The following is a 56,583-nucleotide window of genomic DNA, read 5'->3' as shown; positions in this document are numbered from 1 at the left end:
ATTAATCGCGGTGCGCTCGGCGGCCTGCTGCAGTTGCTTGTTGCGGGCGTTGATCTCGGGCAGGTACAAGCGCCGGCCAAACAGAGTTTCCACGTAGCCGTCTTCGTGGGCCTGTTTGCGAATGTTGTCCATGTATGTCAGTACGCCGGGGTAGCGTTCGAAATAGCGGTCGATGTACTGCTGTGCCACTTTGCGTTCTACATCCAGCTGCCGCGCCAGGCCAAACGCCGACATGCCGTAAATCAGTCCAAAATTGATGGCTTTGGCGCTACGCCGCTGGTCGGTGTTCACTTCTTCTAGCGTCACCCCGAACACTTCTGCTGCGGTGGCTTTGTGAATGTCTTCGCCCTTGGCGAACGCGGTTAGCAGGCCGTTGTCTTCCGACAGGTGAGCCATAATGCGCAGTTCAATTTGGGAATAGTCCGCTGCCAGCAGTTTGTAGCCTTTCTCGGCGATAAACGCCTGGCGAATGCGCCGGCCCTGCTCGCTGCGAATGGGTATGTTTTGCAGGTTGGGTTCTGACGATGATAGGCGCCCGGTGGCCGTGACTGCTTGATGGTAAGACGTGTGCACGCGCCCGGTGCGATGGTGGATCAGCTCTGGCAGGGTGTCCGTGTAGGTGGATTTGAGCTTGCTCAGGCTGCGGTGTTCCAGCAGTAGCCTTGGCAATTCGTGGCCGTGGGCCAGTTCCTGCAGCACCGGTTCGGCCGTTGATGGCGCACCCTTGGGTGTTTTTTTGAGAACTGGCAAGCCCAGCTTTTCATAAAAAATAACCTGCAGTTGTTTTGGCGAGCCCAGGTTGAAGGTCTCCCCGGCGGCTTCATACGCGGCTGTTTCCAGTTCGGCCATGCGCTCAGCCAGTTCCTGGCTGTGCTGGCGCAGTGTGCTGGCGCTGATCAGCGTACCCCTTTGCTCCATGCGTGACAGCACGGGTACCAAGGGCAAATCAATGTCTTCATACACCGACTGCAGCTTACCGGTGGCGGCTAGTTGCGGCCGCAGTGCCTGATGTAAGCGAAGGGTGATGTCAGCGTCTTCGGCGGCGTAGGGGCCGGCTTTATCAAGCTCCAGCTGGTTGAACGTCAGCTGTTTGGCGCCTTTGCCTGCCAGGGATTCAAAGGTTGTGGTTTCCTCGTCCAGATAATGCAGGGCCAGGGCGTCCATATTGTGGCGTGAAGACACCGAGTTCAGCACGTAGGATTGCACCATGGTGTCTTCGGCAATGCCTTCCAGGCAGATGTCGTGGTTGGCCAGCACGTTTTTGTCGTACTTCAGATTTTGCCCGACTTTTTTATGGTCGGGGCTTTCCAGTAGAGGTTTGAGCTGGGCCAGCACCGTGTCGCGGTCCAGCTGGTCGGGCGCGCCCATGTAGTCGTGGCAAAAGGGTACGTAGGCTGCTGCAAAAGGTTGCACCGCAAACGATACGCCCACAACCTCTGCAGCCATGTATTTCAGGCTGGTGGTTTCGGTGTCAAAGGCAAACAGTTCTGCGGCTTTTAAGCGCTCTACCCATTCATCGAGTTCTGCCTGGTCGGTAATAATGCTGTAGTGCTTGTCACGGGGCTGAGCGGGTTCAGCAGGGCTGCTTTGATGTGCGGTGCTATTATCTGACGTGCGCTGATCAGGCGTGCTCTGGTCAGCGCTGGGTTGCGTGGCAGCGGGGCTGGTGGTTTGGGGGCCTATGCTTTCGAGTTCGTTGATCCAGCTGCGCAACTCGTATTCGCGGAACAGCTCCAGCAGTGCGCTGTTGTTCTGCTCGCGTTCCTGCAGATCTTCCAGCCCGAACGCCAGCTCTACGTCCAGTTTGATGGTGGCCAGTATCCGGCTCAAGGGCAGGGTTTCCCTGGCATCCCGCAGGTATTCCCCAACCTTGCCTTTGATGTCATCGGCGTTGGCCATCAGGTTGTCGATGTTCTGGTATTCCTGCAGCCATTTTACCGCGGTTTTCGGGCCGCACTTGTTTACGCCTGGTATGTTATCCACCTTGTCGCCCATCAGCGCCAGATAATCGATGATCTGCGCCGGTGTTACGCCAAACTTTTCTTCAACGCCCGCTGTGTCCATGTGGGTGTTGGTCATGGTGTTGATCAGCGTTACGTGCGCGCTTACCAACTGTGCCATGTCTTTATCGCCCGTGGACACCACCACATCGATGCCCTTGCTGGTGGCCTCGTGGGCCAGGGTGCCAATCACGTCATCGGCTTCCACGCCATCCACAATTAGCAACGGCAGGCCCATGTGCCTGACAATCTGGTGAATGGGCTCAATCTGTACGGCCAGGTCTTCAGGCATCGGTGGGCGGGTTGCTTTGTAATCTGCGTAAAGGTCGTTGCGGAAGGTTTTGCCCTTGGCATCGAACACCACCACAATTTTGGAGCCGGGGAAGTCCAGGTCTAGCCGGCGTATCATGGCAATAACGCCCTTGATGGCCCCGGTTGGGTGGTTTTTGCTGGTCATGAGTGGCGGAAGTGCGTGGTAAGCGCGGAAAAGATAAGAGGAACCGTCTACAAGAACCACGGGTGGAGTGTGTTGTTCAGTCATAGCTGCCTGTGCCTGCAATCGTATTGAAGCGTGGGTTGCCTTGTGTAACTCTAATGGTAACAAGTAAGGCAATGGTAAAAAGTTCGGCAATGATAAAATATACGGCAATGATAAAATATACGGCGATTATTTCGGGTGCGAAACCGGCTTGAAAAAGCTAGGAAACCGGCAATAAGCGCACCATAAACAGATGGTTAAAAGGGTATCACGAAAATGAAAAGAATCATTTTACCACTTGTGTTGTTGGCCTGGCCGTTAGCGACCGTTGTTGCCCAGGAAACCGGCAATCTGGACGACACCGTTGTAGAAACGCCAAAACAGCCTGTGATCATCTCGGACTATCAGCCGTCTAACGCCGGCACCCAGATTGTTATCCGCAGCGGCGAAAAAGAGGTGTATTACGAGTACCGGGTGAATGGTCAGGTGATGGAAATAAAGGTTGTGCCCCAGATAGGGCCGGAATACTACCTGGTGCCTGCGGACGGTGGCTGGGCCCGTGAAAGTGAATCCGGCATGCTGGTGCCAAGCTGGGTGCTGTTCCGCTGGTAGTGATGAATGCGTCGTTAACCCGGCTGGCAGAATAATTTTTGAACGATTTTTGGTTTTAGTGTGAACACTCTAACTTTTCTCCCTAATCTACACCCATCGATCGGAAACACTTTTGATCAACAAACGCAGCACAGGAGAATTACCATGGGTGTACTTACCACTTATCAGCAACAGCTTCAGGATATGGTTAACAAGGGTATCGACGCCGCTGAAAAGCAGCAGAAGCGTTTGTCTGCCAAGCCTTTTGACATGGCTGAAAAGCTGGAAGAAAGCGCTCGCACTCACAGCGTAAAATCCCTTCGTAAGAGCTATTATGGCTACAGCGAAAACGTGTTTGACCAATTGCGCGAACTGAACGGCATGGTTGGTGAATTCACCGCCCAGCTGATCTCACGCGTTGAAAAGCAAGCAGCTGAAGGCGCTGATGCCGTAGAAGAAGGCGCAGTCGATGTTGCTGCAACAGCGGAAGACGTAAAAGCAGCTGTTGAGCCCACCAAGTCGGCACGCAAGAGCAGCCCGAAGAAAGCCAAAGCCGCTCCGGTAGCCGCTACCAAGGCCGAAAAAGCCGAAGACAGCAAAGAAGTAAAAGCGGAAGAAGCTGAGCCGGCTAAAGCCAGCGATGCGAAAACTGAAGAAACGGCTTCTGCCTGATTGCGTTCAGCGGCCCGCAAGCTCACCAAGAGCGCGGGCCGGTTGAAATCGGCGAATGCCAATAAAAAAGGAAGACTGTTTTAGTCTTCCTTTTTTTTGTCGGTTAATTGTCGCAGCCGGCGAATATCTATTTCGTAGATTTCCTGCTGGGTCTGAATGTCTTGGGTCTGGATTTCAATTTCCTGTTCAATATCCAGGATCTGAGTTTCCAGTCGACGAATTTTTTCCAGGGTTGCCTCGGGAATTTTTCGCCCAGAGCGTTCCAGGTCGGCGGCGCGGCTTTGTTCGGCGTTCAACTGCCCGGAGATGACCGTAATCTTGCCTTTTTTCAGGCTGATCAGCCCTTCCAGCTCGCGAATTTTCCGGTTCATAGCGCTGCGCGCCTGATCTGGGTGACTGAAGCGCTTTAGCAGTTTTCGGTCCTGTTCGCGTTGGAGCGCCAGGGCGTCCTGGCGTTGTTGCTCGGCACTGCGCTTGGCCAGTTCCTGTTCCGTAGGGGCGGGCGCAATAATGGTAACGACTCGCCCATTGTTGTTAAGAATGTCATAGCCGCGTTGCGTTGCTTCCTGCGGAATGCTGCTGCCAATGACCACCTGGCCGTTTTCATCCGTATACCGGTACATGCCGGCGTGGGCCGAAGTGGCACTGATGGCATTGGTGCCAATCAGGCTGAACATGAGGAGTGAAGCGGTCAGGTGTTTTGCCATTCGTCAAACTCCGTAAGATTCCCGGTAGCGCGTCACCGCATCAGCGTGTTGGCCGAAGGCGGGGTTGCGACTGATGTAGTCCAGTACCTGATCGAGCCCGATAATGCTGACCACGGGTATGCCGAACTGTTGTTCTACTTCCTGAATGGCAGACAATTTGCCTTTGCCTTTTTCCTGGCGGTCCAGAGCGATCAGTACCCCGGCGGGTTCGGCACCCGCCTGATGAATGATCTCAATTGCTTCGCGAATAGCGGTGCCAGCGGTAATGACATCATCTATAATCAGCACCCTGCCATTTAAGGGCGCACCGACGATGCTTCCGCCTTCACCGTGATCTTTCTTTTCCTTACGGTTAAAGGCAAAAGGTTTATTGTTACCAGCTTCTGCTAACGCCATAGCCGTTACGGTAGCCAACGGAATGCCCTTATAGGCGGGCCCGAAAATAATGTCATAATTCAGAGCGCTGCGTTCAATGGCTGCAGCGTAGGCTTGGCTTAACTGTAGAAGATCATTACCGGTATTGAACAGGCCCGCGTTAAAAAAGTAGGGGCTGATGCGACCGGATTTGAGTGTAAATTTGCCAAAACGCAGCACATTTCGCTGTATGGCGAACTCGATGAAATCTTTCTGATAATCATGCATGGCGCGGCTTCTAGGGCTGTTGGTCTTTAAAATCTGCTTAAAATCGGTATCATACACACAAACCGAATCAGGGAATACGTATGCGGGTAGTATCAATCAGCGTCAACGGTCTTGAACAGGCTGTTGGAAAAGGTTTTTTTGACTGGATAGCAGGGCAAGATGCCGACGTTATCTGCGTTCAGGACCACCGCATGCGCGCCTACGAGGTTGAAGATCGCCAACTGGTGCCAGAAGGCTACCAAGCCTATTTTATTGACGGCGAAAACAATGAAGATGGCGGTGTTGGAATTTACACCCGCCACTTCCCGAAAGCCATCATGTATGGCTTTGCCAATGAGCAGGCCGACCGCGAAGGTCGGTTTATTCAGGCCGATTTCGACAAGGTCTCCGTAGCCTGCGTGCTGGCGCCCTGTGCCCTTGGCCTGGAAGACGACCCGATTGGTGATGACGACCTGACCGTTCTGGACCATAAAGACGATTTTATGGACGCGTTTGCCGTACACATGCAAAAAACCCTGCGTAAACGCCGGCAGTTTATTGTGTGTGCCAACCTGCAAAGCGCTCACCACGTCACCGACGCCAGCTCGCGCTATCACAAACTGGACGTGTCCGGTTTTTTGCCTCACGAACGGGCCTGGCTAGACCGTCTGTTCGACGAAATGGGCAGCATTGATGCGTTCCGTGATATTAACAAACAAAGCAATCAGTTTACCTGGTGGCCGGAGTGGGCTTCAGGTTGGCGCAAACAGTCGGGTATTCGGGTGGATTATCAGATTGCTACGCCGGGTATTCGCAAGACCATTCAAGATGGCTGGATTGATGATGACACCCGTTTTTCTGACCATGCGCCGGTGGTGATGGATTACGACATCGAGATTGGATTTTAGGTTGACCTTGAGCATAGGGGACGGATTTAAAATCCGTCCCCGATTTGGATCAAATCTCTGGCCCTCGACACCCAGGGTTTTGAGTTAGCCGTTAAGCGCTTCGTTCTGCAGCGCAAATAACGTTTCAATACCCTGTTTTGCCAGCACCAGCATGCTGTCCAGTTCTTCCTGAACGAAAGGCGCGCCTTCTGCCGTGCCCTGAATTTCGATAAAGCCGCCTTTATCCGTCATCACCACGTTCATATCGGTTTCCGCAACCGAATCTTCCGGGTAGTCCAGATCCACAACCGGTTTGCCTTTGAAAACGCCGACGGACACCGCGGCAACCATCTGCTTCAGGGGCGATTTCTTCAGCCGCTTTTTTGCCACCAGGAAGTTCAGCGCGTCTACCAGCGCTACGCAGCCACCGGTAATGGCGGCGGTGCGGGTGCCGCCGTCGGCTTGAATAACATCGCAATCGATGGTGATGGTGTGCTCGCCCAGTGCTTTCAGGTCCACCGCAGCGCGCAGGGAGCGGCCAATCAGGCGCTGGATTTCAACCGTGCGGCCACCTTGTTTGCCGCGGGCTGCTTCGCGCCCCATACGGCTATTGGTAGAGCGGGGCAGCATGCCGTATTCCGCGGTAATCCAGCCCTGACCTTCGCCGCGCAAAAACGGCGGCACCTTGTTTTCCACCGATGCCGTACAAATCACCTTGGTGTCGCCGAACTCGATCAGCACCGAGCCTTCGGCGTGACGGGTGTAGTTACGGGTAATGCGAATGTCTCTGGGTTGTTCGGGGGTTCTGCCACTGGGTCGCATATAAAAGATTCCTGATCGGTTAATGAGCAGCGTGCCTGGGCTGCAGGCCCGCTTGTGCAAATGAATGGGCGCGCAGCATAGCACGGCCGTGCCGGCTTCCGACCCGCCAGACCCAAGCGGCGTGGCGCCGCCGCGGAATCCGCTTACTGCGGTTCGCTGCTCGGCGCTCTAGCCTGATAGACTCTGTAAAAGCTTGGCTGAACAGGCTGATAAAACGATGCCGGAGTTACCATGATTCGAAGTATGACTGCCTTTGCGCGCCAGGAAACTCGTGGAGCCTGGGGTGTACTGACTTGCGAAATTCGCACCGTTAACCATCGCTACCTGGAGCCGTTATTCCGCTTGCCGGAGTGCCTGCGAGAGCTGGAAAACGATTTTCGCGAACAGCTACGCAAACAACTGAAGCGCGGCAAGGTAGACGTGAGCCTTCGCCTGCACGCCAGCGACCAGGCCCAACACAGCTTCGCCATCGATGAGCCGCTAACCCAGGCGCTGAACGACGCGGCCAAGCGCATTAGCCGGATTCTGGACAACCCTGCCCACATCAGTGCGCTGGATATATTGCGCTGGCCAGGTGTTATGGCAACGCCCGAGCAGGATTACACCGAGGCCAAAGCCGCCGCGGCCAGCCTGTTTGAGCAAACCATAAACGAACTGATAGCGGCAAGAACACGCGAAGGCGAGCGCTTGCTGGCTATATTGGAACAGCGTCTGGTCGCCATACACGCCCAAGTGGCTGACGTGCGTGAGCGCATGCCGCAGCTGCTTCAGGCTCAGGAGCAACAGCTGCGCGAACGCTTTGAAAAAGCCAAAATAGAGCTCGACCCGGAACGCATAGCTCAGGAAATGGTGATGCTGGCGCAAAAAAGCGATGTCGCCGAAGAATTGGATCGGCTGGATGCCCACGTGGCCGAAGTACGCGATACTCTGGCCAGTGAAGACGCCGTCGGCCGACGCCTGGATTTTTTGATGCAAGAGCTGAACCGCGAAGCCAATACCTTGAGCAGCAAAAGTATAGACGCCGGCCTGACCCGCGCCGCGGTGGACCTGAAAGTGTGGGTTGAGCAGTTGCGGGAGCAGGTGCAGAACATAGAGTGATGTCCTTGGGATTTTCGCTTATCAATAAAGCGTGAAGTAAGCCCGGTGTATGACAGTGGAGAGTGAACGCATGAGTGCACTGGCTCAATTTGATGATGACTGTGGCGCGGGTGATAGCTTGCACGTTTTTGAGGCCATTGCGGCAGACTTGCTGAAAAAAGGTTACAGCATTAAACCCAATGCCGTTCCAATCCCCTTATCAGGCGGGCTTTGGCAACAGCTGCGTAGCATGCCCCGTCACCAGCTTGATCTCGCCGGTGTTGGGAGGCAGCAAGCCCACACAGTCAATAATTTTATACGCAGCGACGCCATAAGCTGGATAGAGCGCGACGCGGCTGCGGGCGAGGACTGGCTGAACTGGGCCGCTGAGTTGCAGCAGTATCTTAATCGCCGCTTATTTCTCGGCTTATTTTCCTTTGAAAGTCATTTTTCGCACTACGCGCCGGGTGATTTCTATAAAAAGCATCTGGATGCTTTCAAAGGGCAATCAAACCGGGTGTTGTCGGTGGTGCTGTATCTGAACCCGGACTGGATGCCGGACGATGGCGGCGAGTTGGCGCTTTATCACAGCGATCAGAGCCATCACGGTGAACGGAGTCAGAGCATGCTCAAAGTAACCCCCATCATGGGCACCCTGGTGGCCTTCCTTAGCGAAGAATTTCCCCACGAAGTCCTCCCTGCCAAGCGCGACCGCTACGCCATCGCTGGCTGGTTTCGGGTGAACACCACCAGCACCGAGCGGGCAGACCCGCCGGATTAGAGGATGATCGAGCCGCCCCAAAGCTTAGCTCCGCAACAAGGTGCTATTTTCCTTTCTGCGCTGCTCCAGTGTTTTTTGGATAGCGTCAACGGTGCTTTTTCGCACGCCCTCTAGCCTGGCGATCTCGTTGAAGCCGCACAATATTTCAACAGTTTCACGAATATCTCGTTGCGCTTGCGTCCAGGATGAAAAGCCAGCCGTCGCCGCCAGTCTTTGTATGGTTTTTAACGGCGGCTGTTTGCCATAGCCAGCAAATGCTGTGGCGTGTTCATTGAAAGGATGGGGGCTAAATGTGGCATCATAAAAAGGGGCAACCTGCCAGCTTCCATCATCACTCTGCAAGAATGACCAGTTTTTGCTGTGATCGTCCTGGTTGGCAGAAAAAAGATTGAACATGGCTCGGCGAAATTGCAGTTGGCCTACCGCGGGCGATTTGCACAGTTGCCGGCTGGCTTTGATCAGCTCTTCGTAATCCAGGCTTGGCGTACGAAAATCCGCATCCAGTAAGCCGCAGGCACTGTGCATGTGCAATTTTCCGGGCATGGCGGTGTTAGCTCTGCCATTTAATGGCAGGCTTACATAATCAAAGCGCTTAACTGCAAGCCAGGCTTTTGCGCCACTTCTGGGGGGGGCTTGAATAAGCTGCCAGCCTGGAGGTTGTAAATTGGCTTGTTCTGCCAGCTGTAAATACACGGCTTCACACAACCCTTCTTCATGGCCTAGCGTGAGATTCTTTGATGTGAACTTCACCAGCCAGGCCTCGTCACCGGGCTTGGCATGAGTGCGGCACTGTTTCGGGTTTTCAGGGTTCAGAAACAGTTGCGCTTTGGGTCGGGCGCCGCCTGAACTGCCCGCGGCCACCAGGGCGGAAAACACTTCCTGGGGGTTGCCATCGAGTTCATCTGATAGTGTTCTATCAAAAAGAGCTTGAGCCTCTAAGCCTAGTGCCGCTATCTCATAATTGTTCGGGTCGTTTACCTGTAACTCAGATTCTGGCGCAAACGCCAAAGCGCCCATGCCGCGTGAACCAACAAAGGCGAGTCGATCCATCGCCGTCACTTGTTTGGGTAAAATGCCGTGCTGGCGAAACATCCGATCTTGCAAGAGCAGCCCCCAGCCATCTGGAAGGCTATCGGAAAATACACCGTGTAATCCGCCGTGTGGCTGTTTGGGTGCAAGTTGAAGGTCGGTAGAAGCCGTTAGAGTAAAGGGCGACAGGTTGCCAAACCGTTCAAGATAGTGAGTGTTGTATTGAAAGAAAACGCCTTGCCGGTTTTGCGCTAATGTCCCCACAGATACCACGTCACCTTTGGAAAGCGTTCTGCTAACAACCAGTTTTTGGACGGGTTTAAAACGCATCTTTCAGCACCTCGTCAATTGAGGTGGGCAAGCGCCCACTACTGTGCGGATTCGGTGTTTGAGTAAGACCGTACAATCGCTTCAGGTCATCTAACGATTGCCAAAGCAACAATAACTGGCGAAACGAAATCTGTCCTGTCAGCTCGAATTTCTTGATCGTTGGTGCCGGCACGCTGCTGCGCTCTGCAAGGGCGTTTCGGGATAGCTTGGCAGTCTCGCGCAGGCCTCGCAGGTGAGCGGCAAAAGCGCGTTGCACATCGGTATCGTCAAGTAAGAGAAATCGCGGCATGGAGTCACCATTTAGATACGGTTGTATCCATTATAGCTAAAATATTGTATTTTTAGATATCACTGTAAACGGTTTTTTGGCGGTCATTAGCGTCGTCTTTGGTGAAAGTTGTTACTGCCGGGAGTATTCACGTGGCGTTGTAATACGCGCTCGGCTTCCTGTTTTACGTCCGGCCGGCTGCGCCAATCCCACAAACGATCCCTGGCAGCAGCAGCTGCCGGCGCGAGTTCGAACAGAGGTGCTGGGTAGTGGTCACCAATCGTGTAGGTCGAACATCTGTTCTTCCATCGGCGTCAGTAACCAAGGCTTATGCAATAGAGTGTCTGGCAGCTCTGCCAACTCCGGCACCCATTGGCGAATAAACGTGCCCTGTGGGTCTTGCTCCTGCGATTGCAGTACCGGGTTATAAATCCGAATGGTGTTAATGCCCGTGACCCCGGCCTGCATTTGGAATTGCGAATAATGAATACCCGGTTCGTAATCCAGAAACAGCCGTGCCAAGTGATGTACGCCCCGCCTTGCAGGCCGCTTGGAGGGGAGCGTGGTCGGTTAGCCTGAGATCGCGTTTAAACCAAACTGTATTGATGAACGGTTGCTCTGGGTGCATGGCGCCCCGCCACTATTGTGAATCTGCCCCTGTTACGAACCGGATCGGGCTCCCGATCTGTTTCTGCGTAATGCCATCCCCACGGTCAACATCGCGCACCAGGCCACGAGCCTTAATCTGTGGGTGATTTGCCGCCTCTGCAATGCTTAATACGGGTTCCACGCAGGCGTCCTGGGTCTGGAAAAGCGCTTGCCAGTGGGCCAGTGTGTGTTCGGAAACTTTGGCTTTGAGCGCCTCTTTCAGAAAGTGCTGATCTTCGGCTTTTGAGCTTTGTGCCAGCGCTGCCAGTTCGGGCAGCAGGGTTTCCTCAAAGTGACGGCAAGGTGGGCCAATTGCGCCAATAGTAGCAGTTGGCACGCGCCGGGGTGCGGTGCCAGGCCAAACGCCGTATAATTTCGGGTTTAACGGTTCTGCTTACAGGCCACCATTCCAGATTGGGGAGTTTTTGCATGAGTCATGCCGGAGAGCAGGGCACCCTGTTTATTATTTCTGCCCCCTCCGGGGCCGGCAAAACCAGCCTTGTGGCGCAAATGCTGAAGCACGATGACAAGCTTGGGGTGTCGGTATCACACGCTACCCGCGCGATGCGCAGCGGTGAACAGGATGGCGTGAACTATCATTTTGTCAGCCGCAGCGAATTCGAGCTTATGATTGGCCGCGGCGATTTTCTGGAACACGCAGACGTGTTTGGCAACTATTACGGTACGTCGCAGGTATGGGTGCGCCAGAATCTGGCGGCGGGCCGTGATGTCGTGCTGGAAATTGACTGGCAGGGAGCCCAACAGGTTCGGCGTTTGCAACCAGATTGTGTGAGTGTGTTTATTGTGCCGCCGTCTGCCGAAACACTGCGGGAGCGCCTGATTGGCCGTGGCACCGACAGCGCGGGCGTGGTTGAGCGGCGTTTGGCGGAGGCTGAAGATGAGTGTGGCCACGCCGTCGAGTTTGATTATCTTGTTGTTAATGACGATTTCGACCATGCCCTGGCGGATTTGCTGGCCATTGTTCGCGGCCAGCGTTTGCGTATGAGCGTGCAACAGCAGCGTCATGCTGCGCTTTTGGTCGGGCTTTGCAATCATCGCGGGCTGCACGGGTAAGGGCTTTTACGGTATACAAATTGTATCGCCTGGCAGTATACTGGCTGGTCTGCACAATCCAGTCATTTTATTTGTCGGGAAAATCATGGCACGAGTTACCGTTGAAGATTGTCTTGAACACGTTGATAACCGCTTTCAGCTGGTGATGCTGGCTACCAAGCGCGCGCGCCAGATTGCCACCAAAGGTGCGGAGCCCATGGTGCCGCCAGAAAACGATAAGCCGACTGTTATCGCGCTGCGTGAAATCGCTGCGGGTTTGGTCAGCCGTTCGTTGCTGACCGAAGACTTAGACGATTAGTAATAAGGCATTGAAATCTGTCCACACGGTTTTATAGTGTCACTATAGCAGCGTGCCATAAGGACTATGGAAGGACCCGAATGCATGCATTCGGGTTTTTTGTTTCCGGGGTTCATAAATAGGTGAGGGCGCGGTGTCATCAGAAGCAGCGGTAGACATGTTAACCAGAGATCTAAGCAGCTATCTGGACACCAATCGCATCAATCAGGTGCGCCGAGCGTATTACTTTGCGGAACAGGCCCACGAAGGGCAAATGCGCAAGAGTGGTGATCGTTACATAAGCCATCCCTTGGCCGTCGCCCGCATTCTTGCTGAAATGCGGCTGGATCATCAAAGCCTGATGGCCGCCATGCTGCACGATGTGATTGAAGACACCGGCATACCCAAAGATGCGCTCGCTGACCAGTTCGGTGAGGATGTCGCCGAGCTGGTGGATGGCGTCAGTAAGCTGACCCAGATTGAATTTCGCACCCGCGCCGAAGCCCAAGCCGAAAATTTCCAGAAAATGACGCTGGCCATGGCCCGCGATATTCGCGTGATTCTGGTAAAGCTGGCGGACCGCCTGCACAACATGCGCACCTTGGGCCCTATGCCCTATGAAAAGCGCAAACGCATCGCGACTGAAACACTGGACATTTACGCACCCATCGCCAATCGCTTGGGCATGCACAGTATCTCGACGGAGCTGGAAGACCTCGGGTTCTCGACGATGTATCCCATGCGTTCGAAGTTCATTTCCAAAGCGGTGACCAAGCTGCGCGGCAGCCATCGGGAAATCATTGATGAAATTCGTGGCCGCCTGCACGAAAAGCTGGAAGAGCGGGGTATGCCCGGCCGGATTTTAGGGCGCGAAAAACACTTGAACAGCATTTATAACAAGATGAAGTTCAAGCAGAAATCATTCCATGAAATCATGGATGTATACGCGTTCCGCATCATTACCGACAACGAAGACGATTGTTATCGAATCCTGGGTGCCGTGCACAGTTTGTACAAGCCCATGCCCGGGCGCTTCAAAGACTATATTGCCATGCCCAAGGTGAACGGCTATCAGTCGCTGCACACCACTTTGTTTGGTATGCACGTAAATATCGAAGTTCAGATTCGCACGGAAGAAATGGAGCACATTGCCAACAACGGTATTGCCGCTCATTGGCTGTACAAGAATGAGCCGTCTAACGGCACCAGCGTAAACCAGACCCGGGTAGACCGCTGGGTGAAGGGTCTGATGGAAATGCGCGAGCGCGCTGATGATTCGCTGGAGTTTATTGAAAGCGTTAAAGAAGACCTGTTCCCTGACGAAATTTACGTATTTACGCCCCGCGGTAAAATCATGGAACTGCCCGGCGGTGCCACGCCGGTGGATTTTGCCTATGCCATCCATACCGATATTGGCAACGCTACCGTGGCCTGCCGTATCAACCGCAATCTGGGCTCGCTAAGCCAGCCTTTGCAAAGTGGGCAGACGGTGGAAATTATCACCGCGCCCGGCGCCAGACCGAACCCCGCCTGGCTCAACTTTGTGGTAACCGGCAAGGCCCGTGGCAGTATTCGCCATGTGGTGAAAAACGATAAGCATGCGGAATCTCTTGAGCTGGGCCATACGTTGCTTAAGCGTTCCCTAAAAGGTTTCAGTACGCGTCTTGGTGATATCACTGACGTTCAGAAGCAGCGGGTTGTGGCTCACAATCAGGTCAACAGTTTTGAGGATCTGGTTAGCGAAATTGGCCTGGGCAACCGTATGGCGTTTCTGGTGGCGCGCCAGTTGGTGGTGGGCGCGCCGGAGACCGAAGGTGATGCCCCGGCGGCTGCAGCGCTTCAGGAAAGCGGGCGCCAGGGCCCGGTGACCATTTGCGGCTCAGACGGCCTGCTGCTGAAATTTGCCAGTTGCTGCAAACCCATTCCTGGTGACCCGATTGTGGGCATCATGGATTCGGGTAACGGCATGGTGATTCACTCAGATACCTGCTCACACTTGCCAGACGACGAGCAGGGCCGCGCCATGCTGACCGATCTGAAATGGGCCAAGGACATTACCGATCAGTTTTCGGTGGAGTTGCGGGTGGAAATGGAGCGTCAGCGTGGCATTATTGCGGAAATGGCCAGCGCCGTCGCTATGGCCGACGGCAATATTGAACGCATTAACGTGGAAGATCAAAACGCTCGTTTTGGCGTTGTCTGCCTGGTGGTACACGTGACTGGCCGCCGCCATCTGGCGCGGGTAATGCGACGGGTACGCAATATTCGGGCGGTTACCCACATCAGCCGGGTTCGCTACTAAAGGCACATGGGTCTCTGCTATCGTAGGTTTGTCGGATTTAACACCTGGCGTTATGGCGGGTGAGGATTTTTATTTATTAACAACAGGGATATAAATAACCATGACCAACAAATCGATTATTGAAACCGAAAATGCACCGCAGGCAATCGGGCCTTATTCTCAGGCTGTGAAGGCTGGTGACACCGTGTACATTTCTGGCCAGATTCCGCTGGTGCCAGAAACCATGGAACTGGTACAGGGCGATTTTGCGGCAAACACCCGTCAGGTATTCGAGAACCTGAAAGCGGTTTGTGTGGCATCCGGTGGTTCATTGCAGGACATCGTCAAGTTGAACATTTATATGATCGATCTGGCCAATTTCGCGGTTGTGAACGAAATCATGGCCACCTACTTCCAAAAGCCTTACCCGGCTCGCGCAGCGATGGCCGTTGCTGCGCTACCAAAAGACGTGCCCATCGAAATGGAAGCGGTGATGGTGCTGACCTAAGCGCCCTTGCGCTGATCAATCAGTTCACGGTATCCGGCGCGGAAGTCCGGGTACCGGAGTTGAAAGCCGGTTTTCAACAGGCGCCGGTTACTGCACAGTTTGCTGCCCACCCGGCCACCATCGCGAGCGTCCTCGGCCGGCGCTTCGCAATCGGTATGTTGGCGAACCCATTGCACCACTTGATCCAGCCGAACCGGCTCGCAGTCGCTGGCCAGGTAGCAGGATTGCAGAGTGTCACTTTCCGCCGCCATGGTGCTTAAATGCACGATAGCTCGAACAGCGTCTTGCTCGTGAATTCGGTTGCTGTAATGTGAGTGGGTCGGCGGATTCAGTCGCCCATCGATCACTGCTTGCAGAAAACTCTGGCGCGACGGGCCATAAATGCCGCTGAACCGGACCACTGTGGCGGGAATACGGCTGGCCAAGGCCGTCTGCTCTCCCAGCAACACCTGCTGGCCGCTGAACCCGCTCGGCTGCGTAGGGCTTTCCTCATCCACCCAGCCGTTATCGTCTTGCCCGTAAACCCCGGTGCTACTGATAAAGAACAACCGGCTTGGCGTCTGCCCCTGTAATTCAACCAGCAGGTTCTCCAGGGCGGTCACATAAGCCGCGTGGTAGCCCTGTTCGTTATAATCGGACGGCGTCAGGCAATAAATAACCTGGTCCAGCCGTGATGGAAGTGTGTTTTTCAGGGTCACAGGCTGGGTCAAATCCGCGGCTACCGGCGTGATACCTTGGGGCAGTTGATCCGTTCTGCGGCGCAGGCCAAACACGTCGGCCCCGGATTGCAGCAGCAAGGTGGCAATGGCGCCCCCCAGATTGCCGCACCCGGCCAGCAAAATTCGTTGGGTTTTCAGGCTTTCAGCGATTGCCATAGACAATATCAATCCTTATGCTTTGAGCCATAGATAAATCAGACACCGAACGCTGTTCAGCACCGGAGCCCGCCATGACTCTTACCGAGTTACGATACGTTGTTACGCTCGCCCGTGAAAGGCATTTTGGCCGTGCCGCGGAGCGCTGTCACGTTAGTCAGCCCACCCTCAGTGTGGCGGTACGAAAGCTTGAAGATGAGTTGGGTATCCCGTTGTTTGAACGCAGTAAAAGCAACATTCGGGTCACCGAAAGCGGGCTGCGCATTGTTGAACAGGCGCAGCGGGTGCTGGACCAAGTGGGTGTGATTAAAGACCTGGCCCAGGATGGCAAAAACCAGCTTAGCTCTCCGCTAAAGGTCGGCGCCATTTACACCATAGGTCCCTACCTTTTTCCGCATTTACTGCCGGAGCTGCGGCGCGCTGCGCCAGACATGTCGTTGTATATAGAAGAAAATTACACCGCGAGTCTGCGCCAGAAACTGCGCCATTCAGAACTGGACGCCATCATTGTGGCGTTGCCGTTTGAAGAAGCGGAAGTGGTTACCCTGCCGCTTTATGACGAACCCTTTGTGGTGCTGCTGCCGGCAGATCATCCGCTGACCGGCTGCGATGAAATTACCGCGGAGCAGCTGGCGCAAGAGCAACTCCTGCTGTTGGGGCCGGGGCACTGCTTCCGCGACCAGGTACTGGAGTCCTTCCCGCCTTTGGTTGCAACTGTTACCCGGCGCAGCGAAGGCAATGGCCCCACGCTGGTGACCGAAGGCAGCTCGCTGGAAACCATTCGCCACATGGTAGCCTCGGGCCTGGGTGTGACCGTTGTGCCGCTGTCAGCGGCCACCGGCATGCACTATCACGAAGGTGTGCTGGCGGTACGGTCCTTTGCGGCACCCGTGCCATTTCGCACCGTAGCTCTGGCTTGGCGGGTCACTTTCCCGCGGCCCAAAGCCATTGACGTGCTGTCGCTGGCGACGAGCCAGTGCCGGGTTGTGGCAAAGGCCAGTACCGCCCAGCCAGCAGCGGCAAAGGGCTAGGCCGGCCATGATGGCACTGGACGATATACCGGTCACCCAGCTTAAGGACGTGGGCAACGCGCTCGCAGAAAAGCTGGGCAAGCTGGGTATCGCCTCGCTTCAGGATTTGCTGTTTCACTTGCCTCACCGCTATGAAGACCGCACCCGCATTACAGCCATGGGCAGCCTGCGCATTGGCGACGTGGCGGTGGTGGAAGGTGAGGTCATGAAAACCGACATTGTGATGGGCAGGCGCCGCAGCTTGCAGGTTACCCTCAAAGACCACAGCGGCTTTGTCAGTCTGCGCTTTTTTCATTTTAACGCGGGCCAGAAGAACCAGCTTGCCGAAGGCACCCAGGTGCGCTGTTTTGGCGAAGTGCGGGCGGGCCGTTCCGGCTACGAGCTGTACCACCCCGAATACCAGACCAATCCGACGCCTATGGCGGATGAAGGCAGCGCCACATTAACTCCGGTATACCCACTTACCGAGGGTATTCAGCAGCCCCGGGTGCGGGCTTTGTGCCAGCAGGCGGTGGCATATTTGAAGCGTTACCCAATTTACGATTGGCTGCCGCCCTGGGTACTGGCGGACTATCAGTTACCGGCCATCACCGCCGCGGTAGAACTGGTGCATTCACCACCTGCTAGCGCTTCGGCGGCGCAATTGCTGGAAGGGCGCCATCCGGCCCAGCAGCGGTTGGTGATGGAAGAACTGCTGGCGCACCAGCTAAGTCTGTTGCAAGTGCGCGAACAGATTCAGACACGCCAGGCGCTGCCGTTGCTGCCGCAGGGCGATTTAAGCGAGCGCTTTCTAGAGTCTTTGCCATTTCGCCTAACCGACGCTCAACGCCAGGTGCTTCAGGAAATCCGCCAGGACCTTACCCAGCCCCTACCCATGCTGCGTTTGGTGCAAGGCGATGTGGGCTCCGGCAAAACCGTGGTCGCGGCGCTGGCGGCCTTGCAGGCCATTGCGGCGGGTACTCAAGTGGCCTTGATGGCACCCACCGAAATTCTGGCGGAACAGCACTACCAGAATTTTTGCGCCTGGCTTGCGCCGCTGGGTGTCCAGCTCACCTGGCTGTCGGGCAAAGTGAAAGGCAAGGCTCGCCAACAAGCTCTGGAGGCGGTTTCAAGCGGTGCCGCCGGTATTGCTATTGGCACCCATGCGCTGTTCCAGAACGATGTGGCATTCGATCGTTTGGCGTTGGTGATTATTGACGAGCAGCACCGCTTTGGCGTTCATCAACGTCTGGCATTGCGGGAAAAAGGCGCTGCCGGCGCGCTGGCGCCCCACCAGCTGATTATGACTGCCACGCCGATTCCGCGTACATTGGCCATGAGTGCCTACGCCGACCTGGACACATCGGTCATTGACGAGCTGCCTCCGGGGCGCAAACCCATCGAAACCATTGTTGTGCCCGACGGTCGCCGAGACGATGTGGTAGAGCGGGTACGCAATGCCTGTCAGGCCGGGCGGCAGGCATATTGGGTGTGCACACTGATTGAAGAATCCGAGGTGTTACAGTGTCAGGCGGCAGAAGTAAGTGCGACCGAGCTCGCCGAACGCCTGCCAAACCTGCGCATCGGATTGGTTCACGGGCGATTGAAAAGTAAGGAAAAAGCCGAGGTTATGGCGCAATTCAAGAGCGGTACGCTGGATCTTTTGGTAGCCACCACCGTCATAGAGGTGGGAGTAGATGTCCCCAACGCGTCGCTGATTATTATTGAAAACCCCGAACGCCTGGGTCTGGCCCAGCTGCACCAGTTGCGGGGCCGTGTAGGGCGTGGCGAACAGGCCAGTTACTGCGTGCTGATGTACCACCCACCGCTATCGCTGAACGGTAAAACGCGGCTGCAGGCCTTGCGCGACAGCCAGGACGGTTTTGTGATTGCGGAAAAAGACCTTGAAATTCGGGGTCCCGGTGAGGTTTTGGGTACTCGCCAGACCGGCATGATGCAGTTCAGGCTGGCTGATTTCGAGCGCGATCAGCACTGGATTGAAGTGGTTCGGGAAATAGCTCCTCGTGTTATGGCCGATAAAACCGCGGTACAGGGATTAATTCGACGCTGGTTGGGCGAAAAAACCCGCTACGGAGAAGTCTAAACCTCATCTGAATTTGATAAAACGCAACGTTCGCATCTCAGGTGGGCTACTGTGACAGTTGAAGAACGATCAACACGAGGTTATGTCCAATGGAAGTTCCGGCCATGGTTCGCCGGGCTCTTGGTAAATGCGCAACCAGCATTGCATTGCGGGATGTCGATATGGCCGACCCGGATCAACTGCTGCGAATGGTGTTGCTTAGCGACGGCTGCCACAAGCTTCAGGTCATTTACCGCAGCTGTGACTTGCTGGACCTTGAAACGCTGAACACACAGCTGGGCCACAGTTACGCGCCGCTTCCGGAAACGGCCCGCCGTATTATTCGCCTGCGCACAGATCCCAATTCTGTAATGGCTGATCTGGTAGACATCGTGGAGAGCGACCCCAGCCTTGCAGCGCAAGTCATCAGCTGGGCATCGTCGTCGTTTTACGCGGCTCCCGGCCGGGTAAACTCGGTGTACGATGCCATATCCCGTGTGTTGGGATTTGATATGGTGATGAACCTGGCAATGGGGCTATCGCTAGACTGGGTGCTGCATAATTTCGGCACTCTGCCGCTGCGGGCGAGCATCAAGTTTATAGCCAGGTGCTCTGGCCAGCATGTTAACGCCTTGACGCCCTACTAGTTCACACCCTCGCTGAATACATGCACCCGAATGGCAGTGGCTGCGCGGCGAATTTCGTCGGCGTGGCCATGTTCAATGGCATAACGTTCTTTGTCCATCTTATTGACAAACTTCGGCTCAGTTTCCAGTCGGGCCTGATGGGTAGGCATGTGTTGTAGCTTGTCGTGCACCTGCTGAAAAACGGCAAACGGCGATTTTTGCAGCAGCGTTGGCTCCACATGATCCAGCAGGCCTTTGATGCGCAAGCAGGCCTCAGAATACTCAACCTGATCCGCCTCTACCGCCTGTGCCAAGATACGGATACTTTTAATCATCGATTCCCTCCGCTTGCGCGCGAACTCGCTCGCCTTTTCGCTACGTCGCTGATCAGCGCTTAATGCATCGCGTTGGCGATATATAAAAAGTGCCAGAAGGACAATAGCGCCCAAGCCAAATGCAATTAGCAGCCATTCTTGCCAGCTTTCCATGAAATGCTCCGTGTTGACGATATGTTTGCGGGCTTTGGAGGTGCTTCAAGCTTTGACAGATATACGGGTGGTGGGCCTTGCTGGACTTGAACCAGCGACCAATCGATTATGAGTCGACTGCTCTAACCAACTGAGCTAAAGGCCCGTAACGCGGGGTATTCCGATGCTTCTGTTTGCGAAGTACAAACAAAAGCGAGCGCCATTATAACGATGAGAGCAGGCGCTCGCCAGTGTTGTGACGCTTAAGTGTTGCCTTGATCGTCGATAAAGCCGCGCAAATGGTCCGAACGCGATGGATGCCGCAGTTTACGCAGGGCTTTGGCTTCAATTTGACGAATCCGCTCGCGGGTAACATCAAATTGTTTGCCGACCTCTTCCAACGTGTGGTCGGTGTTCATTTCGATACCAAAGCGCATGCGCAGTACTTTTGATTCGCGGGCGGTTAAGCCGGCCAATACCGAGCGGGTGGCTTCGCGCAGGCCTTCGGCGGTGGCGGTATCTACCGGCGACAAGGCCTGGATGTCTTCAATGAAATCGCCCAGATGGCTGTCCTCGTCGTCGCCAATCGGGGTTTCCATGGAAATCGGCTCTTTGGCGATTTTCAGCACTTTGCGAATCTTGTCTTCCGGCATTTCCATGCGCTCGCCCAGCTCTTCCGGCGTGGGCTCGCGGCCCATTTCCTGCAACATCTGGCGCGAAATTCGGTTCAGCTTGTTAATGGTTTCAATCATGTGCACCGGAATACGGATGGTGCGGGCCTGATCCGCGATGGAGCGGGTAATGGCCTGGCGAATCCACCAGGTAGCGTAGGTTGAGAACTTGTAGCCCCGGCGATATTCAAACTTGTCGACTGCTTTCATCAGGCCGATGTTGCCTTCCTGAATCAGGTCGAGAAATTGAAGGCCGCGGTTGGTGTATTTTTTGGCAATGGAAATCACCAGGCGCAGGTTCGCCTCTACCATTTCTTTCTTGGCGCGGCGGGCCTTGGCTTCGCCAATGGATACCCGGCGGTTGATTTCCTTGATGTCGACAACGTCTAAATCTACATCCAACTGTACGTTTTTGATGCGCTTTTGTAAGCGCGCGATTTCGTCCAGGCGCTCGGAAATCGCAGAAGCATAGGGCTTCTTGCTGCGAGCAATTTTTTCAGCCCAGTCTAAGTTGATCTCGTTGCCTGGGAACGATTTGATAAATTCTTTACGATCCATCTTACTTTCGCGAATGCAGATGCGCATGATGGTGCGCTCATTCTGACGGATCATGTCGTTGGTGGAACGAACAACGTTCACCAGTCCATCAAACGCTTTGTTGCCTAGCTTGAACGGGGCAAACACCGCGCCCAGCTCGTTCAGGGCTTTTTGGGTGCGCTTGTCGCTGCGGCCGTGCTGTTCCAACAGCTCATTGGCGACTGCCAGTTTTTCTTTTAGCAGGTCAAAGCGCAGGCGGGTCTCTTCGGGATCTGGACCGCTCTCGGTTTCTTCTTCTTCGGCGCTGGCAGGCGCCGCCGGGGCAGACTCTTCTGGCATGAACGGCTCGGCGTCATCCGGATCCAGAAACCCGGCAACAATATCGCTCAACCGGCCTTCATTCTCGACAATGCGATCGTAGCCTTGGATTACGGTGCCGGTGGTGCCGGGAAAGTGCGCAACCGCCGCCATCACGTCGCGAATGCCTTCTTCGATACGCTTGGCGATAACAACTTCGCCTTCGCGGGTCAGCAGTTCAACGGTACCCATCTCGCGCATGTACATTCGCACCGGGTCGGTGGTGCGCCCGGCGTCGGATTCTACTGCGGCCAGAGCCGCTGCGGCTTCGGCAGTCGCCGCTTCATCGGCGGTTGAATCACCATCAGTCATAATCAACGTATCAGCGTCTGGTGCAACTTCAGATACCTGAATGCCCATGTCGTTGATCATGCGAATGATGTCTTCGACCTGGTCCGGGTCAGCGATGTCTTCCGGAAGGTGATCGTTCACCTCGGCGTAAGTCAGGTAACCTTGTTCCTTGCCTCGCGCGATGAGGTCTTTTAAACGTGATTTTTCCGAATTGCCCGACATAGACACCCTGTAAGCCCGCTAAAGTAAATAAATATTAAGCAACCAGTATAGCTGCCGACCTAATGCTCTGCCACCGAATGGTTAGATGGTGACCAGTGCTTAAATTTTCAAGTCCCGTTGTTCTTTGTGCCACTGCCTAATGTACGTAATTCAATGCGCTCTTCAGGACTCAGATTGGGCAAATTGCGCAGCAATTCGGCAAACCTTTGTTGCCGCGATGCCTCTTCGGTTGGGCTGAGAAGTTCCCGTGCCGCTTCCAGTGTGTGTTCGCGGGCGGGTATATGCTCAATGCCGTCAAACAAATGGAAAAAACGGTCCCTGGCTTGAATGTCCGTAGCCAAAGCACTAATCAGTGCCGGTTGATTGGTAAGTTTGCGTTCCAGAATCCAGCTGGCGAACGCCGCCGCCTGAATAAATTGCCGTGAGCCCCGAGCGGCTTCGGCCACTTCTGCGGCCAGATCTGGCGCTTCTGTCAAAGCCAGACACAGCAAGCTGTCTTTGCTCAGTTTTACGTCAATCCGCTGTTCTTGTATTCGTTCCCGCTGCCAGCCTTTGCTGCCGCCCCGTTCCTGCCAGGGTTTTTTCTGCCATTGGTCGCGGCCGCTGCAAAGGCGCAGCATTTCATGCCACATGGCGTCGCGCAGCGTGCACTTGGGCATCTTGTTGAGCATGGGCTCGGCCCGGGCGCGCAATTCTCCGCGGTGTTCGGGCAGCTGCAAGTCGAGGCCGTCGCTCTGGCGATCGAACAGATAGCGTGACAGCGGTATAGCCGCTTCAATCCGTTTGCTGAAGGCTTCGGCGCCTTCTTTGCGAATCAGGGTGTCCGGGTCTTCGCCTTGGGGCAGCATCAGAAATTGCAGATGCAGACCATCGGCCATCAGTTCCAGTGCGTTTTCCAGTGCGCGATCTGCCGCGCGAAAACCCGCTGTGTCGCCATCAAAACAGAACACAATGTGGCGTACCTGGCGCATTAAGGCGCTCAGGTTGTCCTGATTGGTGGCGGTACCCAATGTGGCCACGGCAAACTGGATGCCATGCTGGGCCAGGGCGATGACGTCCATGTAGCCTTCAACAACCAACAACTTGTCCAGCTGTTTCAGGTTTTGCCGCGCTTCATACAGGCCGTATATTTCACGGCTCTTATGGAAAACGTCAGACTCCGGCGAGTTGATGTATTTGGCTTTGTCGTCACCCAGAGTACGCCCGCCAAAGGCGATGGTTTTGCCGCGGGTGTTGCGGATTGGAAACATCACCCGGTTGCGAAACAGATCTCTGGGCCGGCCATATTGGTCGGATACCGTTTTGGTTTCCAGCAGCGGTTCTTTAAAGCTGGTGCCCGCAGCGTCGCATAATGCTGTGCCGCCGGCGGGGGCAAATCCCAGCTGATATTGCTGGATAATGGCCTGATCCAGCCCGCGCTGCTGCAGGTAGTCGCGGGCAAAAGCACCGGCTTCGCTGCTCAGCGCCTGCTGATAAAAACGGCTGGCGAAATCCAGTGCCTCTGTCAGCGTTCGAGCCTGTTGTATTTCCTGCTTGGCAGCCTGATCGTAGGGCACTTCCATTCCGGCTCTGCGCGCCAGATCTTCAACTGCTTCGGTAAAACCCAGGCCTTCGAATTCCCTTAAAAAACTGATCGCGTCGCCGTGTGCGCCGCATCCGAAGCAGTGGTAAAAGCCTTTGTCTGGCCGCACATTGAACGACGGTGTTTTTTCATCGTGAAACGGGCAGCAGGCTTTGTAATTCGCACCGGCTTTTTTCAGGGTAACGCGAGAGCCAATCAGCTCGGCCAGATCGATCCGGTCTAGCAGATCTTCAACAAACCGTTGCGGGATCAGTCCGCTCATTCGGGCTCCGGGTGTGGCCGTAATAGCAGGATAGACAATAGACAAAAATGCCGCCGAAGCCAGGCCTCGGCGGCATTTTTAAATCGCTTTGAGCGGCCTGCAGCCGTTCAGGCGATTAATTTTTGCAGTCAAGCAGCGTTGCTAAAACCTAGTACAAACGCTCAAACTTGCGCTGTTCACGCTGAAGCTTCTTGAGGTGACGCTTAACGGCAGCAGCAGCTTTACGCTTACGAACAGAAGTCGGCTTCTCGTAGTGCTCACGACGACGCACTTCGGAAAGAACGCCTGCTTTCTCGCAGGAACGCTTGAAGCGACGTAGGGCTACGTCAAACGGCTCATTCTCTTTCAGTTTAACAGCTGGCATTCGAAAATCACCTACCTGGGTATATTCGGTTCTATGGGTTCCGCCGGGCTTGCCCTGTGCGGTTCTAACACTGGCAGGAATGATTAAAACTCGACCAGTGCGTAATTTAGGGCGGCAACTATATCCCCTGGGTAGAGCTGAGGTCAATGTTTATTCTGTGAAACTGCAGGTGCGCCTCGGGTTTCTGCTAAAATGCTCCGCCTCTGCATTTTGCTTCTTTTACTTTAATGGCTAATAACTATGCTGATTTTAGGTATTGAGACGTCTTGTGACGAAACCGGCGTGGCACTCTACCACACCGAGCGTGGTTTGCTGGCCCATGCGTTGTTCAGTCAGGTAGCGATACACGCTGACTACGGCGGGGTGGTGCCCGAGCTGGCCTCCCGCGACCACGTTCGCAAGCTGTTGCCATTGATCGAGCAAATTCTGGCCGAGGCCGGGCTTGTACGTGCAGACATCGAAGGCATTGCTTACACCGCAGGTCCCGGTCTCGTGGGCGCGTTAATGGTGGGCGCCGCCGTGGCTCACGCTCTGGGTTTCAGTATGAGCATTCCAGTACTGGGTGTGCATCATATGGAAGGGCATTTGCTGGCGCCAATGCTGGAGCAGAACCCACCGGCTTTTCCTTTCGTTGCGTTGCTAGTGTCCGGTGGCCATACCCAGCTGGTGCAGGTCAGCGGTATCGGCGAGTACATTCTTTTGGGTGAGTCGGTTGACGACGCCGCCGGAGAAGCGTTCGACAAAACTGCCAAAATGCTGGGACTGGATTACCCGGGTGGGCCCAGAGTCGCGGCATTGGCTGAAAAAGGGCAGGCCGGGCGTTATCGCTTTCCGCGGCCAATGACAGACCGCCCGGGGCTTGATTTCAGCTTCAGCGGGTTGAAGACCTTTACTCTGAATACCGTTAATGCGGCGCGTGAAGCCGGTGATCTGGGCGATCAGACCCGTGCTGATATTGCCCTGGCCTTCGAATCTGCGGTGGTGGACACCCTGGCGATCAAATGTAAGCGCGCGTTACAGCTCACTGGGTGCAAACGATTGGTGATCGCCGGTGGCGTCAGCGCCAACACGCGGCTTCGGGCCGGGCTTGAGGCGATGACGGCGAAACTTGGCGCATCGGTGTTTTACGCGCGGCCGGAGTTCTGTACCGATAACGGGGCAATGATTGCCTATGCCGGGGCCCAGCGCTTGCGGGCAGGGCAGCAAGACGGTGATCGCATTGCGGCGGTGCCGCGCTGGCCGCTGGATACCTTGCCGCCCTTGAATCAGCGTTGCGATGACGGCCTGGCGGGTGCCTGATGGTTAGAACCTGAAGTGCATGTAGCACTGATGAGTTGAGGCAGTGCTGGCTAGAAGCGGGTTTCGCGCCCCTGCGCCATTCGAATCAGGTTATTGCGGTGGCGAACTAACACCAGTAACGCCAGTAGGCTGAACACTGGCAGAGTGTGGGGTTGAAGCAGCGCGCTGAGCAAAGGCCCGCTGAGCACTGCTACCAAGGACGCCATCGCCGGGATGCGCCAGCGCCACATGACCAAAAGCCATATTGCGGCCATCAACAATGTGGTTGTGTGTGCCAGTGCCAGGCCGGCACCGAGAGCCGTAGCGACGCCTTTTCCGCCCTTGAAGCGATAGAACACCGGGATCATATGGCCGGTGACTGCGCACAGGGCGACCGCCGCCTGAATGGTTGTTGATAGCCCCCATTGTTGCGCCGTCCATACTGGCAGCCAGCCTTTGCCGGCATCCAGTATCAGCGTTAGCGCTGCTGGCGCCCAGCCTCCGCTGCGAAATACGTTGGTGGCGCCCGGATTGGTGGAGCCCTGAGCGCGCGGGTCTGGCAGTTGCCAGGCACGGCTGACGGGTAGGGCGAACAGCACCGAGCCGCCAAGATAAGCTGCGGCACACAGCAGTACCGTTAAAACGGGCGCACTGGCAAATGTCATAGAGATGTGTCCTGGCTGGCGCAGACGGCTTGAGTCAAACTGTGCGAAAATAGTTAAATTTGTCGAGTCTGATAGCTAACCTTAGCTGCGCTGTCGGGCCGATTCAATCCGAAAAGAGTACAGCATCATCTGGAGTGCCTGTGGCAGATCGTGTGTTTATTGAGGGCCTGGAGGTCGAAACCGTTGTAGGGGTATACGAATGGGAGCGGGACATTACCCAGCGCCTGCTGGTAGACTTGGACATGGATTGGGACAACCGCGTGCCCGGCGCGTCTGATGACGTCAAGGACGCGCTGGACTACGCCGCGGTGAGCGACTGCGTTATTCGCTGTCTGCAGGCGCTGCAACCGAAATTGCTGGAGCACGCAGCAGAGGTACTGGCGGCCGAGTTGCAACGGACGTTTGGTATCGAGTTTTTGCGGCTGAGCATTCGCAAGCCCGGCGCCGTGGCGGCCTCTGCGGTGGGCGTCAGCATCGCGCGTGGGCGCCGCCTGTGAGCACTCCGGTGCTGGTGGGTATTGGTAGCAACCAAAACCGCGAAGCCTGTTTGCAGGCCGCGTTAGATGCCTTGGCCGACTGGTTTGGCGAGCTGGCTTTGTCGCCGGTGTATGAAAGCCCGGCGGTGGGTTTTGACGGTTCCCCGTTTTTGAATATGGTTGCGGGATTCAATACCGCTATGCCGCTGGCCGAGTTGTCGCGCCGCTTTAAGAAGCTAGAGGCCGACCATGGCCGGGTTCGGGGCAGCACCCGCTTCACAGCGCGAACGCTGGATATCGACATTCTGACTTACGGTGAAAAGGTTGGCGTGTTTTGCGGTGTGGAATTACCACGTGCCGAAATATTGGTGAACGCGTTTGTGCTTAAGCCCTTAGCGGATGTGGCCGGGTCGCGTTTGCACCCCCAGTGCGGACAAAGCTATCAGGATTTATGGCAGTTACACCGCGCCGGCCCACCTTTGCATAAGCTCAACTTCAGCTGGCGCGGCCGTATAATTTCAAGCGCCGTTGGCGGCGCGGAAGCGAGCGATCAGGGCATCGGTTGAGCTGTCGCTATTACCCGCGTTTGCCGGTGCCGGCTGGCCCATCAGGCGCGGCAGAATGTTTTGTCCCAGCTGCTTGCCCAGCTCTACCCCCCACTGATCGAACGAATCCAGATCCCAGATAACACCCTGTACATAGGTGCGATGTTCGTACAAGGCGATCATCGCGCCCAGTGTATAAGGCGTAAGCTGCTGCATCACCAGAGTGTTGCTGGGTTGGTTTCCAGGTACTACTTTGTGCGAGGCCAGGCGGTCGACGTCTTGCGCTGACCGGCCTTCGGCAATCAGTTCGCGCCGGGCTTGTTCCAGAGTTTTTCCGGCCATCATGGCCTGGGACTGGCTCAGGCAGTTGGCGAACAGATCGGCGTGATGATTCGCAATGGGGTTATGGCTGACCAGCGGAATAATGAAGTCTGCCGGAATTAGCCGGGTACCCTGGTGAATCAGCTGATGGTAGGCGTGCTGTCCGTTGGCGCCGAGCCCGCCCCAGATGATCGGGCCGGTATGGTAGGTGACCGCAACGCCCGCGCGAGTCACGCGCTTGCCGTTGCTTTCCATGTCCAACTGCTGAAGGTGATCTGGCAGGCTGCGTAAATATTGGTCATAGGGCAAAATGGCGTGGCTGCAGGCGCCCCACAGATTGCTGTACCAGACACCCAGCATGGCCATCACCACAGGCATATTCTGCGCCAATGGCGCTTGCATGAAGTGTTCGTCCATGGCTTGGGCACCCGCCAGCAATTGGCGAAAATTGTCCATGCCAATGCTCAGGGCAACCGGTAAACCAATGGCCGACCAGAGCGAATAGCGCCCACCGACCCAGCCCCACATCGGGAACAGGCTGTCTGCTTCGATACCGAAGGCTTGAGCGGCGTCGACGTTAGCGGATACTGCCGCAAAGTGGCGCGCAACAGCGTCTGTTTGCGGGCAGTGCTGAACCAGCCATTCACGGGCTACTTTGGCGTTTTCCAGGGTTTCGGGGGTTTTGAAGGATTTTGACTGCACCAGAAACAGCGTGGTGTGCGGGCTTACCTGGCGCAAAATCTCGCAGATTTCAGTGCCGTCGATATTGGCTGCGTAATGGCAGCGTATGCCGCCGTGGTGATAAGGCGTTAGCGCCTCTGTAGCCAACTTTGGCCCCAGGAAAGAGCCACCAATGCCAATGCTGACCACGTCGGTAAAACGCTCGCCCGTGCAACCGCGGCGTTCACCGCCGGTGACAGCGTTAACAAACTGCTGCATGTGTTCCAGCGTGGCGTGAACTTCCTCCATCACGTTCTTGCCGTTCACCTGAATAGTCTGATCTGCACTTGCTCGCAAGGCGGTATGAAGCGCAGGCCTGTTCTCAGTGTTGTTCACCGGCTCGCCGGCAAACAGTGCCCGGCGACGAGAGGCCAGTTGGCACTCTTCGGCCAGGGCCATCAGCGCGGCGAGGGCGCCATCATCAAGGCGATTCTTGGAGAAATCCAGAGTCAGGCCGGCTGCTTCAAGCAAATAGCGTGATGCCCGTTGGCTGTCCTCGGCGAACAGCTGTGCCATGGGCTGTGTTGCTAGCCGCTTTTGGTGGCGCAGCAGCGCCTGCCAGGCTTTTGTAGCGGTTGGTATAGATGCGTGGCCTTGCATGATGGCGTCCTTCGCAAAATGGCCGGCGCTTGGGTCGCCGGGCACAGAGTCTTCCGTAACAGGGCGAAGCCGGTCAGCGGACCAGTGAAATATTGTCGATGAGCCGGGTAGTGCCCAGAAACACCGCGGCCAGAATGGCAAGCTCGCGATCATCCGCGGTTGCTGGCTTCAGGGTCTGGCTGTTAACGATGTTAACGTAATCGGGTCGCAAACCCGCATTCAGCAGTTCTGTTTTCGCGTGTTCAGACAGGCGTGCAAAGTGGGTGTCGCCAGATTGCAGGTCTTTTGCAATGGTCTGAAGAATCTTGTACAGAGCCGGCGCAAGTGCCCGGTCTTCAATGCTGAGATTGCCATTACGGGAACTTTTTGCCAGGCCGTCGCCGTCGCGTACGATGGCGCCGGCAATAATTTCGACCGGCAGCATCAGGTCGCGCACTAGCTTGCGAATAATCGTTAACTGCTGCAGGTCTTTTTCGCCAAACAGAGCAAAATCCGGTTGCACCATATTTAGCAGTATAGTGACAACGGTGGCCACGCCGTCAAAGTGGCCCGGCCGGCTGGCACCGCAGTGGCCTTCGCTGATATCAGACACCACCACTTTGGTCTGATGAGCCAGACCCGCCGGATAAATGTCCGTGGCGGAAGGCGTAAACAGCAGCGTATTACCGGCTTCAACCAGCAGGCTCTGGTCTTCCATCAGGGTGCGGGGGTAGCTGTCGAGATCTTCGCTGGCACCAAACTGCATGGGGTTCACGAAGATGCTGGTGACCACGATGTCTGCGACTTCTGCGGCTCTTCGAACCAACGACAGGTGGCCTTCGTGCAAGCTGCCCATGGTGGGCACCAGCGCGATGGTTTTGCCTTGCTGACGCCAGCTGCGCACCATGGCGCGCAGCTCTTTAATGGTATTGACAGTTCTCATGCTTTAAACGTGTGCTCTTCGGCGGGGAATGTGCGCTCGCTAACGGCTTTGGCGTAGGCTGCCAGGGCGTTGGCAACGGAGCCGTTTTCAGCCAGAAAGTCTTTCACAAAGCGCGGTTTGCGGCCAGGGGTCATGCCCAGCATGTCGTGTACCACCAGCACCTGGCCGTCGGTGTCGGCACCGGCGCCAATACCGATCACCGGTGCCTTGACGGCTTTTGCAATGCGTGCAGCCAGTGCGGCGGGCACGCATTCCAGCAGAATAACATCGGCGCCGGCGGCCTCCAGCTCGCAGGCGTGTTCAACCATCAGGTCTGCGGCCTTTCCGTCTCGCCCTTGCACTCTATAGCCGCCGAACTTGTTGACGAATTGCGGTGTCAGGCCTAAGTGCGCGCACACTGGAACGCCGCGTTCGCTGAGCGCCTGAACGGTATCTCGCATCCAGTCGGTGCCTTCCAGTTTGACCATGTGGGCGCCGGCACGCATCAGCTCTGCCGCGTTTTCCAGTGCGGCTTCGGTGGTGCCGTAGCTCATAAATGGCATGTCGGCCATCACCAGCGAGCCGCGATTGCCTTTGGCGACGCAGCTGACGTGGTACACCATTTGATCCATGGTGACGGGCAAGGTGCTGTCGTTGCCTTGCAGTACCATGCCAAGCGAGTCGCCAATCAGAATGACGTCTACGCCGGCTTCGCTGACCAGCTGGGCAAAGGTGGCATCGTAGGAGGTCAGCGCGGAAAATGCTTCGCCGCGCTGTTTGTATTCCCGCAGTGTGTTGATGGTAACGGCCATAAATTCCTCGCCTTTGCGATGGTTGGTTTAAATACCGGCTATGCCGGATCTCCACAATTGAATCTGCTGCTGAAGCAGTATCGTTCCAACCCTAACACTAGCAAATTTCGGGCGGTTAGGAGTGCTCGTTTCTAGCGACTGGGGGCAGTTTGCGTAATTGGTTATCAGGGCACTGCTGGCGCAGCAGGGCTAATGTGGTGCCGTTGGGTAGGGTCAGTTTCGGGTTTAAGTCCAGCAGGGGTTGCAGGGCAAAGTCCCGTTGCGACAGTTGTGCGTGGGGTACTGTCAGGCGGTCATCGTTTAGCGTTTGCTGGCCGAACAGCAGAACATCCAAGTCCAGCGTGCGTGGCCCCCAGTGTTGCAGGCGCTCGCGGCCGTGGGCCTGTTCAATATTCTGCAGATGGTCTAGCAGAACGTGAGGCGTCAGGCTGGTATTCAGCCATGCTGCACCGTTAACATAATCTGGCTGGTCCTGAGGGCCCACCGGTTTGCTGGCATAAAATGGGGATTGCGCAACCAGCGTGGTGTTTGGCAACGCTGCCAGTTCCGCAATGGCGCGACCCAGCTGCGCAGCTGGGTCTGCCAGGTTGCTACCCAGGCCAACGAATACGTCGGTCATCATGAATCCTGCGGTGGCCGCTTAACCGGTTTACGCCGGCGCTTGCGAGGTTTGGCTTCACCGCTGTCAAGATCTGTAATCATGCGTTCCTGGGCGCGCTCGTCCAGGCGCTGAAACTGTGTCCACCACTGGCCCAGACCGGGTTCAATCTCGCCGGCGCTCTCACGTACCAATAAGAAATCATAGGCGGCGCGAAAACGCGGATGCCCTAAGGTGATCAGTGCGCGTTTGCCCTGGCGCCGTGGCAGGCGCATCTGCAGTTCCCAGATCTCCTTCATGGGCCCGGAGAAGCGCTTGGGGATAGACGTTGCCTGTACCTGGCGGCCAATCACCTTGGAAATCGCACTGTGCAGAGCCGGTTGTACCGGATCGCCGTTGTCTTGGCGCCGACGCCATTCGTCTTGCAGCGCAGGCCACAACATGGCGGCGAACAGGAAATACGGGGTAACGGATTTGCCTTGGGCTATGCGTGAGTCGGTGTTGCGCAGGGCCTGGCGGATTAGCTCGTCGGGTTCACCGGCTGCCAGCGCGCTGGCGGTGTCGGGAAATAACGGTGCCAGCAAGCCGTAGTGGCGTAGTTTGTCAAAGGTTGCTTCGCCGTAGCCGGCGGAAAACAGTTTTAGCACTTCGTCAAACAGCCGCGCCGCGGGAATGTGAGTTAGCAGCGGTGCCAGCTCGCGAATGGGGGCTTCGGTGGCCGGCTCGATGGCAAAATCGAGCTTGGCGGCGAAACGAATGGCGCGCAGCATGCGTACAGGGTCTTCCCGGTAACGGGTTTCCGGGTCGCCAATCAACCGCATCTGGCGGTTGTTCAGGTCATCAACGCCGTTAGCGAAGTCAATAACGCTGAAATCGCGGATGCAGTAATAAAGGGCATTGATTGTGAAATCCCGGCGCAGCGCATCTTCTTCGAGGTTACCGTAGACGTTATCGCGCAGCAGCTGCCCGTGTTCGCTGGTTTTTCGATCGTCATCGTCATCATCGGCGGGGTTGGCATTGCCGCGGAAGGTTGTTACCTCGATGACTTCGCGGCCGAAGACCACGTGTACAATGCGAAACCGGCGGCCAATCAGGCGCGAGTTGCGAAACAGTTCGTGCACTTCTTCCGGCGTTGCGTCGGTCGCAATGTCGAAATCTTTGGGTTGGCCACTGAGCAGTATGTCGCGCACGCCGCCCCCCACCAGATAGGCTTCGTAGCCGGCTTTGTTGAGGCGATGCAGAACTTTTTTGGCGGGCTCACTGATGGCCGTGCGGGAAACGCTGTGCTGGTCCCGTGAAATGTCCCTCCGCTGATAGCCAAGGGGTTTTTCCCGGGAGCTGCCGGGCATGAACGAGCGCAGTTTGTCGACGAGTCTTTTAGGCATTGAAATCCGTTGCGGCCATAGCGGCGATGAACAAAAACCATGAGTTTAACGGTTTGCGCCGCTTTTGCACACGTTTGCTGCGGATTGCTATGATTTGCCCATGCCCGGTTATTTACCTGGGCCCATAAATTAAAGGGCGGATCCGCTTACACGAACCCGCCCACTAAAATCTAACGATCTAAATTATTTTTGTTATTGCCGGGATTTTTCTTACTTTTTGTGTCCCACCGTAAGCCCCAATATCAGGGTATTTCAAACAAACAGAATACTTTGAATACTTAGAGTGGTCAAAAGCGTTGTTCAAGTCTTACGTATCCGCAGCGCCGTCTGGTTGACGATTCTTATCTGCTTCAACAACCTTCACAAGCTAAGGAACCGCTAAAAAGCCAGGCATCCAAAACACTCTATTCGCTATTCGCTCGCGCTCTATTTTTATTTTTGTTGCTGAGCGCTTCTCGCAGCTATTTTTTTGTTTTTGTTGGCACGCTGCACTGTTACGTCTTGTTTTTGTTGTTGTGCCCTATAATACATAGCAGTCGCCGTGCCAGTTTTATGAATATGACTATAAACAATGGCTTGGCGTTTTCTTCTGGATAGGTGTTACCCCGTATTTGGGGAAAGTGTTACCGGTAGGTCATAAATGGCGGGGAAAGTGTTACCAAGAGAAACAGTTGGTAACACAAGTGAACATGGCCGGCAGCGGTTAGTGTGAGCTGCCAGACGTTTTTTTTCGCGGAATGCCGAGGCGCTGGCGTCTTTCCCATAAAGATTTACGACTGATGCCCAGCTTTTGGGCCAATTCGGTTTCACTCATTCGTTCCTGATTCTCCAGTACGAAGTGCTGAAAGTAGTCTTCCAGCGACAGATCGCCCTGGCTGTCTGCACCTTGGGCTTGGGCTTGCTTGTTGTCACCAGCCACCAGGGTTTCGGGGATGTACTCACTGTCGCCGTCGCCGTTCAGATCCAGCAGTGCGGGGGTAATCAGTTCCGAATCACACAAAATAGTGGCCCGTTCAATGGCATTTTCCAATTCCCGCACGTTTCCTGGCCAGCGATGCCTCTCTATAGTGCGCACGGCGTCTGCGCTGAACTGCAAATCGGGTTTGCCCATTTTGGCACCTTGGCGCTTTAAAAAGCGCCGTGCCAGTATCAGAATATCTCCCTGGCGATCGCGCAGAGGGGGAATGCGCACCTGCATTACGTTCAGGCGATAGAACAAATCTTCACGGAATTCGCCGCTGCGGGTCATGGCTTTCAAATTGCGGTGGGTGGCGGCCAGCATGCGCACGTTTACTTTGAGGCTTTGGGTAGAACCCACCTTACGGATTTCGCCTTCTTGTAAAACCCGCAGCAGCCGGGCTTGAGCTTCGGCGGGCAATTCGCCTATTTCGTCCAGAAACAAACTGCCGCCGTTGGCCGCCTCGATCAGCCCGGTGCGGGCGCCGACTGCGCCGGTGAACGCGCCTTTTTCGTGGCCGAACAGTTCTGACTCAATCAGGCTTTCAGGAATGGCTGCGCAGTTAACGGAGATCAGTGGAGCCGTCGCCCGTGGGCTCAGCAAGTGCAGGGCGCGGGCCGCCAGTTCTTTGCCGGTGCCGGACTCGCCCAGGATAAGCACCGTCGTTTCGGTGGGTGCCACTTTACGAATCAGGGTGAACACCCGCTGCATCGGTTCGCACTGACCAAACATGATGCTGGCCGGGTCTGACTCGGCGGCCTGGGTCACTGTTTTGGTGGTCACGGCGCCGCTGTCATCAGCCGCCGCCGGCGTGGATTTGCGCGCCAGAATGGCGGCCACCGACGCCAGCATTTCGTCGTGATCAAAAGGCTTGGCGATGTACTCCACGGCCCCCAGTTTCATCGAGTCAACGGCGGAGCGCAGGCTGGCGTAGCTGGTCATGATCAGCACCGGCGTTGCCGGTGCGCGTCGGATCATTTCGGTGCCCGGAGCGCCGGGTAATCGCAGATCGGATATGATCAGATCGAAACTGCCCAGGTCATGCTCTTCGGCTTCCTCCACCGAGCCTGCGTCGGTGACGTCGTAGCCGGCGTGGGTCAGCATCTTGCGGACTGCGGAGCGAATGATCTCTTCATCTTCAACAATCAGGATACGCGGCATATCTATGCTAGGACCTTTGATTCTGGCTGTGGGCAGCGGGTGTATCTTCGGGCTCGTAAGCAGGCAGCTTCAGGCGAATGCAGGTGCCCGGATTGCGGCTGTCTGCGGCGTTGAGCTGCGCCGGGCTATACGCCGGACTCTGCGCCTGAATGTTGCCATAGTGCTCTTCAACAATGCTGTAAACCAGCGCAAGACCAAGACCTGTGCCTTTATTGGTGGGCTTGGTGGTGTAAAACGGCTCGAAAATGTGGTCAAGCTTGTCCGCGGCGATACCGCTTCCCTGGTCGATGACTTCGATGATAGCCGAGTAGCCATCGGCCTTACCAATCACCCGCACTTCGCCGCCATCTGGCGAGGCGTCAAGGGCGTTGGTCAGCAGGTTTACAAACACCTGCACCAGCCGCTGTTCATCTCCCAGAATGAGCAGTTCTGGCGGACAGGCGTTGAGGTACGAAATGCCCAGCCCCTTGTCGCTCAACGACAATAAATTAATGGACTCCTGCACGCAGCGGCGTATTTGCACCGGCTCATAACGGTTGGCGGGGGCGTGATTGCCGGTGCGGGCGAAATTCATCAGTGACTGCAGAATATTCGAGATGCGCCGGGTTTGCTGCTGAATCTGGTCGGCGGTGTCCAGAATATCCGGGTTATCGGTTTCCAGTCGCAGATTTTGCGCCAGCGAAGAAATGCCGGTAACCGGGTTGCCGATCTCGTGAGCGACACCGGCAGCCAGCCGGCCCACTGAGGCTAGCCGTTCGCTGTGCATCAGTTCGTCTTCCAGCAAGCGAATCTCGGTTTGGTCTTCGACCATAATAATGCTGCCGCTCTCGGCATGGTCGGGCCCGCTCAGGGCGGCTTTGTGCAAGTTCAGCCAGTGTGGCCGGCCACGCAGGTCCAGGCGGTGTTTGTAGCGGTGCACGTCTTCGCCCTGGTTAAAGTCGTCCAGAAGCTGGTGCCAACGCGGCGGCAAGGTGGCCAGGCGCGCGCCAACCACTTCGTCGGCGCTGATGCCCGTCAGGCGCTCCATGGTCTGATTCCACATCAGGATTTCGCCGTCTTCACCCACTGAACAGGCGGGTATGGGCAGATTTAGCAGGGTCTGACGATAATGCCGGCGCAGGCTGTCCAGCTCACCGGCTAACCCGGTGAGCCGGTTCTGATAGTCGCCCAAGGCGCCTTCCACGTAGCGAATATCCTGAGCTGCTCGCTGCATGGGTTTGAAACCCAAATGGCGCTTGAGCATATCACGGGCGATTTCCGGCCCCATCAGGCCCGACAGATTGGCTTCCACCTGGTCTCGCAGGCGCCTTAGCTGATAAGGGCGGTACTCTACTTCGGGCAGTTTCAGTTGCAGCAGTGCACGTTCCACCTCGCGCTGGGCGCCATCTTGTCCCAGAGGATCGCTGAGCTGGCGTACAAAGTCTGCAGACGATGTGGCCAGCAATTCGCGCCGCTGCGGCCGCGACAAGGCCCCAAGCGAGCAGGCTTGGGCGGCGCTGCGTTCTTCACTGTTGCTGGAGCTAAGCACAGACACCACCACGAACATCGCGACGTTGGCGCCCAGGCTGAGGAACATAAACAGGTGCCAGTTACCGGCAGTCGGCACTACCGGGCTGCCCAGCCACAGCAGCAGATTTGCAGCGCCGGAAAAGAGGAGCATCAGGGTGGTCACCCAGATTGCCAGCCCGGTCAACAGGCCGGCGATCAGGCCGCGGCGATTGCCTTCGGGCCAGAAGATGACTCCCAGGGCGCCGGGTAACAGCTGCAGGGTACCGGTCAGAGAGATTGCACTAAGAATCGACAGCTGCAGATTTTTGCCCAGGATTTCATGAAACATCAGAGCCAGAAACAGGATCAGAGCAATCAGCAGCCGCTTGACCCATTGCAGCCAGCGGTAGATGTCGGCCTGATCTTTGGGCGTTTTCAACGGCAGTACAATGTGGTTCAGGGCCATGCCTGCAAGCGCCAGGGTGCTTACAATCATTAAACCACTGGCGGCAGAGAGGCCTGCAATGTACATCATCAGCGTTAACGCGGGGCTGCCCAAGGCCTGGCCAATACCAATGCTGTAGTAATTGGCCGCGGTGGTTACCCCAAGCTCCTGGCCGCCCCAAAGAATCAGCGGTATCGGCAGGCCCAGTAGCAACAAGTACAAGGGAAGGCCCCAACTGGCTTTGGCCAGCGACGCCGGAGACGGATTCTCGCTGAAAATCATGTGGTACATGTGTGGCAGTACCAGTACCGACGCGAAAGACATCAGCATAACCGCCCGCCAACTGGCGTCGTCGATACTCATAGCCATGTCAACGACGGGTGCTTCGTTTTGATCCAGCCAGAGCTGAAGGGCCTCAGGGCCGCCGAACACACCAAACAGAATGATGCCGCCCAATAGAAGTAGGGCTAACAGCTTAACCAGTGAGTCAAAGGCGATGGCCACCACTAGCCCGCGGTGGTTGCTGGCGTGGGCGTTGCGGCGGGTGCCAAACAAAATAGCGAACAGCACCACGGTTACGCTGAACAGAGCGCTAATAACGTTAGGCGACACATCGGGGGCAAGAATGCTGGCAGAACTGGTGACGGCCTGAATTTGCATGCTCAACAGAGCCAGAATGGCTGCGCCAGAACACAGTGTGACCAAAGTGCCCGCCCACTGACTGCGGTAACGATAGGCAAAAAGGTCAGCCAACGAGGTTAACTGATACGCCCGCCCAATACGCAGGTAAGGATTCAGCAACACCGGCGCCAACAAAAACGCACCGCTGATGCCCACATAGTAGGCCAGAAAGCCATAACCGGTTTCCGCCGCCGCACCCACCGATGCATACACCGACCAAATGCCGGCGTACACGCCCAGGCTAAGAACGTAAATGAGCGGGTGGCGCACCAGCTTGCGTGGCAGCAAGCCACGCTCTGATACCCAGGCAATGCCGAACAGCAGGCTCAGATACGCAACGCTGACCAGCAGCAGGCCGGCAGCACTAAAATTCATTGGGATCACGCCGCCATTCCAACCATACGCCAATGACAATCAATCCGGCCCAGATCAGATACGGGCTGTACCAGGCACTGCCGGACGACATCCACCAGTTGAGGATGTTGGGAGAGAAGACGTAAATCGCCAGGACCAACAAAAAAACCAGACGATAGATATACATCTAGGGTAACCGTGCCGCAGTGGATTCATGGCTTTATAACACGATCGCGGCGTTGCTGTCAGAAATGGCGGGCTACCAGTGCTGGGCGGTGAGCACAGGAATCGCGCTGCGCTGCCAATGGGCATGGGCCCAGGCAAGAACGGTGGCGGGTGGTTGCTGGGCCAGTTGCGCTGGCGGTTGCTGCCCTAAAGCGTTCAGCGCGGCCAGTAGATTTGCGCTGGCATTGGCGTCGTCCAGCGCCGGGGCGTGGTTCTGTTTGCTCAGCTTCTGGCCTTGCTGGTTACGTATCACAGGAATGTGCAAAAACTGCGGCACGGCGGCACCCAGCGCCTGAAACATCTGGTGCTGGGCGGCGGTCATGGTGCGCAGGTCTGAACCGCGCACAACGTGGCTGATGGCCTGATCGATATCGTCAACCACGACGGCTAATTGGTAAGCGTAGAAGCCCTCTTTGCGCAGTATCACCGGGTCGTCTGTTTCTGCCTTCAGGTTCTGTTGCTGTTCACCCAGCAGCTGATCAGTCCAGCGGCAGCGTTGGCTGCGCAAGGCAAAGCGCAGGGCGAAGTCACCGGGCGGCCAGGGCTGCTCGTTTGGTGCGCTGGGGTTGAGGTAGTGGTTGAGGGAATGTTTGCGGCAATGGTTGGGGTGTTGGCCCTGGTTGGCCAGCAGCTGCTTGCGTGAACAGCGGCAAAAATAGGCGTACCCGGTTTTCAACAGGGTTTCAGCGGCGGCGCGATAAGCGCTATGGCGTTGGGACTGATAACGTACAGGCTCATCACTAATCAGGCCGTGGGCGCTTAGGCTGTGGAGTATTCGGGGCGTCGCATCTACCGGTTGGCGCAGTGGGTCCAGATCTTCAATGCGTACCAGCCATTGGCCCTGGTGGTGCTTGGCCTCCAGATAGCTGGCCAGCGCGCTCACCAGTGAGCCGAAGTGCAGGGGGCCGGTGGGCGATGGCGCAAAGCGGCCGCGGTAAGAAACGTTAGGCGTCATGGCGAACAACGCCGGCGCAATAGCGGCCGGCGCCGTTTTGGCAGGTTAGCAGGCAGGTCAGATGCCGGTCTGGCGCTCGCGGATTTCCGCCAGGGTTTTGCAATCAATGCACAACGTGGCAGTGGGCCGTGCTTCAAGCCGGCGGGCGCCTATTTCCACGCCGCACTGGTCGCAAAAGCCGTAATCGTCTTTGTCGATGCGATCAACGGTTTTGTCGATCTTTTTGATCAGTTTGCGCTCGCGGTCACGGGTGCGCAGTTCCAGGCTGAACTCTTCCTCTTGGGTAGCTCTGTCGCTGGGGTCTGCGTAGTTGGCAGCATCTTCCTGCATGTGGTGCATGGTGCGATCCACTTCTTCCATCAGCTCCTGCTTCCACTTCAGCAGCAGGCCTTTGAAGTGTTCAAGCATGTGCGCGCTCATGTATTCTTCACCCTTTTTCATTTCGTAAGGAGTGAAGTTGGTGAAGTTTTCGCTTGAATTGGCTGTTTTATTGGTCATTGAACCCGGCCTCTTGTGAGTACTGCTACAAGAACGCTTTGCTTCCTTTCGCGTCAGCCCCCGTGGCTGTGCGGTATAAAACCTGGATTATAAAGCATTCGCCCTGAAACGGGATTTGGCGGAAAATAGCAGATAAGTTGCGGGGGTACCAGCTTTGCTGGCAATACATACGACTAAGAGGTATGCATGAAGTTTGAACAATCGTTACTGGAGGGGCAGCTTATTCGCCGCTACAAGCGCTTTTTGGCCGATGTGCGACTGGCTGATGGCAGTGAAGTAACCGCCCATTGCCCAAACACCGGCAGTATGCTGGGTTGTCAGCCGGCGGACGGCAGGGTGTGGTTGAGCCGCAGCGATAATCCAGCGCGCAAGCTGTTGTATACCTGGGAACTTGTTGAAACGGCTCCTGGCACTTTGGCTTGTGTAAATACGGCAAGACCGAATTCCCAGGCCCGCGAGGCGATTGAAGCGGGCCGTATCAGTGAGCTGACTGGATATAGCCATTGCCGCCCAGAAGTAAAATATGGCGAAGAAAAAAGCCGGATTGATCTGTTACTTTCCGGGCATGAAGCGAGGCCGGATGCCTGGGTGGAAGTGAAAAACGTAACGCTTGAGGACAACGGCCAGGGCTTTTTCCCAGACGCCGTGACAACTCGCGGGCAGAAGCACCTGCGAGAGCTTATGGCTCAGGTTGCGCTGGGTGATCGTGCGGTGCTGTTTTTTGTGGTGAATCACACGGCTATCGAAACGGTGCGGCCGGCAGATCAAATAGACCAGCATTACGGCCAGTTGCTGCGACAAGCCTGTGATGCAGGCGTAGAGATCATGGCCTACCGGGCAAACCTGGCCAACGATGACGGCAGCCCGTCCGGCAAGATGACTCTAACCGAACCGGTGCCGGTTATTCTTGAAGTCTGACGTCCGGCTCTACAACGAGAATCGCCCACGCAGTTCGTTTTGGTCTTGGTAGCTCCGGGGTTTTACCTGGGGGGAAGGCCAAAATACTGTCGAATTCGGTCTGCAACGGCTTCTGCCACATATTCCTGATCGGTACGAAGATGGGCGGTATAGATTTTTTCTTCAGCTGTCAGGGGTTCAAACCAGTCTTTCTGGGCATCCAGCAATTCTTCTGTGGCTTCCGAGGCGTCGCCTTTGCGCTTGCGTACCCATTCTTTTCGCAGCCCCTCTGGTGCTTCGCAGTGAATCAGCGCAAAGGGCACTCCCTGGCTTTCCGCAACAGCGGCAAACAGCGCGCGTTCCTGTTCTTTCAGGCAGGCCGTGTCGGCTATAACCGGGAAACCCGCAGCAAGCAGCCTGCTGGCAAGCTTCGCCAAGCGTTCATAAGTCTTTGTGTTGGCTTCGACGGAGTACAGGTTGCCCCCGGTAGGCGACTGACTGCCGTCCAGCGGCGCCAGCCCATACAGACGTTTACGTTCAACGTCCGATCGCAGCCGAATAAGACCCAGTTCGGCTGCCAGAGCGGCACTGACACAGGTTTTGCCGCTTGCGGATAAGCCGACGGTGGCAATAAAGTAGCGGTTAGGAATGCTGCTGTAATCTTCTGCAAGCTGAGCGTAGGCGTTATAACGCTGCCTCAGCTCTTCTTTTTCACTGTCGCCCAAGGACGGATTACCCATAGTGAACAGCGCAATCTTCGCTCGCACTATTGCCCGGTAAGCCTTGTAAAGCGGCAGCAGAGGCAGCGCCTCAAAATCGTCGCGATATTCCAGGTAGGTGTTCAGCACCAAGTTGGCTTTGGCGGTTTCGCCCCTCGATTCCAAGTCCATTAGCAGGAACGCCAGATCGTTAATAACATCAATCCAGCGGAACGGCTCGTTGAACTCGATGCAGTCAAACACCGTTACCTGATCGTTATACAGAGTGATGTTCGCCAGATGCAGATCGCCATGGCATTCACGCACCAGGCCCTGTTGGTGGCGCGCGGCAATCAGTGGCTTTTGGCGCTCGAAGGTGGTGCGGGTCCAGATTTCCAGATTGTCCAGCTGTGCAAGCTGGCTGGCATCGCTCAGCAGCGGCCGAATCTGGTCGAAATTCTCCTGCATGGCGGCGTAGACCGCGTCGGGTGCTCCTAGCGGGCTGGAGGGGTCAACCGGCGGCAGGCTTTCGTGAAACTCTGCTGCTTGTCGCGCCAGTGTTACCAGACGGCCCGGTTCCAGTTCGCCCCGTTCCTGCTGGCGATCGAACAAATCGTCCTGGCGGAACTGGCGCATTTTCAAAACGTAATCAAAGGCTTCCCCGCTGCCACCCAGCACCGGATTTTGTGGCGTGCCGGTAATGGGGATAACTTGCAGATACAAAGGCGCTGCCAGGCGCCGGTTCAGCCGCAGCTCTTCTTCGCAGAAATGCTTGCGCCGCGGCAAGGTGGAAAAGTCGAGGAAGCCAAAATCCATCGGCTTCTTGATTTTGTAGGCAAACTCACCGGTCAGAAGAACCTGGGAAATGTGAGTTTCGATAACCTGAAACTGGTGAACCGGATGATCGTACAAAGCCGGATTTTGTAAAGCTTGAACCAGTGTGTTCGCAGGCGAATCGCTCAAAGTGTTTTCCTCGTGTTGCTTGAACCCATTAATTGTCTATGTGACATCATAATGGCTAGATTACGGAAATAACACACAACTGGCCTGCTGCGAAGGCTAGTGTCTTGTCTGGCTAATTCGCAAGCCCCCCAGAAGGTCAGTAGGTTTACCAATTAGTCACACCAGACACCAGAGCGTTCGTTATACTGCCGCCATGAAAAATACCGACAAGGCCCGCAAGCCCGGCCGCAAAAAACCGGCTTCTCGTAAACAGCCCGCCGCCGCACAGTCCCGCCGCAAGGGTTTCTGGCGTATTTTACTGCGTCTGGCACTGCTTGGCCTGGTATTGCTGGCGGGCTGGATGGTGTATCTGGATGCGCAGGTCACATCGCGCTTTGAGGGTCGCCGCTTCGAGGTGCCATCGCGGGTTTACGCCCGGCCGCTGGAACTTTACAGCGGTGCGCCAGTAAGTGCCGCTGCGCTTGAGCAGGAGCTGGCATTGGCGGGCTTTCACAAAGGCGATGGTTCGCGCTCGGGCAGTTATCAGCGCAGCGGTGGGCGCTTTCTGATCAGCAGTCGCGGCTTTGATTTCCCCGATGGCAAGGAGCCGCGGCGGCACCTGGCGCTGAATATAGCGGGTGACCAGGTGCAGAGTTTGAAGGTTGTTAAAGGCCCTGATAGTGGGATTGTGCGCCTGGAACCGGCGCAGATTGGCGGTATTTATCCGGCGCATCAGGAAGACCGGATTTTAGTACAGTTGGATAAATTGCCAGAGTTGCTGCCGGCTGCGCTGATGTCGGTGGAAGACCGCCGTTTTTACGACCATCACGGTATTGCGCCGCTGTCGATTGCCCGCGCCATGCTGGCGAACATTCGCGCTGGTGGCATTGTTCAGGGTGGTAGCACGCTGACCCAGCAGTTGGTGAAAAACTTTTTCCTGACCCGCGAGCAAACTCTGCTGCGCAAGGGTAACGAAGCTTTGATGTCGATTCTGCTGGAGCTGCATTACAGCAAGAGCGACATTCTTGAAACCTATCTTAACGAGGTTTATCTGGGCCAGGCGGGCACACGCAGTATTCACGGTTTTGGCCTGGCCAGCCAGTTCTATTTTGCCGAGGCATTAGAGGACTTGCTGCCCCACCAACTGGCGCTGCTGGTGGGCATGGTCAAGGGCCCCAGTTATTACAACCCCCGCCGCCATCCACAGCGGGCCACCGCAAGGCGCAACCTGGTGCTGGACCAAATGCAGCAAGCAGGCCTTTTGGGTGAATCTGACGCGCAGCGCGCCCGGTCTTTGCCTTTGGGCGTGAGTGACAAGGCTTCTTTTTCGCAGAATCGCTACCCGGCCTATATCGATCTGGTTCGCCGCCACCTGGCACGGGATTACAAAGAGGAAGACCTGCGCAGCGAAGGCCTGCGGATTTTTACCACTCTTAACCCCGCTATGCAGATGGCTGCGGAGAAAGCGGTAACGGAAACGCTGCCGCGGCTGGGCGACAAAGCGCTGGAGTCGGCGTTGGTGGTGACGGCGAAAGACAGCGGCGAAGTGCTGGCTCTGGTCGGCGGGCGTGACCCGCGTTACGCCGGTTTTAACCGAGCACTGGATGCCAGCCGCCAGATTGGTTCATTGGTGAAGCCCTTTGTGTACCTGGCCGCGTTGTCGCAGCCGCAGCGTTACACGCTGATTACGCCGTTGCAGGACACGCGCTTTACCCTGAAATTCGAGAATGGCACGGTATGGCAGCCAAAAAACTACGACGGTCTGGAACGGGGCGAAGTACCCTTGCATCAGGCGTTGTCTAAATCCTATAACCTGCCGGTGGTTCGGGTGGGTCTGGACATTGGGTTGGCCGAGGTGAAATCCACGCTGCAGGCGTTTGGCACCAGCTCGGCTATTTCCGACTATCCGTCTATGCTTTTGGGCGCCGTCGCGATGACGCCGGTGAATGTGGCGCAGATATACCAGGGCCTGGCGACGTCAGGGTTTAACACCCCCCTGCGCACCATTCGAGAAGTGACCGACGCGGGCGGTGAGCGGCTTAGTCGCTACAGCTTGCAGGTGAACCAGGTGGCCGACCCGGCGGCAGTGCACCTGCTGCAATACGCCATGCAGGAAACCATGCAAGAGGGCACGGGCCGCTCGGCCTATAACACTGTGCCCCGTGCTTTGGCGTTGGCCGGTAAGACAGGCACCACCGATGACGGCCGCGATGCCTGGTTTGCCGGTTTTAGCGGCGACTTGCTGACGGTCGTCTGGGTAGGGCGAGACGACAACGGCGCTACCCGGTTAACTGGAGCCAGCGGAGCCTTGCCGGTGTGGTCGAATTTTATGGCTCAGGTGCCGCAAAACAGTTTCACGCCGGTGGTACCTGACGGCGTGCAATACCATTGGGTAAATGTACAACAGCAGGCGTTAACCGATGAACAATGCGAGAATGCGCGCCTGATGCCGTTTATCACCGGCAGCGAGCCAACGCAGACAATCACCTGCGCTGGCGCTCTGCCACAAAAAATTCGTGGTTGGTTTGAAGGATTGTTTCAATGATGAGAGTGCAGATGAGAGCACAGGTGTTGCGCAGGGCAGTTGTTTGTGCCGTTTTGTTACTGGCGGGCTGTGCCAGCGGACCAGGTGACGGTATTTACGTGCCTGCCGGAGAGCGTCCGCAGGTGCCTAAACCGCCGCTGACCGACGGCGCCGCCAAGCCAGCCGATGAACCGCAGGTATGGCGCAAAAGCGAACAGCCGCTTGGGCAGAAATCGCAACAGAAAGCACAACAGCAAACAGGCGTGCCCGAATACCGCGAATCCGGTGACCAAATGCCTGCGGCGGCAGCGGGCCTGGTAAAAGAGGCCATTACCCTGATGGCGCAGGGTAATGGGGCTGCGGCGATTACCCGCCTGGAACGGGCGCAGCGCATTGCACCGCGGTCTGCGGCGGTGTATTTCAAACTGTCTGAAGTTTACGCGATGACCGGCCAGCTTGGCAGCGCCGAACAGTTTACTCTTAAGGGGTTGTCGCTGGCGGGGCGTGATGAGCGCCTGCAGCGTTCAGGCTGGTTGCTGTTGGCCGATATTCGCAGAGCTCGGGGCAATGTGGCTGGTGCGCAGCAGGCCGAAAGCCGCGCCGCGCGGCTGTAATTCAGGCAAAACGGTAGCTTGGGAAAAGCGGGCAGAAAAAAAGGCCGCTGCGTTTAGCGGTGGCCTTTTTGCTTGGGTAACGCCTCACGGTGTTTTAAATCGTTGCGAATACCTTGCGTGCTGCGTTCAGAGTGAACTCGATGTCCTCATCGGAAATGGCGGCGCTGGTAAAGCCGGCTTCAAAAGCCGACGGCGCCAGGTAAATGCCTTCGGCCAGCATGCCCTGGAAAAACTTCTTGAAGCGTTCGATATCGCATTCCATCACTTGGTCAAAGCGGGTGACGGACGACTCTTTGCTGAAGAAGAAGCCAAACATAGCGCCAGCCCCTTGTACCGCCAGCGGAATACCTGCCTCGTCGGCCGCTGCCTTCAGGCCAGCGCAGATTTTTTCAGTTTTACGGGTCAGGGCGTCGTGAAATCCGGGTTCGGAAATCGCGTTCAGGGTGGCCAGGCCAGCGGTCATCGCCAGCGGATTACCGCTCAAAGTGCCCGCCTGGTAAACCGGGCCCAAAGGCGCAATGTGTTCCATAATTTCGCGTTTGCCGCCGAAAGCACCTACCGGTAGGCCGCCACCGATCACTTTGCCCAGCGCCGTCAGGTCTGGGGTTACGCCGAACAAACCCTGGGCGCCGCTCAGTGACACCCGGAAACCGGTCATCACTTCGTCAAAGATCAACACCGTGCCGTACTCGTCGCAGATCTCGCGCAGGCCTTCCAGAAACCCCGGAATCGGTGGAATGCAGTTCATGTTGCCGGCGACTGGCTCTACAATAATGGCCGCGATCTCGTGGCCCACGGTACGAAAGGTTTCGCGCACGTCATCAATATCGTTGAAGTTCAGGGTCAGGGTAAGTTCGGCCAGGCAAGCGGGTACACCCGGAGAATTTGGTATGCCCAGGGTCAGCGCGCCGGAACCGGCTTTCACCAGCAGTGAATCAACGTGGCCGTGGTAGCAACCTTCGAACTTGACCACTTTGTCACGGCCGGTGTAACCGCGGGCGAGGCGCAGTGCGCTCATGGTGGCTTCGGTGCCGGAGTTCACCATGCGCACCAGTTCGATGGACGGCACCAGTTCACACACTTTCATGGCCATCTCGGTTTCGATGGCGGTTGGTGCGCCGTAGCCTATGCCTTTTTCAATCTGCGCGTGCAAAGCTTCTTTTATAAGCGGGTTGGAGTGGCCAATAATCATTGGTCCCCAAGAGCCGATGTAATCGATGTAACGGCGATCGTCTTCATCGTAAAGATACGCGCCTTGAGCACTTTTGAAAAAGATGGGCGTACCGCCAACACCGCGAAAAGCCCGTACCGGGGAGTTAACTCCACCGGGAATGTATTTCTGGGCCTGTTCGAACAGGGTTTCGGAGTGCGTCATGTCTGGGCTCCTGCTAAATGCTTTGAGAAAATTGAGAACGATGTTGGGCAAACAGCCGGCTAAATTCGCGGGCGCGTTTTGCGGTGGCATTAATGTCGGTGCTGAAAAGCCCACCGGCCACCGCCAGCAAATCGGCACCAGCCCGAATCAGAGGTTCGGCGTTGCCCAGGGTAATGCCGCCAATAGCGGTCACCGGGAGCTTGAACTTTTTGGCCAGTCCCAGCACTTGCGTGTCGGCCGCGGAAGCGTCGGGTTTTGTGGCTGATGGATAAAACCGGCCAAATGCCAGATAACTTGCACCTTGCTCGTAGGCGGCTTGCGCCAGCGCTAAGTCGGCGTGGCAGGTAATGCCAATAATGGCCTGCTCACCGAGCAGACGCCGAGCGTCGGCCAAGGCGGTATCGCCTTGGCCCAGATGCACACCGGCTGCTTGCACCCGCAAGGCCATCTCGATGTTGTCATTAATCAGTAGCGGCACACCGGCATTGCTGCAGGCGGATTGCAGGGCGCTGGCCTGGCGCAGCTGTTCTGCTGTCGGCAAGTTTTTTTCACGGTATTGCACCAGTACTGCGCCGCCTTCCAGGGCGGCTTCCACCGCCGCTATCAGTGTATCGCCGGGGGTTAAGCGGCTGTCGGTAACGGCATACAGACCGGGTTTCAGCGTTAATGTTGCCATAGAATCCCCCGATCGGGCACAGGTTGCCCCTCACCCACTTTCAGCGCCTGAAGGATTGCACGGTGCACGTAGTTCTGCGCTTGCGTGATAGCGGCGCGCTGCGACAGGCCACAGGCGCGGCCTGCGGCAATCGAGGATGCCAGCGTGCAACCGGTGCCGTGATATTCGCCACCAATACGCTCGATATGCCAACGCTCGGGCTCGGCATCACGGCGGTACAGCACATTGATGATGGTTTCGCCGGTGCCGTGGCCACCTGTGGCTAGCACGTCACGGCAGCCAGCTAGCTGGAGTTTCGCGGCGGCTTTTTGCGGATCAGGTTCGCCGGTCAGCAATTCCAGTTCCACGCCATTGGGCGTGATCATTTCCGCCAAAGGGAACAGCCGCGTCAGCATGGCATTAATGAGTTCCGAATCTGCCAGATCACCGCCGCCGGCGGCTTTAATCACAGGGTCTACAATCAGCGGTATGTGCGGGCGTTTGCGAACAAATTCTACCAGCACGTCCACCACGTCAGCATTACCCAGGGCGCCGGTTTTTACGGCGTGAATAGGCGTGTCGCCAGCCAGGCATTCAAGTTGACGACGAATCAGATCGGCGTCAACCGGCACCGCAGCATAAACGTCGCGGGTGTTTTGCACGGTCAGGCAAGTCAGCACTGGCAGCGGATGACAGCCCAGGGAAGTAACAGACTGAATGTCGGCTTGCACACCGGCACCGCCGGAGGGGTCCAGCCCGGACAAAATCAATACTTGAGGACGGCTGCGGAGTTTGATGGCTCTCTCCTTGCGCTGAGATTGTTGTTGAGAATAATAGTGTAGTGGCGGCCTAGAATGGCCGTACAACCGCAAGAATAACCACCGCCAGCAGCACAAATACGGGCAATTCGTTAAACCAGCGGTAAAACACGTGGCCGCGGGTGTTGCGATCGTCGCGGAACACTTTGACCAAGTGGCCACAGTAAAAGTGATAAACGATCAACAGCGCCACTAATACGAGTTTGACGTGCAACCAGCCTTGGCTGAAGTAGCCAGACGCGTTATAGCTGATCAGCCACACGCCAAAAAATACGGTGGCAATCATAGACGGAGTGGTAATCCCGCGATACAGCTTGCGCTCCATGATTTTGAAGCGTTCGCGGCCCGGTTCGTCTTCGCAGGCCGCGTGGTAAACAAAGAGTCGTGGAAGGTAAAAAATGCCGGCAAACCAGCACACCATCGAAATTATGTGAAAAGCCTTAACCCAAAGCATGTCTAACTCCGCCGATATTGATAGTAACTTTCGATATCTGATTTCAGCACAACGCCATAAATTCTCTGGATCATTGGCGCCACATAACGCTGAACATACAAAGCTTCTGCGCTGCTGTTATCAAATTCATACAATGCCTCTTCAAGCGTGGCCTGATATTGCACCGGCGCCAGGTCGCGACGATTTGCCGGTATGTCCATCAGATTAATCTGCTCGGGCAGGGGCTGGTCTTCGGTTTTCAGCAGTTTTTCGCTGTCCTCCAGAAAACGTGCCAGATCTACCGCCGGCATCAGCGACGTTGGTCCGCTGCTGCCTTCAATTATCAGCCACTTAGGCTCGGATTTCAGGATTTTACGGGCTTCTTCCGGCGTCAGCCGACGTTGGATACGCAGGATACTCTTATCCATGATGGCTGCCACCGATACCCGCCGCAATGCTTGAATCACCGGAGAGTTCTGATAGCTCAGGCCCTGGGATTTGAGAATGGTCAAAAATAGCGATTTACGGCCAAACGCTTCGCTGGTCACCAGGCTTGAGGTGGTGATAATGAGCATGCCCGGCAAAATAATATTGGGGTTACGGGTTAACTCCATCAAGGCCATCAGCGCCGCTAAAGGCGCCTGCAATACCGCGCCCATCATCGCGCCCATGCCCAGCATGGCGTAAAAACCAACAGACGAGGTGTGGCCCGGCATGATTTCTGCACCGATCAATCCCATGGCTCCGCCGAGCGTCGCGCCCATGAAAAGCGTCGGCCCTATGATGCTGCTGGGCATACCCAGGCCAACCGTTAGAGCGGTAATCAAGAGCTTTGCGACGCCCACGCTCAAGAGCAGCCAGAAGCCGAGTCCGCCGTTTATGGCGTCATTGACCGTGTCGTAGCCGATCCCCATGGTTTGGGGTACGAAAATAGCGAAGGGAACCATTAGAACGCCGGCAATAATGACGCGTAATAAGATGGGACGGTGGCTGAAGCGCCCCATGGATTCCACCAGGTAAATAAAAAGCGCCGCTGCAACACCAATAATGACTGCAATGACCAAAATCCAGGGTATCTCGAGGAGTGAGTTCGTCATCAGTGCAGGAACATTAAACGCGGGATCTGGGCCGTACACGATCTGGGTGACTATCGCGGCGCTGACGGCCGCAAGAATGATGGGTGTGAAGCCGGCGATGGTGTATTCCATCATCACCACTTCCATCGCGAAAATCACCCCTGCAATAGGCGTGTTGAACGATGCCGATATGGCCGCAGCGCAGCCGCAGGCCACCAGGGTGCGGATGCTGTTGTTGGGCAGCCGCATCCACTGACCCATCAAACTTGAAAAAGCCGCCCCCAAATGAACGGCGGGCCCTTCCCGGCCTGCAGATTGCCCGGTAACAACGGTTGCAACGCCTACAATGAACTGAATAAAGGCGCTTTTGGCAGTGATATAGCCCTGGTGGTAGTTCAGGCGTTCCATAACATGAACAACACCGACTTTACGGTCATGAGTTGCCAGACGATGCAACAGCAAGCCAAGGCCAAGCGCGCCGACCAGAGGTAAAACTCCCCGTGTAACAACATCCAGACCCTCGAAAGCCTCGGAGGGAAAAGCCCCGGCTCCATCCCCGGGTAGAAAATATTTCAAGGGCCATTCAATGGCGAGGCGGAAGATCAGAATAACGCCGCCGGTGATCAAGCCGGAAAGCAGGCCCAGCAAGGCTAGTTGCGGCAGCGCATCTGCCCCGGATAACCGGCGCCGGAAACTGGCTTTCATTTTCGCCATTAGCTGGCGTGTGGAACGGATCATAAGGGGTGCATGCAGGGCCTGGGCCGGTTGATGATTTTCATACCGGTACTAATCCGGCGCAGACTGTCTTTGGTATTGTAGCCACCTCGGTCAGGGCTGCAATAAGCGGTTGGCTTATCATGATAGAATGATGGTTAAAAATGCAATTTCAGGAAACAGACGAGTGGGAGCTTAAACGTGATGAAAGTAGGTATTGTAGGTGGCACCGGATACACCGGCGTGGAATTGTTGAGGGTTCTGGCGGTGCATCCCCAGGCACAAGTGCATTGCATTACCTCGCGTTCGGAAGCGGGTATGCCCGTTTCTGACCTTTACCCAAATCTGCGCGGCCACTTTGATCTGGCGTTTTCAGAACCCGATGTTGCTGTACTTTGCCAATGTGATCTGGTGTTTTTTGCCACGCCACACGGTGTAGCCATGCGAATGGTGCCGGAGTTGATGGCAGCGGGTGTGCGCGTCGTGGATTTGTCGGCCGATTTCCGCTTGAAAAATCTGGACGTGTGGGCCAAATGGTATGGTATGCCACATGAGTGTCCGGAGTGGGCGGAAAAGGCCGTTTACGGTCTGCCCGAAGTCGTGCGCAGTGAACTCTATGATGCCCAGCTGGTGGCTAACCCCGGTTGTTATCCTACTGCGGTGCAACTGGGTTTTCTGCCTTTGTTGGAAAACAGGCTGGTAGACAGCTCCCGCTTAATTGCCGACGCCAAATCGGGCTCCAGTGGTGCGGGCCGTCAGCCCAGTGTGGGTATGTTGCACGGCGAGGTTGGTGAAAGTTTCAAAGCCTATGGCGCGTCTGGCCATCGCCACCTGCCGGAAATTCGCCAAGGCTTGAGCCAGGCCGCAGGAACCGCGGTGGGCGTTACATTTGTGCCGCACTTGGTGCCAATGATTCGCGGCATAGAAGCAACGCTTTACGCTGAATTGCATGACCTAGGCGATTTTGACCGGCTGCAGGAATTGTACGAAGAGCGTTATCGCGATGAGCCCTTTGTGGATGTAATGCCGTTTGGCAGTCACCCGGAAACCCGCAGTGTGCGCGGCGCGAATCACTGCCGCATGGCGCTGCACCGCCAGGAAAACAGCAACGTGATTATTGTTACCTCGGTGATTGATAATCTGGTGAAGGGTGCTGCCGGTCAGGCCGTACAGAATATGAACGTCATGTTTGGCCTGCCCGAAACCATGGGCCTGGAAGCGCCAGCCATGCTGCCATGAGAGCCGCAAAGCGAACTGCTGGCGCGGGGCTCAAGGGTTGTTAACTCTGCCTTTAAACAACAAAACGTGCAGGCCAAGCGTACTTTTTTATGGAGCAAACTGGTGGCGAACTAGCCCGCGGGCAGAGGCGTCGCGCTGCGCAATGTTTGCGCTCTGGTAATAGTTGATTGTTTTAGTCAGGAATACGATAATCATTAAAATTCAGCCAACATTCCGGAGGCGAACTTGAGCGTAGTTCAGCAACAGGTATCAGCCCCGCTGTTTTTCAGTGACAGTGCGGCGGCCAAAGCCAAAGAGCTTATTGATGAAGAAGGCAACGCCGACCTCAAGTTGCGGGTGTATGTAACCGGTGGAGGGTGTTCTGGCTTTCAGTACGGGTTTTCATTCGATGACGCCCAAGACGATGAAGACACAATTATCGAGCGCGACGGCGTGAAATTACTGGTAGACCCGATGAGTTATCAGTATTTGGTAGGTTCTACAGTCGATTATCTGGAAGGTCTACAGGGATCACAATTTGTGGTGAATAACCCCAACGCCAGCGCCACTTGCGGCTGCGGCAGTTCCTTCTCCATCTAAATCTAACAGACTGTTGGCGTTGTCTATTGGCTGCCGGCATTGGGTGATGAGCTGTTGGAGCTCGGCATTCGTCAGGCTGGGTAGATGGCTCCCAATACTTTCGGCCCGCTGGCGCCGGTTACTTCTGGCAGGTTGCCACTCAGTCCCAGAACGGTGCGGCGAGCCAGCCAGGCAAATCCGACAGGTTCCACCCATTGCGGGTCGAGCCCAAGTTCCTCAGTGCTGCACACGGCAGCCGGGCTAAGCGCCCGGGACAGTTCGCGCATTAACACAGGGTTCAGCGCCCCGCCGCCACACACATACACTGTAAACGCCGTCGATTGTGGCATCTGCCGGGCAATACTGAGCACCGTAAGCTGTAGTAGTGTGCGCTGCACATCGGAGGCACGTAAGTCCGGGTAACGCTGCAGCCGGGTTTTTATCCAGCCTAGATTAAAGCGTTCTTTGCCGGTACTTTTTGGTGCCGGGCTTGCAAAGTAGGCGTCAGTAAAAAAATCACCAAGCAACGCCTCGTTGACAATGCCTTCTTCGGCCAAGCGGCCGTCACAGTCAAAATGACGGCCAGTCTGGTCGGCACACCAGGCATCTAACAGGGCATTGGCCGGGCCTGTATCAAACCCGTAAACGCTTCCTGTTCCGGCTCTCGGTAGCCAGGTAATATTAGCAATGCCGCCCAAATTGATGATGCAGCGATCTTCCTCTACGCTGCTGAAGAATGACTGGTGAAACAGTGGCATCAGCGGCGCGCCTTGCCCTCCAGCGGCCATGTCGCGGCGACGAAAATCGGCAACGGTCGCGACTCCGGTGTACTCGGCGATAATGCTTGGGTTAGCAATTTGCAGGGAAAATGGTGCGCTGCCGCTAGGCTGGTGGCGTATTGTCTGGCCATGGCTGCCCACCGCGCCAATACTCTCTACAGGTATGCCGGATTGCTGAATAACGGTGTTGGCAGCCTTGGCAAACAACTGGCCCGTCAGTGTATCCAGCTCACCCAACTCGTCGGGTGTTGCGTGATTCTGGGCGGCCAGTTCTAGCCTGGATCGAAGTTCGGCGGGGTAGGCCAGGGTGTGGCGGGCGTGAAATTCTATGGTGTTGGTTTCAAACGACACCAGCACGGCGTCTATGCCGTCCATGCTGGTGCCTGACATCAGCCCTATCCAGGCGGTCATGTTTACTTCCCTGAAGCCAGAGTCAAAGACTGTTTTTCGTTACCGCGCAAATCGTCTAGCTGTGCCAGCTGTTGCTGAGTGAATTTCTTGAAGCGGGCCAGTTCGGTTTTTGGAATAGGCTTGGCGTCTGGCAACTTAACGGTGCGTGAGTTGCGCGGTGCACCGTTAACCCGGAATTCATAGTGCAAGTGCGGGCCTGTGACCATGCCGGAAGAGCCAACGTAACCGATGGTTTCACCTTGCTTAACTCGCCCGCCATTTTTGATGCCTTTGCCAAGTTTGCTCATGTGGGCATAAAGCGTTGTAATATTGTCGCCGTGTGACAACACAACCGTACGGCCGTAACCGCCTTTCCAGCCGGCAAATTTGATCCGCCCGTTGCCCACCGCTTTAATGGGTGTTCCGGGGGGGGCTGCATAGTCGGTGCCTTCGTGGGGCCTGACAACATCCAATACCGGATGCCGGCGCTGCAAGTTAAAGGATGACGAAACCCGCGCGTTCAGTGGTACGCGCAAAAAGGCTTTGCGCATACTTCTGCCGGTGGGGCTGTAGTAATCGGTGTCACCCTGAGCGTCTGTGTACAACATGGCGATGTTGTCTTCGCCGCGATTAACGAAGTTCGCCGACAGGATGCGTCCACTGCCAAATTTCTCGCCGTCCAGATACAGGTCTTCGTAAACCACTTCAAAGCGATCGCCCTTGCGCACGTCGTATACAAAATCGATGTCCCAGCCAAAAATGCCAGACATTTCCATCGTTAGCCGGTCGTCCATACCGGCGGCGCGGGCGGCCAGATAAAGGGAGCCATCGATGGTGCCTTTGGCAAACGCTGTTCGTACCTCTGGCTCTCGAACCACTTTTTTGCCAGTGAAGCCGTTTGCGCCAAGGGTTATGCTTAAACGCTCCAGTTTGCTGCGTTGCAGCTCAACCCCTGTAAGGGCACCTTCAGAATCCGTGGCGAAGCGGATGGTTTCACCAGCGTAGAGGCGCTGCAGTTTCTTCGCTTCGCCTGCTCCGTGAATAACCGACAGCATAATGCCATCGTTAAAGCCGGCTTTTTTGAACAGAGTCGATAGAGTATCACCCGAGCGAACATCAAAAAATTGCCAGTCTATGGTCGGCTTGCCATGGCTAGGGAGAAGGGCCTCCTCTGCTTCGGCTGTAAGCGCGGTCGAAGGCGTGACGGCAGTTGTCAGGTTTGAATTTACGTTGGTTGAGGTGCTCGATGCTTGGGTTGCTTTTGCTTGTGCCCCAGGCGCTAACGATGCTGGTACCGAAGAAGGAGTAGTAACAACGGTAGTGGCTGCGCCCGATTCAAGATCAAGAGCGATGGACATGCGCTTGGCTTCTACATCTGCACTCGGGCTCATCAGCACGGCAGTGGTAACAACAACGGTGGCCGCTGCTACGATGGTAATGTGGGTCTTGGGGAATGTTTTGAACACGTATTTCACCCGTTTAAGTCGATATTTCGGCAGTTTGTGCCGCTGTATTAAATCTGATTTTAATAGTCTAGCTGATAGATTACCGTATAAGAATCATCGGCAACAGACGTCAACATTACAGTTGCGGTGTTTGTTGCGCGGATTTCTCGGAGCGCGATTGTTATAATGCGTCGCCACGACTACTCAGTGATGGTTAAAAATTGAACAATTGTATCTTAGCAAAGTCGCGGCGAATAGGCAGGGTTGTTATCGAACTCTGTGAACTGGAACTGTTTCAAGTCAAATTATGAGGTGGGGTGTTCATGGCATCGATTGATGAATCGCTGGCGCTGATCAAGCGTGGTATCGACGAGCTAATTCCCGAGGAGGAGCTAGTCGCCAAACTTAAAGAAGGGCGCCCGCTGCGTATTAAGGCTGGTTTTGATCCCACTGCGCCTGATCTTCATCTTGGCCACACGGTGCTTATTAACAAGCTGCGCCAGTTCCAGGATTTGGGTCACGAAGTCATTTTCCTGATCGGCGACTTCACCGGTATGATTGGCGACCCGTCGGGCAAGAGTGCTACCCGGCCGCCGCTGACCAGTGAGCAGGTAGCGGCTAATGCGGTTACCTATAAAGAGCAGGTGTTCAAAATTCTGGACCCCGCCAAAACCCGCGTTGCTTTTAATTCCGAATGGATGAGCAAAATGAGCGCCGCCGACATGATTGCTTTGGCGGGGCAGTACACGGTGGCTCGCATGCTCGAGCGCGACGATTTTGACAAGCGTTACACCGGTGGTCAGCCGATTGCGATACACGAATTTCTATACCCTCTCATTCAGGGATACGATTCGGTCGCCCTGGAGGCAGACGTCGAGCTGGGCGGCACCGATCAGAAGTTTAACCTGCTGATGGGGCGGGCATTGCAGAAGAACTACGGTCAGAAGCCGCAAGTCATATTGACGGTGCCCATTCTTGAGGGTCTGGATGGGGTGCAGAAGATGTCCAAGTCGTTGGGCAACTATGTGGGTGTGAATGACGCGCCTGGTGAAATGTACGCCAAGCTGCTATCGGTACCCGATGAGTTGTTATGGCGTTACTTTGAATTGCTGAGCTTCCGGCCTCTGGCTGAAATAGAAGAGTTTCAGGCCCAAGTAAGTTCCGGAGCTAACCCGCAGGACTATAAGAAGCTGCTGGCAGAAGAACTGATTACCCGCTTCCATAATGAAGAAGCTGCGAAGACTGCTCACAAGTCCGCGGGCAACCGTGTGACGCTAGGCGAAATACCCGACAACGTGCCAGAGGTAAGCGTTGCGCTGGAGGGGCAGGAGCAGTTGGCAATTGGCACGGTGCTGCGTATGGCCGGATTGGTTAAGAACGGTGCAGCAGCGCGGGATGTGTTGGGCCGTGGTGCCGTCTTTATAGATGGCGTAAAGCTTGAGGGCGACAGAATGTTTGCTGAAGGCGACACCTGTGTTATCCAGGCCGGCAAGAAGAAGGTTGCGCGTATTACTATGGTGAAATAGGCCGATGACGGGGATTTGAGCTTTTTTCACTTTCCCCGTTGACCTGTCCCGAGAAGTCTGTAGAATGCGCATTTCGCTTGAGGGACACCCCGGATTAGAGGGGGCAGAGATTAAGCGGAAACTGTTTGGTAAGACGTTGAAAAGTTTAGGAAATGTGATTCAAACTTTGAACGCGAAAACGGTTGACAGGGCAGCGAAACGATGTATGATTCGCCTCCTGATTGAGCCACGGCTCAAACGCTCTTTAAAAAATCAACCAAGTAATTCGTGTGGGCGCTGACGGGAGTATTTCGGTAAGAAATACCAAGTCAACGACTCGTCAAGAATTGAGTTTTTGTCTTGAGCAGATTTAAGATCTTCGGATCTTGTATGATTTAAACTGAAGAGTTTGATCATGGCTCAGATTGAACGCTGGCGGCAGGCTTAACACATGCAA

Annotated in this window: 52 protein-coding genes, 1 tRNA gene and 1 pseudogene (1 of these 54 only partly in view); 21 read left to right on the top strand and 33 right to left on the bottom strand. The window is 55.9% G+C overall.

Annotation, left to right across the window (positions count from 1 at the left end; translation table 11 throughout):
* Window positions 1-2,541 carry the 5' portion of a DNA polymerase I gene (gene polA, locus A3OI_RS0101435; protein ID WP_018402576.1) on the bottom strand. The gene continues 255 nt to the left of window position 1, outside the view, so 2,541 of the gene's 2,796 nt are visible here — the first part of the coding sequence; it begins with the start codon at window positions 2,539-2,541; the stop codon falls past the left edge of the window.
* 213 nt (window positions 2,542-2,754) lie between these two features.
* Here polA and A3OI_RS0101430 point away from each other — a divergent pair, with 213 nt between their 5' ends.
* Both A3OI_RS0101430 and A3OI_RS0101425 read left to right on the top strand, forming a co-directional pair.
* A complete protein-coding gene (locus A3OI_RS0101430; RefSeq protein WP_018402575.1) occupies window positions 2,755-3,090 on the top strand; it encodes a DUF2782 domain-containing protein in 336 nt (111 codons plus the stop codon).
* A 144-nt stretch (window positions 3,091-3,234) separates the two neighbouring features.
* Window positions 3,235-3,741: a hypothetical protein gene (locus A3OI_RS0101425; protein WP_018402574.1), complete on the top strand. Its 507-nt coding sequence runs from the start codon at window positions 3,235-3,237 to the stop codon at window positions 3,739-3,741.
* A gap of 80 nt (window positions 3,742-3,821) precedes the next feature.
* On the opposite strand, the gene A3OI_RS0101420 is transcribed toward A3OI_RS0101425, so the two are convergent.
* Both A3OI_RS0101420 and pyrE read right to left on the bottom strand, forming a co-directional pair.
* Complete coding sequence (locus A3OI_RS0101420) at window positions 3,822-4,448, bottom strand: DUF4124 domain-containing protein (protein WP_018402573.1); 627 nt, start codon at window positions 4,446-4,448, stop codon at window positions 3,822-3,824.
* 3 nt (window positions 4,449-4,451) lie between these two features.
* Entirely contained in the window at window positions 4,452-5,090 is a 639-nt protein-coding gene (pyrE, locus tag A3OI_RS0101415; RefSeq protein WP_018402572.1) for an orotate phosphoribosyltransferase, read from the bottom strand.
* Between the two features lie 80 nt (window positions 5,091-5,170).
* Between pyrE and A3OI_RS0101410 the strand changes: the two genes are divergently transcribed.
* A complete protein-coding gene (locus A3OI_RS0101410) occupies window positions 5,171-5,977 on the top strand; it encodes an exodeoxyribonuclease III (protein WP_018402571.1) in 807 nt (268 codons plus the stop codon).
* An 84-nt stretch (window positions 5,978-6,061) separates the two neighbouring features.
* Here A3OI_RS0101410 and rph read toward each other — a convergent pair whose 3' ends face one another.
* A complete protein-coding gene (rph, locus tag A3OI_RS0101405) occupies window positions 6,062-6,778 on the bottom strand; it encodes a ribonuclease PH (RefSeq protein ID WP_018402570.1) in 717 nt (238 codons plus the stop codon).
* A gap of 231 nt (window positions 6,779-7,009) precedes the next feature.
* Here rph and A3OI_RS0101400 point away from each other — a divergent pair, with 231 nt between their 5' ends.
* Window positions 7,010-7,876 (top strand): YicC/YloC family endoribonuclease, encoded by an 867-nt coding sequence (locus A3OI_RS0101400; protein ID WP_018402569.1) that lies wholly within the window; start codon window positions 7,010-7,012, stop codon window positions 7,874-7,876.
* A gap of 70 nt (window positions 7,877-7,946) precedes the next feature.
* Window positions 7,947-8,636: a 2OG-Fe(II) oxygenase gene (locus A3OI_RS0101395; protein ID WP_018402568.1), complete on the top strand. Its 690-nt coding sequence runs from the start codon at window positions 7,947-7,949 to the stop codon at window positions 8,634-8,636.
* A gap of 24 nt (window positions 8,637-8,660) precedes the next feature.
* Here the strand turns inward: A3OI_RS0101395 and A3OI_RS0101390 are convergent, their stop codons facing one another.
* The 4 genes from A3OI_RS0101390 to A3OI_RS0101375 all read right to left on the bottom strand — a co-directional run bounded on the left by A3OI_RS0101390 (window position 8,661) and on the right by A3OI_RS0101375 (window position 11,248).
* Window positions 8,661-9,995 carry a type II toxin-antitoxin system HipA family toxin gene (locus A3OI_RS0101390; RefSeq protein WP_018402567.1) on the bottom strand — a complete coding sequence of 445 codons (1,335 nt, stop codon included), beginning with the start codon at window positions 9,993-9,995 and terminating at the stop codon, window positions 8,661-8,663.
* Window positions 9,985-10,284: a helix-turn-helix domain-containing protein gene (locus tag A3OI_RS0101385; RefSeq protein WP_018402566.1), complete on the bottom strand. Its 300-nt coding sequence runs from the start codon at window positions 10,282-10,284 to the stop codon at window positions 9,985-9,987. The genes A3OI_RS0101390 and A3OI_RS0101385 overlap by 11 nt, the downstream gene beginning before the upstream one ends.
* Before the next feature lie 252 nt (window positions 10,285-10,536).
* Entirely contained in the window at window positions 10,537-10,785 is a 249-nt protein-coding gene (locus A3OI_RS23570) for an FAD-binding domain-containing protein (RefSeq protein WP_018402565.1), read from the bottom strand.
* A 118-nt stretch (window positions 10,786-10,903) separates the two neighbouring features.
* Window positions 10,904-11,248, bottom strand: coding sequence for a CoA transferase (locus A3OI_RS0101375; protein WP_018402564.1), 345 nt, complete (start codon window positions 11,246-11,248; stop codon window positions 10,904-10,906).
* Between the two features lie 92 nt (window positions 11,249-11,340).
* On the opposite strand from A3OI_RS0101375, the gene gmk reads away from it, so the two are divergent.
* From gmk to A3OI_RS0101355, 4 genes are all read left to right on the top strand, one after another.
* Window positions 11,341-11,985, top strand: a complete 645-nt coding sequence (gene gmk, locus A3OI_RS0101370) for a guanylate kinase (protein WP_018402563.1) — start codon at window positions 11,341-11,343, stop codon at window positions 11,983-11,985.
* An 85-nt stretch (window positions 11,986-12,070) separates the two neighbouring features.
* Window positions 12,071-12,283 (top strand): DNA-directed RNA polymerase subunit omega, encoded by a 213-nt coding sequence (gene rpoZ / locus A3OI_RS0101365; protein ID WP_026223933.1) that lies wholly within the window; start codon window positions 12,071-12,073, stop codon window positions 12,281-12,283.
* Between the two features lie 157 nt (window positions 12,284-12,440).
* Window positions 12,441-14,564 (top strand): RelA/SpoT family protein, encoded by a 2,124-nt coding sequence (locus tag A3OI_RS0101360; protein WP_018402561.1) that lies wholly within the window; start codon window positions 12,441-12,443, stop codon window positions 14,562-14,564.
* A gap of 100 nt (window positions 14,565-14,664) precedes the next feature.
* On the top strand, window positions 14,665-15,051 hold the full coding sequence (locus A3OI_RS0101355) for a RidA family protein (RefSeq protein WP_018402560.1): 387 nt from the start codon (window positions 14,665-14,667) through the stop codon (window positions 15,049-15,051).
* Here the strand turns inward: A3OI_RS0101355 and A3OI_RS0101350 are convergent.
* Window positions 15,048-15,926: an NAD-dependent epimerase/dehydratase family protein gene (locus A3OI_RS0101350; protein WP_018402559.1), complete on the bottom strand. Its 879-nt coding sequence runs from the start codon at window positions 15,924-15,926 to the stop codon at window positions 15,048-15,050. The genes A3OI_RS0101355 and A3OI_RS0101350 overlap by 4 nt on opposite strands.
* Before the next feature lie 74 nt (window positions 15,927-16,000).
* Here A3OI_RS0101350 and A3OI_RS0101345 point away from each other — a divergent pair, with 74 nt between their 5' ends.
* From A3OI_RS0101345 to A3OI_RS0101335, 3 genes and pseudogenes are all read left to right on the top strand, one after another.
* Window positions 16,001-16,957, top strand: coding sequence for a hydrogen peroxide-inducible genes activator (locus tag A3OI_RS0101345; RefSeq protein WP_018402558.1), 957 nt, complete (start codon window positions 16,001-16,003; stop codon window positions 16,955-16,957).
* A 7-nt stretch (window positions 16,958-16,964) separates the two neighbouring features.
* Entirely contained in the window at window positions 16,965-19,040 is a 2,076-nt protein-coding gene (gene recG, locus A3OI_RS0101340; protein WP_018402557.1) for an ATP-dependent DNA helicase RecG, read from the top strand.
* An 89-nt stretch (window positions 19,041-19,129) separates the two neighbouring features.
* Window positions 19,130-19,564: pseudogene (locus A3OI_RS0101335) on the top strand (HDOD domain-containing protein); the annotation flags it as partial.
* 98 nt (window positions 19,565-19,662) lie between these two features.
* On the opposite strand, the gene A3OI_RS0101330 reads toward A3OI_RS0101335, so the two are convergent.
* The 5 genes from A3OI_RS0101330 to rpsU all read right to left on the bottom strand — a co-directional run bounded on the left by A3OI_RS0101330 (window position 19,663) and on the right by rpsU (window position 24,398).
* The gene (locus A3OI_RS0101330) at window positions 19,663-20,133 is read right to left on the bottom strand and encodes a DUF2489 domain-containing protein (protein ID WP_018402555.1); all 471 of its coding nucleotides are present in this window, start codon (window positions 20,131-20,133) and stop codon (window positions 19,663-19,665) included.
* 68 nt (window positions 20,134-20,201) lie between these two features.
* Window positions 20,202-20,278, bottom strand: a tRNA-Ile gene (locus A3OI_RS0101325).
* A 97-nt stretch (window positions 20,279-20,375) separates the two neighbouring features.
* Window positions 20,376-22,190, bottom strand: coding sequence for an RNA polymerase sigma factor RpoD (gene rpoD / locus A3OI_RS0101320; RefSeq protein ID WP_018402554.1), 1,815 nt, complete (start codon window positions 22,188-22,190; stop codon window positions 20,376-20,378).
* A 107-nt stretch (window positions 22,191-22,297) separates the two neighbouring features.
* Entirely contained in the window at window positions 22,298-24,034 is a 1,737-nt protein-coding gene (gene dnaG / locus A3OI_RS0101315) for a DNA primase (protein ID WP_018402553.1), read from the bottom strand.
* Window positions 24,035-24,182: 148 nt separating this feature from the next.
* Window positions 24,183-24,398 (bottom strand): 30S ribosomal protein S21, encoded by a 216-nt coding sequence (gene rpsU, locus A3OI_RS0101310; RefSeq protein ID WP_007350211.1) that lies wholly within the window; start codon window positions 24,396-24,398, stop codon window positions 24,183-24,185.
* 240 nt (window positions 24,399-24,638) lie between these two features.
* On the opposite strand from rpsU, the gene tsaD reads away from it, so the two are divergent.
* Window positions 24,639-25,697 carry a tRNA (adenosine(37)-N6)-threonylcarbamoyltransferase complex transferase subunit TsaD gene (gene tsaD, locus A3OI_RS0101305; RefSeq protein WP_018402552.1) on the top strand — a complete coding sequence of 353 codons (1,059 nt, stop codon included), beginning with the start codon at window positions 24,639-24,641 and terminating at the stop codon, window positions 25,695-25,697.
* 50 nt (window positions 25,698-25,747) lie between these two features.
* Here the strand turns inward: tsaD and plsY are convergent, their stop codons facing one another.
* Entirely contained in the window at window positions 25,748-26,341 is a 594-nt protein-coding gene (gene plsY, locus A3OI_RS0101300; protein ID WP_018402551.1) for a glycerol-3-phosphate 1-O-acyltransferase PlsY, read from the bottom strand.
* 140 nt (window positions 26,342-26,481) lie between these two features.
* Between plsY and folB the strand changes: the two genes are divergently transcribed.
* Window positions 26,482-26,838, top strand: coding sequence for a dihydroneopterin aldolase (gene folB, locus A3OI_RS0101295; protein WP_018402550.1), 357 nt, complete (start codon window positions 26,482-26,484; stop codon window positions 26,836-26,838).
* Window positions 26,835-27,383, top strand: coding sequence for a 2-amino-4-hydroxy-6-hydroxymethyldihydropteridine diphosphokinase (gene folK, locus A3OI_RS0101290; protein ID WP_018402549.1), 549 nt, complete (start codon window positions 26,835-26,837; stop codon window positions 27,381-27,383). Before folB ends, folK (A3OI_RS0101290) begins: the two co-directional genes overlap by 4 nt.
* On the opposite strand, the gene pgi is transcribed toward folK (A3OI_RS0101290), so the two are convergent.
* From pgi to dksA, 10 genes are all read right to left on the bottom strand, one after another.
* Complete coding sequence (gene pgi / locus A3OI_RS0101285) at window positions 27,336-29,003, bottom strand: glucose-6-phosphate isomerase (protein WP_026223931.1); 1,668 nt, start codon at window positions 29,001-29,003, stop codon at window positions 27,336-27,338. The two genes, folK (A3OI_RS0101290) and pgi, sit on opposite strands and share 48 nt — an antisense overlap.
* Before the next feature lie 73 nt (window positions 29,004-29,076).
* Complete coding sequence (panC, locus tag A3OI_RS0101280) at window positions 29,077-29,925, bottom strand: pantoate--beta-alanine ligase (RefSeq protein WP_018402547.1); 849 nt, start codon at window positions 29,923-29,925, stop codon at window positions 29,077-29,079.
* Window positions 29,922-30,716, bottom strand: a complete 795-nt coding sequence (gene panB / locus A3OI_RS0101275) for a 3-methyl-2-oxobutanoate hydroxymethyltransferase (protein WP_018402546.1) — start codon at window positions 30,714-30,716, stop codon at window positions 29,922-29,924. The genes panC and panB overlap by 4 nt, the downstream gene beginning before the upstream one ends.
* A gap of 115 nt (window positions 30,717-30,831) precedes the next feature.
* Window positions 30,832-31,338, bottom strand: coding sequence for a 2-amino-4-hydroxy-6-hydroxymethyldihydropteridine diphosphokinase (gene folK, locus A3OI_RS0101270; RefSeq protein WP_026223930.1), 507 nt, complete (start codon window positions 31,336-31,338; stop codon window positions 30,832-30,834).
* Window positions 31,335-32,699: a polynucleotide adenylyltransferase PcnB gene (pcnB, locus tag A3OI_RS0101265; protein WP_018402544.1), complete on the bottom strand. Its 1,365-nt coding sequence runs from the start codon at window positions 32,697-32,699 to the stop codon at window positions 31,335-31,337. The genes folK (A3OI_RS0101270) and pcnB overlap by 4 nt, the downstream gene beginning before the upstream one ends.
* A gap of 703 nt (window positions 32,700-33,402) precedes the next feature.
* A complete protein-coding gene (locus A3OI_RS0101260; RefSeq protein ID WP_018402543.1) occupies window positions 33,403-34,818 on the bottom strand; it encodes a sigma-54-dependent transcriptional regulator in 1,416 nt (471 codons plus the stop codon).
* A gap of 7 nt (window positions 34,819-34,825) precedes the next feature.
* Window positions 34,826-37,807 carry an ATP-binding protein gene (locus A3OI_RS0101255; RefSeq protein WP_018402542.1) on the bottom strand — a complete coding sequence of 994 codons (2,982 nt, stop codon included), beginning with the start codon at window positions 37,805-37,807 and terminating at the stop codon, window positions 34,826-34,828.
* The gene (locus tag A3OI_RS23020; RefSeq protein ID WP_018402541.1) at window positions 37,797-37,973 is read right to left on the bottom strand and encodes a hypothetical protein; all 177 of its coding nucleotides are present in this window, start codon (window positions 37,971-37,973) and stop codon (window positions 37,797-37,799) included. Before A3OI_RS23020 ends, A3OI_RS0101255 begins: the two co-directional genes overlap by 11 nt.
* Window positions 37,974-38,045: 72 nt before the next feature.
* Window positions 38,046-38,966: a tRNA glutamyl-Q(34) synthetase GluQRS gene (gluQRS, locus tag A3OI_RS0101245; protein WP_018402540.1), complete on the bottom strand. Its 921-nt coding sequence runs from the start codon at window positions 38,964-38,966 to the stop codon at window positions 38,046-38,048.
* A gap of 57 nt (window positions 38,967-39,023) precedes the next feature.
* Window positions 39,024-39,464, bottom strand: coding sequence for an RNA polymerase-binding protein DksA (dksA, locus tag A3OI_RS0101240; protein ID WP_018402539.1), 441 nt, complete (start codon window positions 39,462-39,464; stop codon window positions 39,024-39,026).
* 186 nt (window positions 39,465-39,650) lie between these two features.
* On the opposite strand from dksA, the gene sfsA reads away from it, so the two are divergent.
* Entirely contained in the window at window positions 39,651-40,382 is a 732-nt protein-coding gene (sfsA, locus tag A3OI_RS0101235; protein WP_018402538.1) for a DNA/RNA nuclease SfsA, read from the top strand.
* 62 nt (window positions 40,383-40,444) lie between these two features.
* Here sfsA and A3OI_RS0101230 read toward each other — a convergent pair whose 3' ends face one another.
* Window positions 40,445-42,022 carry a bifunctional aminoglycoside phosphotransferase/ATP-binding protein gene (locus tag A3OI_RS0101230; RefSeq protein WP_018402537.1) on the bottom strand — a complete coding sequence of 526 codons (1,578 nt, stop codon included), beginning with the start codon at window positions 42,020-42,022 and terminating at the stop codon, window positions 40,445-40,447.
* Window positions 42,023-42,215: 193 nt separating this feature from the next.
* Between A3OI_RS0101230 and mrcB the strand changes: the two genes are divergently transcribed.
* On the top strand, window positions 42,216-44,546 hold the full coding sequence (mrcB, locus tag A3OI_RS0101225) for a penicillin-binding protein 1B (RefSeq protein ID WP_018402536.1): 2,331 nt from the start codon (window positions 42,216-42,218) through the stop codon (window positions 44,544-44,546).
* Window positions 44,543-45,139 carry a tetratricopeptide repeat protein gene (locus A3OI_RS0101220; RefSeq protein WP_018402535.1) on the top strand — a complete coding sequence of 199 codons (597 nt, stop codon included), beginning with the start codon at window positions 44,543-44,545 and terminating at the stop codon, window positions 45,137-45,139. The genes mrcB and A3OI_RS0101220 overlap by 4 nt, the downstream gene beginning before the upstream one ends.
* 94 nt (window positions 45,140-45,233) lie before the next feature.
* On the opposite strand, the gene hemL is transcribed toward A3OI_RS0101220, so the two are convergent.
* The 5 genes from hemL to A3OI_RS0101195 form a co-directional block, all read right to left on the bottom strand.
* The gene (gene hemL, locus A3OI_RS0101215) at window positions 45,234-46,514 is read right to left on the bottom strand and encodes a glutamate-1-semialdehyde 2,1-aminomutase (RefSeq protein ID WP_018402534.1); all 1,281 of its coding nucleotides are present in this window, start codon (window positions 46,512-46,514) and stop codon (window positions 45,234-45,236) included.
* A 13-nt stretch (window positions 46,515-46,527) separates the two neighbouring features.
* The gene (gene thiE, locus A3OI_RS0101210) at window positions 46,528-47,190 is read right to left on the bottom strand and encodes a thiamine phosphate synthase (protein WP_018402533.1); all 663 of its coding nucleotides are present in this window, start codon (window positions 47,188-47,190) and stop codon (window positions 46,528-46,530) included.
* Entirely contained in the window at window positions 47,178-47,939 is a 762-nt protein-coding gene (gene thiD / locus A3OI_RS0101205; RefSeq protein ID WP_018402532.1) for a bifunctional hydroxymethylpyrimidine kinase/phosphomethylpyrimidine kinase, read from the bottom strand. Before thiD ends, thiE begins: the two co-directional genes overlap by 13 nt.
* A gap of 79 nt (window positions 47,940-48,018) precedes the next feature.
* Window positions 48,019-48,441: a protoporphyrinogen oxidase HemJ gene (hemJ, locus tag A3OI_RS0101200; RefSeq protein WP_018402531.1), complete on the bottom strand. Its 423-nt coding sequence runs from the start codon at window positions 48,439-48,441 to the stop codon at window positions 48,019-48,021.
* Window positions 48,442-48,443: 2 nt separating this feature from the next.
* A complete protein-coding gene (locus A3OI_RS0101195; RefSeq protein ID WP_018402530.1) occupies window positions 48,444-50,234 on the bottom strand; it encodes a chloride channel protein in 1,791 nt (596 codons plus the stop codon).
* 177 nt (window positions 50,235-50,411) lie between these two features.
* Here A3OI_RS0101195 and argC point away from each other — a divergent pair, with 177 nt between their 5' ends.
* Window positions 50,412-51,449: an N-acetyl-gamma-glutamyl-phosphate reductase gene (argC, locus tag A3OI_RS0101190; protein ID WP_026223928.1), complete on the top strand. Its 1,038-nt coding sequence runs from the start codon at window positions 50,412-50,414 to the stop codon at window positions 51,447-51,449.
* A gap of 225 nt (window positions 51,450-51,674) precedes the next feature.
* Window positions 51,675-52,028, top strand: a complete 354-nt coding sequence (erpA, locus tag A3OI_RS0101180) for an iron-sulfur cluster insertion protein ErpA (RefSeq protein ID WP_018402527.1) — start codon at window positions 51,675-51,677, stop codon at window positions 52,026-52,028.
* A gap of 71 nt (window positions 52,029-52,099) precedes the next feature.
* Here the strand turns inward: erpA and A3OI_RS0101175 are convergent, their stop codons facing one another.
* Together A3OI_RS0101175 and A3OI_RS0101170 are read right to left on the bottom strand one after the other, a co-directional pair.
* Window positions 52,100-53,197: an anhydro-N-acetylmuramic acid kinase gene (locus A3OI_RS0101175; protein WP_018402526.1), complete on the bottom strand. Its 1,098-nt coding sequence runs from the start codon at window positions 53,195-53,197 to the stop codon at window positions 52,100-52,102.
* Window positions 53,198-53,199: 2 nt separating this feature from the next.
* Window positions 53,200-54,642 carry an OapA family protein gene (locus A3OI_RS0101170; protein ID WP_018402525.1) on the bottom strand — a complete coding sequence of 481 codons (1,443 nt, stop codon included), beginning with the start codon at window positions 54,640-54,642 and terminating at the stop codon, window positions 53,200-53,202.
* 302 nt (window positions 54,643-54,944) lie between these two features.
* On the opposite strand from A3OI_RS0101170, the gene tyrS reads away from it, so the two are divergent.
* Window positions 54,945-56,147, top strand: coding sequence for a tyrosine--tRNA ligase (gene tyrS / locus A3OI_RS0101165; RefSeq protein WP_018402524.1), 1,203 nt, complete (start codon window positions 54,945-54,947; stop codon window positions 56,145-56,147).
* Window positions 56,148-56,583 lie beyond the last annotated feature (436 nt).

Source organism: Marinobacter gelidimuriae (assembly GCF_000372805.1).
In the GTDB taxonomy this organism is placed as follows: Bacteria; Pseudomonadota; Gammaproteobacteria; order Pseudomonadales; family Oleiphilaceae; genus Marinobacter; species Marinobacter gelidimuriae.
The sequence above is the reverse complement of the archived record's forward strand: the minus strand, read 5'-3'. Positions and strand labels throughout refer to the sequence as shown.

What these genes read in the sequence shown, in the direction of transcription:
- A3OI_RS0101400 (WP_018402569.1), top strand. Translation starts at nt 7,010, where the DNA reads ATGATTCGAAGTATGACTGCCTTTGCGCGCCAGGAAACTCGTGGAGCC.
- A3OI_RS23020 (WP_018402541.1), bottom strand. Translation starts at nt 37,973, where the DNA reads ATGTATATCTATCGTCTGGTTTTTTTGTTGGTCCTGGCGATTTACGTC.
- A3OI_RS0101360 (WP_018402561.1), top strand. Translation starts at nt 12,441, where the DNA reads ATGTTAACCAGAGATCTAAGCAGCTATCTGGACACCAATCGCATCAAT.
- A3OI_RS0101420 (WP_018402573.1), bottom strand. Translation starts at nt 4,448, where the DNA reads ATGGCAAAACACCTGACCGCTTCACTCCTCATGTTCAGCCTGATTGGC.
- gmk (WP_018402563.1), top strand. Translation starts at nt 11,341, where the DNA reads ATGAGTCATGCCGGAGAGCAGGGCACCCTGTTTATTATTTCTGCCCCC.
- A3OI_RS0101220 (WP_018402535.1), top strand. Translation starts at nt 44,543, where the DNA reads ATGATGAGAGTGCAGATGAGAGCACAGGTGTTGCGCAGGGCAGTTGTT.
- tyrS (WP_018402524.1), top strand. Translation starts at nt 54,945, where the DNA reads ATGGCATCGATTGATGAATCGCTGGCGCTGATCAAGCGTGGTATCGAC.
- hemL (WP_018402534.1), bottom strand. Translation starts at nt 46,514, where the DNA reads ATGACGCACTCCGAAACCCTGTTCGAACAGGCCCAGAAATACATTCCC.
- A3OI_RS0101355 (WP_018402560.1), top strand. Translation starts at nt 14,665, where the DNA reads ATGACCAACAAATCGATTATTGAAACCGAAAATGCACCGCAGGCAATC.
- rph (WP_018402570.1), bottom strand. Translation starts at nt 6,778, where the DNA reads ATGCGACCCAGTGGCAGAACCCCCGAACAACCCAGAGACATTCGCATT.
- mrcB (WP_018402536.1), top strand. Translation starts at nt 42,216, where the DNA reads ATGAAAAATACCGACAAGGCCCGCAAGCCCGGCCGCAAAAAACCGGCT.
- plsY (WP_018402551.1), bottom strand. Translation starts at nt 26,341, where the DNA reads ATGACATTTGCCAGTGCGCCCGTTTTAACGGTACTGCTGTGTGCCGCA.
- A3OI_RS0101195 (WP_018402530.1), bottom strand. Translation starts at nt 50,234, where the DNA reads ATGATCCGTTCCACACGCCAGCTAATGGCGAAAATGAAAGCCAGTTTC.
- A3OI_RS0101255 (WP_018402542.1), bottom strand. Translation starts at nt 37,807, where the DNA reads ATGAATTTTAGTGCTGCCGGCCTGCTGCTGGTCAGCGTTGCGTATCTG.
- thiE (WP_018402533.1), bottom strand. Translation starts at nt 47,190, where the DNA reads ATGGCAACATTAACGCTGAAACCCGGTCTGTATGCCGTTACCGACAGC.
- A3OI_RS0101350 (WP_018402559.1), bottom strand. Translation starts at nt 15,926, where the DNA reads ATGGCAATCGCTGAAAGCCTGAAAACCCAACGAATTTTGCTGGCCGGG.
- rpsU (WP_007350211.1), bottom strand. Translation starts at nt 24,398, where the DNA reads ATGCCAGCTGTTAAACTGAAAGAGAATGAGCCGTTTGACGTAGCCCTA.
- recG (WP_018402557.1), top strand. Translation starts at nt 16,965, where the DNA reads ATGATGGCACTGGACGATATACCGGTCACCCAGCTTAAGGACGTGGGC.
- rpoZ (WP_026223933.1), top strand. Translation starts at nt 12,071, where the DNA reads ATGGCACGAGTTACCGTTGAAGATTGTCTTGAACACGTTGATAACCGC.
- A3OI_RS0101430 (WP_018402575.1), top strand. Translation starts at nt 2,755, where the DNA reads ATGAAAAGAATCATTTTACCACTTGTGTTGTTGGCCTGGCCGTTAGCG.
- A3OI_RS0101385 (WP_018402566.1), bottom strand. Translation starts at nt 10,284, where the DNA reads ATGCCGCGATTTCTCTTACTTGACGATACCGATGTGCAACGCGCTTTT.
- A3OI_RS0101175 (WP_018402526.1), bottom strand. Translation starts at nt 53,197, where the DNA reads ATGACCGCCTGGATAGGGCTGATGTCAGGCACCAGCATGGACGGCATA.
- A3OI_RS0101330 (WP_018402555.1), bottom strand. Translation starts at nt 20,133, where the DNA reads ATGGAAAGCTGGCAAGAATGGCTGCTAATTGCATTTGGCTTGGGCGCT.
- gluQRS (WP_018402540.1), bottom strand. Translation starts at nt 38,966, where the DNA reads ATGACGCCTAACGTTTCTTACCGCGGCCGCTTTGCGCCATCGCCCACC.
- A3OI_RS0101395 (WP_018402568.1), top strand. Translation starts at nt 7,947, where the DNA reads ATGAGTGCACTGGCTCAATTTGATGATGACTGTGGCGCGGGTGATAGC.
- A3OI_RS0101425 (WP_018402574.1), top strand. Translation starts at nt 3,235, where the DNA reads ATGGGTGTACTTACCACTTATCAGCAACAGCTTCAGGATATGGTTAAC.
- pcnB (WP_018402544.1), bottom strand. Translation starts at nt 32,699, where the DNA reads ATGCCTAAAAGACTCGTCGACAAACTGCGCTCGTTCATGCCCGGCAGC.
- dksA (WP_018402539.1), bottom strand. Translation starts at nt 39,464, where the DNA reads ATGACCAATAAAACAGCCAATTCAAGCGAAAACTTCACCAACTTCACT.
- A3OI_RS0101410 (WP_018402571.1), top strand. Translation starts at nt 5,171, where the DNA reads ATGCGGGTAGTATCAATCAGCGTCAACGGTCTTGAACAGGCTGTTGGA.
- folK (WP_026223930.1), bottom strand. Translation starts at nt 31,338, where the DNA reads ATGATGACCGACGTATTCGTTGGCCTGGGTAGCAACCTGGCAGACCCA.
- panC (WP_018402547.1), bottom strand. Translation starts at nt 29,925, where the DNA reads ATGAGAACTGTCAATACCATTAAAGAGCTGCGCGCCATGGTGCGCAGC.
- A3OI_RS0101260 (WP_018402543.1), bottom strand. Translation starts at nt 34,818, where the DNA reads ATGCCGCGTATCCTGATTGTTGAAGATGAAGAGATCATTCGCTCCGCA.
- panB (WP_018402546.1), bottom strand. Translation starts at nt 30,716, where the DNA reads ATGGCCGTTACCATCAACACACTGCGGGAATACAAACAGCGCGGCGAA.
- hemJ (WP_018402531.1), bottom strand. Translation starts at nt 48,441, where the DNA reads ATGCTTTGGGTTAAGGCTTTTCACATAATTTCGATGGTGTGCTGGTTT.
- pgi (WP_026223931.1), bottom strand. Translation starts at nt 29,003, where the DNA reads ATGCAAGGCCACGCATCTATACCAACCGCTACAAAAGCCTGGCAGGCG.
- A3OI_RS0101345 (WP_018402558.1), top strand. Translation starts at nt 16,001, where the DNA reads ATGACTCTTACCGAGTTACGATACGTTGTTACGCTCGCCCGTGAAAGG.
- A3OI_RS0101390 (WP_018402567.1), bottom strand. Translation starts at nt 9,995, where the DNA reads ATGCGTTTTAAACCCGTCCAAAAACTGGTTGTTAGCAGAACGCTTTCC.
- dnaG (WP_018402553.1), bottom strand. Translation starts at nt 24,034, where the DNA reads ATGAGCGGACTGATCCCGCAACGGTTTGTTGAAGATCTGCTAGACCGG.
- sfsA (WP_018402538.1), top strand. Translation starts at nt 39,651, where the DNA reads ATGAAGTTTGAACAATCGTTACTGGAGGGGCAGCTTATTCGCCGCTAC.
- rpoD (WP_018402554.1), bottom strand. Translation starts at nt 22,190, where the DNA reads ATGTCGGGCAATTCGGAAAAATCACGTTTAAAAGACCTCATCGCGCGA.
- pyrE (WP_018402572.1), bottom strand. Translation starts at nt 5,090, where the DNA reads ATGCATGATTATCAGAAAGATTTCATCGAGTTCGCCATACAGCGAAAT.
- tsaD (WP_018402552.1), top strand. Translation starts at nt 24,639, where the DNA reads ATGCTGATTTTAGGTATTGAGACGTCTTGTGACGAAACCGGCGTGGCA.